The organism is Ruegeria sp. HU-ET01832 (genome assembly GCF_040371315.1).
GTDB lineage: Bacteria > Pseudomonadota > Alphaproteobacteria > Rhodobacterales > Rhodobacteraceae > Ruegeria > Ruegeria lacuscaerulensis_A.
On record NZ_BAABWL010000006.1, the window covers coordinates 113,949 to 168,672 of the forward strand.

58 protein-coding genes and 1 tRNA gene (2 of these 59 only partly in view) are annotated in these 54,724 nt (G+C 58.2%); 31 read left to right on the plus strand and 28 right to left on the minus strand.

What is annotated here, in order from left to right; genetic code table 11:
* Positions 1–430 carry the beginning of a carbamoyl-phosphate synthase large subunit gene (gene carB / locus ABWV79_RS17695; protein WP_353393603.1) on the minus strand. Its footprint begins 2,915 nt before the window's first position, so 430 of the gene's 3,345 nt are visible here — the first part of the coding sequence; its start codon is at positions 428–430; its stop codon lies beyond the left edge, outside the window.
* Positions 431–606: 176 nt separating this feature from the next.
* On the opposite strand from carB, the gene ABWV79_RS17700 reads away from it, so the two are divergent.
* From ABWV79_RS17700 to aspS, 4 genes are all read left to right on the plus strand, one after another.
* Positions 607–1,734: an aminodeoxychorismate synthase component I gene (locus tag ABWV79_RS17700; protein ID WP_353393605.1), complete on the plus strand. Its 1,128-nt coding sequence runs from the start codon at positions 607–609 to the stop codon at positions 1,732–1,734.
* Entirely contained in the window at positions 1,689–2,336 is a 648-nt protein-coding gene (locus ABWV79_RS17705; protein ID WP_353393607.1) for an aminotransferase class IV family protein, read from the plus strand. Before ABWV79_RS17700 ends, ABWV79_RS17705 begins: the two co-directional genes overlap by 46 nt.
* On the plus strand, positions 2,333–3,004 hold the full coding sequence (locus ABWV79_RS17710) for a CPBP family intramembrane glutamic endopeptidase (protein ID WP_353393609.1): 672 nt from the start codon (positions 2,333–2,335) through the stop codon (positions 3,002–3,004). Before ABWV79_RS17705 ends, ABWV79_RS17710 begins: the two co-directional genes overlap by 4 nt.
* A 79-nt stretch (positions 3,005–3,083) precedes the next feature.
* Entirely contained in the window at positions 3,084–4,859 is a 1,776-nt protein-coding gene (gene aspS / locus ABWV79_RS17715; protein WP_353393611.1) for an aspartate--tRNA ligase, read from the plus strand.
* Between the two features lie 183 nt (positions 4,860–5,042).
* Here the strand turns inward: aspS and ABWV79_RS17720 are convergent, their stop codons facing one another.
* A complete protein-coding gene (locus tag ABWV79_RS17720; RefSeq protein ID WP_353393613.1) occupies positions 5,043–5,759 on the minus strand; it encodes a response regulator in 717 nt (238 codons plus the stop codon).
* A 137-nt stretch (positions 5,760–5,896) separates the two neighbouring features.
* Between ABWV79_RS17720 and mce the strand changes: the two genes are divergently transcribed.
* Together mce and ABWV79_RS17730 are read left to right on the plus strand one after the other, a co-directional pair.
* Positions 5,897–6,301 carry a methylmalonyl-CoA epimerase gene (gene mce, locus ABWV79_RS17725; protein WP_170352375.1) on the plus strand — a complete coding sequence of 135 codons (405 nt, stop codon included), beginning with the start codon at positions 5,897–5,899 and terminating at the stop codon, positions 6,299–6,301.
* 16 nt (positions 6,302–6,317) lie between these two features.
* Positions 6,318–6,593 carry a DUF1467 family protein gene (locus tag ABWV79_RS17730; RefSeq protein WP_170352376.1) on the plus strand — a complete coding sequence of 92 codons (276 nt, stop codon included), beginning with the start codon at positions 6,318–6,320 and terminating at the stop codon, positions 6,591–6,593.
* A 3-nt stretch (positions 6,594–6,596) separates the two neighbouring features.
* Here the strand turns inward: ABWV79_RS17730 and ABWV79_RS17735 are convergent, their stop codons facing one another.
* Both ABWV79_RS17735 and ABWV79_RS17740 read right to left on the minus strand, forming a co-directional pair.
* Complete coding sequence (locus ABWV79_RS17735) at positions 6,597–7,292, minus strand: EI24 domain-containing protein (protein WP_353393904.1); 696 nt, start codon at positions 7,290–7,292, stop codon at positions 6,597–6,599.
* Positions 7,292–7,870, minus strand: a complete 579-nt coding sequence (locus tag ABWV79_RS17740; RefSeq protein ID WP_353393615.1) for a nitroreductase family protein — start codon at positions 7,868–7,870, stop codon at positions 7,292–7,294. Before ABWV79_RS17740 ends, ABWV79_RS17735 begins: the two co-directional genes overlap by 1 nt.
* Positions 7,871–8,006: 136 nt before the next feature.
* Between ABWV79_RS17740 and ABWV79_RS17745 the strand changes: the two genes are divergently transcribed.
* Positions 8,007–8,282, plus strand: coding sequence for a DUF167 domain-containing protein (locus ABWV79_RS17745; protein WP_170352378.1), 276 nt, complete (start codon positions 8,007–8,009; stop codon positions 8,280–8,282).
* On the opposite strand, the gene ABWV79_RS17750 is transcribed toward ABWV79_RS17745, so the two are convergent.
* Complete coding sequence (locus tag ABWV79_RS17750; RefSeq protein WP_353393906.1) at positions 8,270–8,518, minus strand: DUF8831 family protein; 249 nt, start codon at positions 8,516–8,518, stop codon at positions 8,270–8,272. The two genes, ABWV79_RS17745 and ABWV79_RS17750, sit on opposite strands and share 13 nt — an antisense overlap.
* A 123-nt stretch (positions 8,519–8,641) precedes the next feature.
* Between ABWV79_RS17750 and ABWV79_RS17755 the strand changes: the two genes are divergently transcribed.
* The 5 genes from ABWV79_RS17755 to ABWV79_RS17775 all read left to right on the plus strand — a co-directional run bounded on the left by ABWV79_RS17755 (position 8,642) and on the right by ABWV79_RS17775 (position 10,575).
* Entirely contained in the window at positions 8,642–9,349 is a 708-nt protein-coding gene (locus ABWV79_RS17755) for a M48 family metallopeptidase (RefSeq protein WP_353393617.1), read from the plus strand.
* The gene (locus ABWV79_RS17760; protein ID WP_170352381.1) at positions 9,346–9,714 is read left to right on the plus strand and encodes a YigZ family protein; all 369 of its coding nucleotides are present in this window, start codon (positions 9,346–9,348) and stop codon (positions 9,712–9,714) included. The genes ABWV79_RS17755 and ABWV79_RS17760 overlap by 4 nt, the downstream gene beginning before the upstream one ends.
* A 68-nt stretch (positions 9,715–9,782) precedes the next feature.
* The gene (locus ABWV79_RS17765; RefSeq protein ID WP_170352382.1) at positions 9,783–10,058 is read left to right on the plus strand and encodes a DUF6455 family protein; all 276 of its coding nucleotides are present in this window, start codon (positions 9,783–9,785) and stop codon (positions 10,056–10,058) included.
* A 35-nt stretch (positions 10,059–10,093) separates the two neighbouring features.
* On the plus strand, positions 10,094–10,318 hold the full coding sequence (locus ABWV79_RS17770) for a DUF6455 family protein (protein WP_353393907.1): 225 nt from the start codon (positions 10,094–10,096) through the stop codon (positions 10,316–10,318).
* Complete coding sequence (locus ABWV79_RS17775) at positions 10,318–10,575, plus strand: DUF6455 family protein (protein WP_170352383.1); 258 nt, start codon at positions 10,318–10,320, stop codon at positions 10,573–10,575. Before ABWV79_RS17770 ends, ABWV79_RS17775 begins: the two co-directional genes overlap by 1 nt.
* On the opposite strand, the gene ABWV79_RS17780 is transcribed toward ABWV79_RS17775, so the two are convergent.
* Complete coding sequence (locus tag ABWV79_RS17780; protein WP_170352384.1) at positions 10,572–10,814, minus strand: CDGSH iron-sulfur domain-containing protein; 243 nt, start codon at positions 10,812–10,814, stop codon at positions 10,572–10,574. The genes ABWV79_RS17775 and ABWV79_RS17780 overlap by 4 nt on opposite strands.
* Before the next feature lie 216 nt (positions 10,815–11,030).
* Here ABWV79_RS17780 and ABWV79_RS17785 point away from each other — a divergent pair, with 216 nt between their 5' ends.
* Positions 11,031–11,219, plus strand: a complete 189-nt coding sequence (locus ABWV79_RS17785) for a hypothetical protein (protein WP_170352385.1) — start codon at positions 11,031–11,033, stop codon at positions 11,217–11,219.
* 125 nt (positions 11,220–11,344) lie between these two features.
* On the plus strand, positions 11,345–11,701 hold the full coding sequence (locus tag ABWV79_RS17790; RefSeq protein WP_170352386.1) for a diacylglycerol kinase: 357 nt from the start codon (positions 11,345–11,347) through the stop codon (positions 11,699–11,701).
* A gap of 6 nt (positions 11,702–11,707) precedes the next feature.
* On the opposite strand, the gene ABWV79_RS17795 is transcribed toward ABWV79_RS17790, so the two are convergent.
* Both ABWV79_RS17795 and rimO read right to left on the minus strand, forming a co-directional pair.
* Positions 11,708–12,070, minus strand: coding sequence for a hypothetical protein (locus ABWV79_RS17795; protein ID WP_353393621.1), 363 nt, complete (start codon positions 12,068–12,070; stop codon positions 11,708–11,710).
* Between the two features lie 104 nt (positions 12,071–12,174).
* A complete protein-coding gene (rimO, locus tag ABWV79_RS17800) occupies positions 12,175–13,563 on the minus strand; it encodes a 30S ribosomal protein S12 methylthiotransferase RimO (protein WP_170352388.1) in 1,389 nt (462 codons plus the stop codon).
* A 95-nt stretch (positions 13,564–13,658) separates the two neighbouring features.
* On the opposite strand from rimO, the gene ABWV79_RS17805 reads away from it, so the two are divergent.
* The gene (locus tag ABWV79_RS17805) at positions 13,659–15,614 is read left to right on the plus strand and encodes an AsmA family protein (protein WP_353393623.1); all 1,956 of its coding nucleotides are present in this window, start codon (positions 13,659–13,661) and stop codon (positions 15,612–15,614) included.
* Between the two features lie 35 nt (positions 15,615–15,649).
* On the opposite strand, the gene ABWV79_RS17810 is transcribed toward ABWV79_RS17805, so the two are convergent.
* From ABWV79_RS17810 to ABWV79_RS17825, 4 genes are read right to left on the minus strand one after another with little or no spacing between them, the layout of a single operon-like run.
* Entirely contained in the window at positions 15,650–17,146 is a 1,497-nt protein-coding gene (locus tag ABWV79_RS17810; RefSeq protein ID WP_209194960.1) for a phosphomannomutase/phosphoglucomutase, read from the minus strand.
* Positions 17,147–17,161: 15 nt separating this feature from the next.
* Positions 17,162–17,995: a 3-deoxy-8-phosphooctulonate synthase gene (kdsA, locus tag ABWV79_RS17815; RefSeq protein ID WP_353393625.1), complete on the minus strand. Its 834-nt coding sequence runs from the start codon at positions 17,993–17,995 to the stop codon at positions 17,162–17,164.
* Positions 17,996–18,000: 5 nt separating this feature from the next.
* Positions 18,001–19,575, minus strand: a complete 1,575-nt coding sequence (locus ABWV79_RS17820; RefSeq protein ID WP_353393627.1) for a KpsE/RkpR family capsule polysaccharide export protein — start codon at positions 19,573–19,575, stop codon at positions 18,001–18,003.
* Positions 19,553–20,212 carry an ABC transporter ATP-binding protein gene (locus ABWV79_RS17825; RefSeq protein ID WP_170352393.1) on the minus strand — a complete coding sequence of 220 codons (660 nt, stop codon included), beginning with the start codon at positions 20,210–20,212 and terminating at the stop codon, positions 19,553–19,555. Before ABWV79_RS17825 ends, ABWV79_RS17820 begins: the two co-directional genes overlap by 23 nt.
* 217 nt (positions 20,213–20,429) lie before the next feature.
* Between ABWV79_RS17825 and ABWV79_RS17830 the strand changes: the two genes are divergently transcribed.
* On the plus strand, positions 20,430–21,017 hold the full coding sequence (locus ABWV79_RS17830) for a uracil-DNA glycosylase family protein (RefSeq protein ID WP_353393629.1): 588 nt from the start codon (positions 20,430–20,432) through the stop codon (positions 21,015–21,017).
* Positions 21,010–21,798, plus strand: coding sequence for an SseB family protein (locus ABWV79_RS17835; RefSeq protein WP_353393631.1), 789 nt, complete (start codon positions 21,010–21,012; stop codon positions 21,796–21,798). Before ABWV79_RS17830 ends, ABWV79_RS17835 begins: the two co-directional genes overlap by 8 nt.
* Positions 21,799–21,833: 35 nt before the next feature.
* Here ABWV79_RS17835 and yghU read toward each other — a convergent pair whose 3' ends face one another.
* Positions 21,834–22,712 (minus strand): glutathione-dependent disulfide-bond oxidoreductase, encoded by an 879-nt coding sequence (gene yghU, locus ABWV79_RS17840; protein ID WP_353393633.1) that lies wholly within the window; start codon positions 22,710–22,712, stop codon positions 21,834–21,836.
* Positions 22,713–22,960: 248 nt separating this feature from the next.
* Between yghU and ABWV79_RS17845 the strand changes: the two genes are divergently transcribed.
* Positions 22,961–23,479 (plus strand): YHS domain-containing (seleno)protein, encoded by a 519-nt coding sequence (locus ABWV79_RS17845; protein WP_170352397.1) that lies wholly within the window; start codon positions 22,961–22,963, stop codon positions 23,477–23,479.
* A gap of 58 nt (positions 23,480–23,537) precedes the next feature.
* Here ABWV79_RS17845 and ABWV79_RS17850 read toward each other — a convergent pair whose 3' ends face one another.
* Together ABWV79_RS17850 and metF are read right to left on the minus strand one after the other, a co-directional pair.
* Positions 23,538–24,191, minus strand: a complete 654-nt coding sequence (locus ABWV79_RS17850) for a J domain-containing protein (protein ID WP_353393635.1) — start codon at positions 24,189–24,191, stop codon at positions 23,538–23,540.
* A gap of 163 nt (positions 24,192–24,354) precedes the next feature.
* Positions 24,355–25,221, minus strand: coding sequence for a methylenetetrahydrofolate reductase [NAD(P)H] (metF, locus tag ABWV79_RS17855; protein ID WP_353393637.1), 867 nt, complete (start codon positions 25,219–25,221; stop codon positions 24,355–24,357).
* A 93-nt stretch (positions 25,222–25,314) separates the two neighbouring features.
* Between metF and ABWV79_RS17860 the strand changes: the two genes are divergently transcribed.
* On the plus strand, positions 25,315–26,220 hold the full coding sequence (locus ABWV79_RS17860; RefSeq protein WP_170352400.1) for a LysR family transcriptional regulator: 906 nt from the start codon (positions 25,315–25,317) through the stop codon (positions 26,218–26,220).
* A gap of 96 nt (positions 26,221–26,316) precedes the next feature.
* Positions 26,317–27,102, plus strand: coding sequence for an inositol monophosphatase family protein (locus ABWV79_RS17865; RefSeq protein ID WP_170753297.1), 786 nt, complete (start codon positions 26,317–26,319; stop codon positions 27,100–27,102).
* A gap of 54 nt (positions 27,103–27,156) precedes the next feature.
* Here ABWV79_RS17865 and bhcD read toward each other — a convergent pair whose 3' ends face one another.
* Genes bhcD through bhcA form a run of 4 tightly spaced genes read right to left on the minus strand, consistent with a single transcriptional unit; the run spans position 27,157 to position 31,504 of the window.
* Positions 27,157–28,140 (minus strand): iminosuccinate reductase BhcD, encoded by a 984-nt coding sequence (gene bhcD / locus ABWV79_RS17870; RefSeq protein WP_353393640.1) that lies wholly within the window; start codon positions 28,138–28,140, stop codon positions 27,157–27,159.
* Between the two features lie 15 nt (positions 28,141–28,155).
* On the minus strand, positions 28,156–29,319 hold the full coding sequence (gene bhcC, locus ABWV79_RS17875; RefSeq protein ID WP_353393642.1) for a 3-hydroxy-D-aspartate aldolase BhcC: 1,164 nt from the start codon (positions 29,317–29,319) through the stop codon (positions 28,156–28,158).
* Between the two features lie 11 nt (positions 29,320–29,330).
* Complete coding sequence (gene bhcB / locus ABWV79_RS17880; RefSeq protein WP_353393644.1) at positions 29,331–30,302, minus strand: beta-hydroxyaspartate dehydratase BhcB; 972 nt, start codon at positions 30,300–30,302, stop codon at positions 29,331–29,333.
* Positions 30,303–30,313: 11 nt separating this feature from the next.
* Positions 30,314–31,504 carry an L-aspartate--glyoxylate aminotransferase BhcA gene (gene bhcA, locus ABWV79_RS17885; RefSeq protein ID WP_353393646.1) on the minus strand — a complete coding sequence of 397 codons (1,191 nt, stop codon included), beginning with the start codon at positions 31,502–31,504 and terminating at the stop codon, positions 30,314–30,316.
* A gap of 187 nt (positions 31,505–31,691) precedes the next feature.
* Between bhcA and bhcR the strand changes: the two genes are divergently transcribed.
* Entirely contained in the window at positions 31,692–32,534 is an 843-nt protein-coding gene (bhcR, locus tag ABWV79_RS17890; RefSeq protein ID WP_353393648.1) for an HTH-type transcriptional regulator BhcR, read from the plus strand.
* Here the strand turns inward: bhcR and ABWV79_RS17895 are convergent.
* Together ABWV79_RS17895 and putA are read right to left on the minus strand one after the other, a co-directional pair.
* Positions 32,499–33,242: a rhomboid family intramembrane serine protease gene (locus ABWV79_RS17895; protein ID WP_353393650.1), complete on the minus strand. Its 744-nt coding sequence runs from the start codon at positions 33,240–33,242 to the stop codon at positions 32,499–32,501. The two genes, bhcR and ABWV79_RS17895, sit on opposite strands and share 36 nt — an antisense overlap.
* Before the next feature lie 42 nt (positions 33,243–33,284).
* Positions 33,285–36,686, minus strand: coding sequence for a bifunctional proline dehydrogenase/L-glutamate gamma-semialdehyde dehydrogenase PutA (putA, locus tag ABWV79_RS17900; RefSeq protein ID WP_353393652.1), 3,402 nt, complete (start codon positions 36,684–36,686; stop codon positions 33,285–33,287).
* Between the two features lie 103 nt (positions 36,687–36,789).
* On the opposite strand from putA, the gene ABWV79_RS17905 reads away from it, so the two are divergent.
* Positions 36,790–37,278 carry an Lrp/AsnC family transcriptional regulator gene (locus ABWV79_RS17905; protein WP_353393654.1) on the plus strand — a complete coding sequence of 163 codons (489 nt, stop codon included), beginning with the start codon at positions 36,790–36,792 and terminating at the stop codon, positions 37,276–37,278.
* Positions 37,279–37,308: 30 nt separating this feature from the next.
* Positions 37,309–37,875, plus strand: coding sequence for a tetratricopeptide repeat protein (locus tag ABWV79_RS17910; protein WP_353393656.1), 567 nt, complete (start codon positions 37,309–37,311; stop codon positions 37,873–37,875).
* 45 nt (positions 37,876–37,920) lie between these two features.
* Here ABWV79_RS17910 and ABWV79_RS17915 read toward each other — a convergent pair whose 3' ends face one another.
* The 7 genes from ABWV79_RS17915 to ABWV79_RS17945 form a co-directional block, all read right to left on the minus strand.
* Entirely contained in the window at positions 37,921–39,810 is a 1,890-nt protein-coding gene (locus ABWV79_RS17915) for a PhoX family protein (protein WP_353393658.1), read from the minus strand.
* A 207-nt stretch (positions 39,811–40,017) separates the two neighbouring features.
* Positions 40,018–41,010 (minus strand): ABC transporter ATP-binding protein, encoded by a 993-nt coding sequence (locus tag ABWV79_RS17920; protein WP_353393660.1) that lies wholly within the window; start codon positions 41,008–41,010, stop codon positions 40,018–40,020.
* Positions 41,007–42,041 carry a Gfo/Idh/MocA family protein gene (locus ABWV79_RS17925; protein ID WP_353393662.1) on the minus strand — a complete coding sequence of 345 codons (1,035 nt, stop codon included), beginning with the start codon at positions 42,039–42,041 and terminating at the stop codon, positions 41,007–41,009. The genes ABWV79_RS17920 and ABWV79_RS17925 overlap by 4 nt, the downstream gene beginning before the upstream one ends.
* Entirely contained in the window at positions 42,038–42,877 is an 840-nt protein-coding gene (locus tag ABWV79_RS17930) for a carbohydrate ABC transporter permease (RefSeq protein WP_170352414.1), read from the minus strand. Before ABWV79_RS17930 ends, ABWV79_RS17925 begins: the two co-directional genes overlap by 4 nt.
* Positions 42,878–42,887: 10 nt before the next feature.
* Positions 42,888–43,802 (minus strand): carbohydrate ABC transporter permease, encoded by a 915-nt coding sequence (locus ABWV79_RS17935; RefSeq protein ID WP_170352415.1) that lies wholly within the window; start codon positions 43,800–43,802, stop codon positions 42,888–42,890.
* Positions 43,803–43,867: 65 nt separating this feature from the next.
* A complete protein-coding gene (locus ABWV79_RS17940; protein WP_353393664.1) occupies positions 43,868–45,121 on the minus strand; it encodes an ABC transporter substrate-binding protein in 1,254 nt (417 codons plus the stop codon).
* A gap of 17 nt (positions 45,122–45,138) precedes the next feature.
* Complete coding sequence (locus ABWV79_RS17945; protein WP_353393666.1) at positions 45,139–46,032, minus strand: N-acetylmuramic acid 6-phosphate etherase; 894 nt, start codon at positions 46,030–46,032, stop codon at positions 45,139–45,141.
* Between the two features lie 168 nt (positions 46,033–46,200).
* Here ABWV79_RS17945 and ABWV79_RS17950 point away from each other — a divergent pair, with 168 nt between their 5' ends.
* The 8 genes from ABWV79_RS17950 to ABWV79_RS17985 form a co-directional block, all read left to right on the plus strand.
* Positions 46,201–47,076, plus strand: a complete 876-nt coding sequence (locus ABWV79_RS17950; protein WP_353393668.1) for a glucosamine kinase nucleotide-binding domain-containing protein — start codon at positions 46,201–46,203, stop codon at positions 47,074–47,076.
* The gene (locus ABWV79_RS17955; protein WP_170352419.1) at positions 47,063–47,812 is read left to right on the plus strand and encodes a GntR family transcriptional regulator; all 750 of its coding nucleotides are present in this window, start codon (positions 47,063–47,065) and stop codon (positions 47,810–47,812) included. The genes ABWV79_RS17950 and ABWV79_RS17955 overlap by 14 nt, the downstream gene beginning before the upstream one ends.
* Before the next feature lie 19 nt (positions 47,813–47,831).
* Entirely contained in the window at positions 47,832–48,860 is a 1,029-nt protein-coding gene (locus ABWV79_RS17960) for an SIS domain-containing protein (protein WP_353393670.1), read from the plus strand.
* Positions 48,857–49,993 (plus strand): N-acetylglucosamine-6-phosphate deacetylase, encoded by a 1,137-nt coding sequence (gene nagA / locus ABWV79_RS17965; RefSeq protein WP_353393672.1) that lies wholly within the window; start codon positions 48,857–48,859, stop codon positions 49,991–49,993. The genes ABWV79_RS17960 and nagA overlap by 4 nt, the downstream gene beginning before the upstream one ends.
* A 112-nt stretch (positions 49,994–50,105) precedes the next feature.
* Positions 50,106–50,180 (plus strand) — tRNA-Gly (locus ABWV79_RS17970).
* A gap of 127 nt (positions 50,181–50,307) precedes the next feature.
* Positions 50,308–52,128: an ABC transporter transmembrane domain-containing protein gene (locus ABWV79_RS17975; protein WP_353393674.1), complete on the plus strand. Its 1,821-nt coding sequence runs from the start codon at positions 50,308–50,310 to the stop codon at positions 52,126–52,128.
* A 152-nt stretch (positions 52,129–52,280) separates the two neighbouring features.
* Positions 52,281–54,170, plus strand: coding sequence for an acyl-CoA synthetase (locus tag ABWV79_RS17980; RefSeq protein WP_353393676.1), 1,890 nt, complete (start codon positions 52,281–52,283; stop codon positions 54,168–54,170).
* Positions 54,171–54,183: 13 nt separating this feature from the next.
* Positions 54,184–54,724: the 5' portion of an alpha/beta hydrolase gene (locus tag ABWV79_RS17985; protein ID WP_353393678.1), read on the plus strand. Its footprint extends 383 nt past the window's final position; the window shows 541 of its 924 coding nt (coding positions 1–541); the start codon lies at positions 54,184–54,186; the stop codon falls past the right edge of the window.

Genomic DNA, 54,724 nt, shown 5'->3' on the forward strand with positions numbered 1-54,724 from the left:
GGTTTTCGATGCCCAGCCGGTCCATCGCCTCGCGGAAGAGGGCGCGGTCTTCGGCCATTTCGATGGCGTCCCGCTTGGCGCCGATCATCTCGACGCCGAACTTGTCCAGCACGCCCATCTCTTCCAGCGCCAGCGAAGTGTTCAGCCCGGTCTGCCCGCCCATGGTGGGCAGCAGCGCGTCGGGGCGCTCTTTCTCGATGATCTTGGCAACAACTTCGGGGGTGATCGGCTCGATATAGGTAGCATCGGCCAGACCGGGGTCGGTCATGATCGTGGCAGGGTTCGAGTTCACCAGAATGACCCGGTAGCCTTCTTCGCGCAGGGCTTTACACGCTTGAGCGCCGGAATAGTCGAACTCGCATGCCTGACCGATGACAATGGGCCCCGCCCCGATGATCATGATCGACTTGATGTCGGTTCTTCTCGGCATGGCCACGTTCCTTCAATTGTTCGCGAGTCAGGGCACCCCCAAGCGCCCAAATTGTCCTGCGTTATAGGGACAGCGCGAAAAGGTTCAAGGGGTATCGGAAACAGGGGTGAAATTGCCGCTTTCCCCTCTTTCCCTCGGCACCGTATTCTCTATACCGCGCAGCACGGCAAATGAGGATGCAGGTGCGTATTCGTTTCGATCAGGGCCCGGCCGGGCAAGGGACCACTTTTGACCGGCCCACGCAGGTGATCCGCGCCGACCGCGCGGAGGACGTGCTCCACTCGTTGGAGGCGCTGGATTCCGCGCGCGCGGATGGTGCGTGGTTGGCCGGTTATGCCAGCTATGAGCTTGGTTATGCGCTGGAGCCGAGGTTGTCCGCGCGGATGCCCGAGGGCCGCCGCCTGCCATTGCTGTGCTTTGGCGTCTTTGACGCGCCAGCCCAAAGCAACCTGCCTGCGCCTGCGGGTGGAATGACCGGTTTCGCGCCTCTCTGGGACGAAGCGCGTTATACGCGCGCCTTCAACCGAGTGCACGAGGCCATCGGCGCGGGCGATATCTATCAGGCAAACCTGACCTTTCCGATTGACCTGATGCTCGAAGGCGCCAGCGCTGCGCTTTATGCCGCGCTGGCGGCGGGTCAGCCCGTGGGCCACGGCGCGCTTGTGCAGCAGGACGGGTTGCCTGACTTGCTCAGCCGCTCGCCCGAGCTGTTTTTCCGTACCGATGCCGACCGTTTGATCGAAACGCGCCCGATGAAAGGCACCCAACCGCGCAGCGAAGACTTGGCCGAAGACGCCCGCCGCCGCGATTTCCTGTCGACCGATGCAAAGAACCGGGCCGAGAACTTGATGATCGTCGACCTGCTGCGCAACGATATCAGCCGTGTGGCGCTGCCCGGTTCGGTCAACGTGCCCGAACTGTTCAAGGTCGAAACCTACGCGACCGTGCATCAGATGATCTCGCTGGTGCAGGCGCAGCTGCATCTGGGGGCCGAGCTTTCGGACATTCTGATGGCGCTTTTCCCCTGCGGCTCGATCACCGGTGCGCCCAAAATCCGCGCGATGGAGATTCTGTCCGATCTCGAACCCTGGCCGCGCGACATCTATTGCGGTGCCATCGGCTGGGCCGCGCCGGATGGGCGGTCGGAATTTAACGTTGCCATCCGCACGCTGATGGTCGAGGGCGGCAAAGCCACACTGAATGTGGGCGGCGGCGTGGTCTGGGACAGCACCGCCCCATCCGAATATGAGGAGGCGCTATGGAAAGCCCGCTTCGCCCGCCAGATGATCCTGACTTCCGCCTGATCGAAACGCTGGCCTTCCGGCCGAGGCAGGGGTTTGTGCGCCGTGATCGCCATTTGGCCCGCATGGGTCGCTCCGCTGCGGCGCTAGGAGTGCCGTTTGATCGGGACCGAGCGTTTGCCGCTTTGGAAGGTGTCGCGGGTCCATCCCTTCTGTGTTGTCGCCTGACGCTGGACGCAGCGGGCGCTGTAGAGGTGACGACCGGCGCACTGGCCGAGAACCCGCCGCTCTGGCGGGTGGCAATAGCGGATCAGCGTCTGCAGGCCTCGGATGTATGGTTGCAGCACAAGACAACGCAGCGCGCTTTGTACGATGACGCCCGCGCATCGCTGCCACCGGGGATAGATGAGTTGCTGTTCCTGAACGAGCGCGATGAACTGTGTGAGGGCACGATCACCAACCTGTTTGTACACATGGCGGATGGCCGGCGATTGACACCTGCGTTGTTCAGCGGCGTCCTGCCTGGCATTCTGCGCGAAGAATTGCTGGATAATAAACAGGTTACCGCGGCCCCGGTGACCTTGACCGATCTGCAAAACGCGGAAAAACTCTATGTCGGAAATTCTCTACGTGGTCTGATCCGGGCGGAGTTGGCAATACAGTGAGCAAACAAACCGATTGGGCCGAAAGTGCGGCACCGCTATTGCGGTTGCGGCTGGAGTTCTGTCTGTTTTTTGTTGTAGTACCGGTGTTGATCGCGGTGTTTTTCCCGCCGAACTGGATGTTTCCGTCGCTATTTACCTTTACGGCCATCGGCATCGTCCTGCTGCATTACACGCCGGGATTTGCGTGGGCAGAGCTTCGATACAACCCTTATAACTGGTCCTGGACCGAAGTTGCCATTTTCGCAATCTTGATGACCGGGTTCTGTGTGGCCTTGGTCATGATCGCCCGGCCCGAGGCGGCCTTTTTCCTGCTGCGCGAACGGCCGCAGATGCTGTTGGTGATCTGGATGTTCTATCCGATTGTCTCGGCCCTGCCGCAAGAGCTACTGTTTCGGTCGCTGTTCTTTCGCCGCTATCACGCGATCCTGCCCGGCGAACGCGCGGCCTATCTACTGAACGCCGGGCTGTTTTCGCTGGCTCACCTGATGTACTGGAGCTGGATCGTCGCTGTCATGACCTTTGCGGGCGGGCTACTGTTCACCTGGGCCTATCGCAGGCGCGGTTCGTTTTTCTATGCGGTGCTGCTGCATGCGATTGCGGGCAATATCACCTTTGCGGTCGGTCTGGGCATCTATTTCTACTCGGGCAACGTGCAAAGGCCGTTTTGAGCGGGATACCTGCCTTGACTTTCGCGGCCCGACGGGGTGTATCGGCGCGACGAATTCTGCGCCCGAAGGGATATGATCCATGCACGCCTATCGCAGCCACACCTGCGCCGCTCTGACCGCCGCCAATGTCGGTGAAACCGTCCGCCTGTCTGGCTGGGTGCATCGGGTCCGCGACCACGGTGGCGTGCTTTTCATCGACCTGCGCGATCACTTTGGTGTGACCCAAGTTCTGTGCGACGGCGACAGTGCCGCCTTTGCCGAGCTGGAAAAAGTACGCTCCGAATGGTGTATCCGCATCGACGGTACCGTCAAAGCGCGCGACCCGGAACTGGTGAACCCTAAACTGCCCACCGGTGAGGTTGAAGTCTATGTGCGCGAGCTAGAGGTGCTGGGCGCAGCCGACGAACTGCCGTTGATGGTGTTCGGTGATCAGGAATACCCCGAGGAAACCCGCCTGCGCTATCGCTATCTGGACCTGCGCCGCGAGGCGATGCAGCAGAACATGACCCTGCGCTCGGACGTTGTCGCCTCGATGCGCCGCCGCATGTGGGATCAGGGCTTCCGCGAATATCAGACGCCGATCATCACGGCGTCCTCGCCCGAAGGCGCGCGCGACTTTCTGGTGCCCTCGCGCCTGCATCCGGGCAAGTTCTATGCGCTGCCGCAGGCCCCGCAGCAGTTCAAACAGCTGATCATGGTGTCGGGCTTCGACAAGTATTTCCAGATCGCTCCGTGCTTCCGCGATGAAGACCCTCGCGCCGACCGCTCGCCCACCGATTTCTATCAGCTTGACCTTGAGATGTCCTTTGTTGAGCAGCAGGACGTGTTTGACACGATCCAGCCCGTTCTGACCGGCGTGTTCGAGGAATTTGGGGGTGGCCGCAAGGTCGATCAGGAGTGGCCGCAGATCTCCTACAAGGACGCGGCCCTATGGTACGGCAGCGACAAGCCCGACCTGCGGAACCCGATTAAAATGCAAGTGGTCTCCGACCACTTCCGCGGGTCTGGCTTCGCGATTTTCGCAAAGCTGTTGGAGCAGGACGGCACCGAAATCCGCGCTATCCCAGCGCCGACCGGGGGCAGCCGCAAGTTCTGTGACCGTATGAATGCGTTTGCGCAGAAAGAGGGTCTGCCGGGGATGGGTTACATCTTCTGGCGTGATCAAGGCGAGGGGATGGAGGCCGCAGGTCCGCTGGCCAAGAACATCGGTCCTGAGCGCACTGAGGCGATCCGTCAGCAGCTGGGTCTTGGCGTCGGCGATGCCGCGTTCTTCCTGGGCGGCAAGCCGAAAGCCTTTGAAAAGGTCGCCGGTAAGGCGCGTGATGTTATTGGCGAAGAGCTTGGCCTGACTGAGAAAGACCGCTTTGCATTTGCTTGGATCGTCGATTTCCCCATCTATGAGCAGGACGAAGAAACCGGCGCGATTGACTTTGAACATAACCCATTCTCGATGCCGCAAGGCGGGATGGAGGCGCTGAATGGCAACCCTCTGGACGTGCGCGGCTATCAGTACGATCTGGCCTGCAACGGGTATGAGCTGGTTTCGGGTGCGATCAGGAACCACAAGCCCGAGATCATGTTGAAGGCATTTGAACTGGCAGGCTATGGCGCGGATGAGGTGAAATCCCGATTTGGTGCGTTGTTCAACGCGTTCCACTATGGCGCACCGCCCCACGGTGGTTGTGCTGCAGGTATCGACCGGATCGTGATGTTGCTGGCGGATGAAGCTAACATCCGCGAAGTCATGATGTTCCCGATGAACCAGCGCGCCGAAGATTTGATGATGGACGCTCCGTCCGATCCAAGCTCGGATCAGTTGATGGAACTGGGACTGAGGATCATCCCGCAGGAATAACAAAAACCCGTCGCATCCTTTGCGGCGGGTTTTTTCTGTACGCCAAGCTATATCCGTCCGGTCTTTTCCAGCGGATCGCTGACCTCGTCGCGGGCTGCCCTAATATTGCGTGCTGCAAGTCTTGTCTGGCAATAAACCCACAGGCAGACCAAACCTGCGGTTACAAAATAGGCGGTTGCCATCTCAGATAGCCTCGCGCTGTTCAAGTCGCGCCTGAACAATGCCGGCCACCTGAGCCGCAAGTGCCGTTACCGGAGTGCCACTCGCGCGTGACTCAGCAAGTTTGCTGGCAGCATCAGCCAGAATCGTGTCTTCGGCATCGCGTGCAACGCCACGAAGGAATTGCGCCGCATAGTCCAAACTGCGGTGATCGTTCGGCCCGGCAAGAACATCAGCGATATGGGCCATATCGTCCTGATAGGCCATTGGGTCCGGGTGTATAACTTCGTCCCGGACAGCGTGCAGACTGTGAGGGCGGCGGTCCGCGGGCAGACGCTCTAAAATCGACTTCTGAAAATAGGAAAGGGATTTTAGGGGTTTGGCCAGAAACCCATCGGCCCCAGCGGTTTGCGCATCCTTCTGTGCGTAGTCATCCCCGGACATACCCAGAATGGCACCGATCCGCGGCACAGCCTCGGTTAGTTCGGCGATCAAATCAGCGCCGGACCCGTCAGGCAGGCCCATATCGACCAGAATTACCGAGGGGCGATAAATCTGCAGGTGTCTACGGGCCGATTTCAAGCAATCTGCGCGTCGAATACGTGCGCCAGAGTGCAAACACATCAGGCGTATCGCATCGCAGGCATAGCGGCTGTCTTCGACAACCAAAATCGTTTGACCCAGCAGCGGCCGCGTCGCCGTTGGCTGCGCGGGCGAGGTGAAGGGGTTCGAATCGTCCATGGCAGAACTCCTATTCAGCAGATGCCTTCAGGCTAGGAACTTCTGGCTAACACGACGTTAACGGCAATTTGGCGCACTTGTTCTTTGCCCGGACACGCCCCATAACCGCTGCAACGCAGAGAACAGAGGAGAGTTCCATGATTGGTCGTCTGAACCACGTCGCCATCGCCGTGCCGGACCTAGAGGCCGCATCGGCGCAGTACCGCAACGCGCTGGGCGCCAAAGTCGGTGCACCGCAGGACGAGCCCGATCACGGGGTGACCGTTGTGTTCATCGAACTGCCAAACACCAAGATCGAACTGCTGTATCCGCTGGGCGATGACAGCCCGATCAACGGATTTCTGGAAAAGAACCCCGCTGGTGGCATCCACCATGTCTGCTATGAGGTCGAGGATATCATCGCCGCCCGTGATCATCTGAAAGAAACCGGCGCGCGTGTGCTAGGATCTGGTGAGCCCAAGATCGGGGCGCATGGCAAGCCGGTGCTGTTTCTGCACCCCAAGGACTTTAACGGCTGTCTGGTCGAGCTAGAACAGGTTTAACCAAAGCGAGGATGTCATGACCATTACTGCTGCACTCGTCCTGTTTGCCGTCATCTGGTTCATGACGTTGCTGATCGTGCTGCCGATCCGTATCAAGACGCAGGGGGATCTGAACGAGATCGTGCCGGGTACCCATGCGGGTGCGCCAGAAGTCCACCACATGAAAAAGAAGATGTGGATCACCACCGGGATTTCCGTGGTGCTGTGGGCGATTATCGCCGGGATCATCGTTTCCGGCGTGATCTCGGTCCGCGATTTCGACTGGCTGAACCAGTTGGAGCCCAGGGGATAACTGTCAGGGCGTCGGCCCTGACAGTTTGTGATAGATGTGGGTGAATGTAGCCGCACCGATGATCGGAATCACAAGGTTCACTAGCGGTACTGACAGCGGGATGGCCATCAGTGTGCCGGCAAGCCAAATGGTTGACGTGTGTTTTGCGCGCAGCTTCCGCGCTTCTTCGCGCCCGATCCGGCGCATTGCGGCTAGGGTGAAATATTCCCGTCCCAGCAAAAAGCCATTCATGGCCCAAAAGATAAACGGAGCCAAAGGCGAAAAGATCACATACAGGATCAACGCCAGAAGGTTGGCCACAATCAGCACGCCCATAAAGCTGAGCGCATCTCGGACACCGTCGCTAAACGGGATGCCGGGTACGGCGGGCAGCGTGGGATAATGCTTGTCTTCGACCGCCTGCGCGACCTCTTCGAGAAACATCGAAATGATGGCCGAGGCGACGGGCATCATCAAGAATACCGGCAGCACCAGAACGACAAAGATGCCCGAATAGTTCAGCACGTCGTTCAGCCATGAGACTGTACCGATCCAAGGCAACGAGATTTCACTGCTTGCCAACCAGTTAATCAACCAAATCGCCGCTGCGCAGCCCGCAATCAGAAGAATGATCGTTAACCCGACACCGCGCAAAAGGACCGAGCGGAACTTCGGGTCGCTGATCTGACCAAGCGCCGCGAAGAACGCGTTGAGGATCATCATTCGGACACCCATTCGGTCAGCGCGGCCACGTCGGGTCGAGGGCGTTCAGGCGGTGTGACAGATTCTGTGGCGATGTGGATAAAGCCTGCGATCCGTTCATTGTCCTTTAGACCCAAAGTTTCGCGGCAGAACTCGGGGTCATGCGATTGCCAGCCAGACAGCCAGTTTGCCCCCCAACCGGCCGCCAAAGCCGCGTTTAGCAAGCCAAGGCAAACCGTGCCTGCCGAATACGTTTGCTCGATTGAAGGCACCTTGTCAGACGGTTTTTGGACCTCAACCACAGCGACAGCCAACTGACCCATGTCGAATTGGCTGCGGGTCTTATTGATATCTTCCGGAGTTTTGCCCAAACGCTCGCCGCAGGTCTGTGTCAGGGCAGAAAGCCTGGGCATCGCGCCTTTCTCGATCACAATAAACCGCCACGGTTCCAGCTTGCCGTGATCGGGGCTGCGAGCGGCGGCTGTCAGCAAAGGCAACAGCTCTTCGCGGGTCGGGGCAGGGGCGACCAGCGTCTTTGCGGGCCGGGACCGGCGCGTTTGCAGAAACTCAAGGGCGGCCGGGTTCTTCAAGGACATATGTTAACTTCCTTCACATAGGCAGATTGTATCTGGTTGAGCATCTGGCAGGTTTCAAGAGCAAACGGCTGGACTGCGAGGATCATTTCCATCTCACGCCATAGGGTGCAAGGGTGTTTGGGAACAGGAGGTCCGCATGGCAAAGCCAAAACTGCGAAACGTGCCGGATTTAACCGGCATTGCTCTTCCAGGGGCTGAGATCAACGTGAAGGTAACACCCAAAGCTGCCTTGGACCGGATCACGCTTGATGGCGGTTTAATTCGCGTCTACGTCACCGCCCCGCCCGCCGAAGGTAAGGCCAACGACGCAGTGCGCCGGGTTCTTGCGATTGCGTTAGGCGTTCCGGCGACTTCACTGAAACTAAGGCGGGGGCAGACATCACGGGACAAGCTGTTTGTCTATGACCCTTGATCCGGTGTCTCGTGGATTTGGTAAACCCCCTCGGGCAGGTCAAGGGCAGCAGCTAGATCGCGAACCTGCTCGGGCGATAGTGTGATTTTCTGCACTTTGTCGGTCCGTGGATCCAGTTGTTCCAGCGTGACGCATTCGGCAAAATTGTTGATGATTACGTCCTCCTGCAAAGGCTTTTGGCCCTCGTCCACCAGAGTAATCACTGTCGAGTCGAATTCATGCTCAATCGAAAACATGTGATCAGATTGCCGGGCGTTTAACGCCATTGCAACCCGTTCAAACGCATTCAACCAGTGGCGGTCTTATTCTGGGCGCGCTATGTTCGAAAAAAGCGGCAGGACCGTTTAAAGGGATGATGAATGCGCTGTCTGATTGCTTTGATTTTACCTGTGGTGTTGGCAGCTTGCACAGCCGATACGCTGCGTGTTCAACCCGTTGAAGACTGGCAACAGGATTCTACCGGTTTTGCGGTTCAGGCAACCGCTTTTCAGGAGATCAGCCGGAGGGTCGGCCGACAGGCTCGCAGTGAATGCCTGAAACGGGAAGGTGTCAGGAATTGCGACTTTACCATTGTTGTTGACCTGAACCCCAAAGCCCCCGCAAATGCCTTTCAAACGCTGGACGATAAGGATCAACCGGTAATCATCTTTACAAGGGCCATGATTCAGTCGGCTGAGAATGCGGATGAATTGGCCTTTGTTATGGGGCATGAGGCCGCCCATCACATCCTGCGGCACATTCCCCGGCAATCAGTGAATGCCCGCGAAAGTGCTGCCATTTTTGGTGAACTGGCCCGGCTTGGCGGGGCGCAAGGTGCAGATGTGGAAGAGGCGCAGAAGCTAGGTGCTCAGGTCGGGGCGCAAGTCTATATCAAGGACTTCGAGCTTGAGGCCGACGCGCTTGGTACCGTTATCACTTACAAGGCAGGTTATAACCCACTTGTTGGGGCCAAGTACTTCGATCGCATTCTAGACCCCGAAGACAGTTTTCTAAGCACTCATCCGCCCAATGCAAAACGGGTTCAGGTTGTGGTGGATACAGCGCGCCAGCTTGGGTTGACGCAATGACCGGGTTGAAATGCTTGGGGGTGGTTCTGACTGACCGGGGATCAAAATACGCCGTGTCGGGTGCTCCGGTCGCATCGCGGGCCGATGTGGAAGCCGTTTTGAAGACGCTGAAATCGGATAAGAGTTATGCCAAGGCAACGCACAACACTTGGGCTGCGACACTGCCGACGGGTGCGTTAAAGGCGGATGACGGTGAAGCCGGGGCTGCCATGGTTATTCTGCGGATGATGGAACGTGCGGCTTTGGACGGGCACGTTATCATCGTAACGCGTTGGTATGGTGGTAAAAAACTGGGCGGAGACCGGTTCCGCCGCGTTCAGGATGCAACACGAGCCTATCTGGACCAGATCGTTGCAGAGTGTTGACCTGAGTCAAGGGCGTCGCAGCAGCTTTCGGATACTCTGATCAAAACGTGTCAGGGAAAGGATGCCGAATGCCCAGCCGAGAAACGTTGAAGCAGCACGCAAGTCTGGTTGATCGAATGGCAACGCGGGTCGGTATCGACCTTGAAGATGCGGCGATCCGGGGGGATGTGTCGATCGATCAGATATCAGAGGCGGTGCTGCGCTGCGCGGAATGCGGAAATCCCGGACACTGCAAAACCCTAATGGAGCAAGACGCGACATTGCCGTCGGCACCAGAATATTGCCGCAATAAGGATCTGTTTTCTCAACTGGTCTCGTCGGTGGCTATGTCATGCAAAAATTAGGGAACGTTATGACTCATCTGCGGCTGGTGCTGCGTATGGGAAAGGCGACAGGCACAGATGTGACTTCGGCTCATCGACAAGGGCGTCTTAGTCAGCAGGATTGGGCAAGAATGGTGAGATCCTGTCAGGGATGCAATTGGGCCGAACGATGCCCAGACTGGCTGTCTGATGCCCAAAATGCGGTATGCGCGCCGCAGACCTGCCCAAACCGAGAGCGGTTTGCAGAACTAAAGGTGCAACAAATGCAGGAGACCCAATAATGCGGGACGTTCTAGGCGAAGTGGAGATGCATTTCTGGCTTACGCGGTCTATGGCCAGATGTATCGACTTATCGCTGTCGGAGGCAATGGCAGAGGGCAGGCTCAGTGCAGATGATTACGCGACTATGGTGACGCGATGCAGGGCCTCGAAATGCAGCGGTCAATGCGCCGGATGGCTTGCGGACCAGCAAGCAGGGGCCGACAAGGCCCCCGGCTTTTGCGCCAATGCCGAGACTTTGAACGCCTTGAAGGCTTAGAGCTTTGAATGGGATCCGTCGCAAAGCGGCGGATTAGCGCTGTGTTTGCATCCGCAAAAAAACACCTTCTTGGTGCTTTCAGCGGTGTATTTGACTGGCTCAATACCGCTGCCCTTGTGAGACCCATCGCAAAACGGCTGGCGCTTCGACTGTCCGCACGCACACCAGAAGTAGTTTTTGCCCTCGGTCACCTCGACCGGGTATGGGGCTTTCTGAGCGATAATTGGCTCATCTGACATTTGGCTGCTCCTTTTCTTGGCGTGTGTTGTCCGATGGTTCTAGTTCAAATCCTTTGAAACTCTAGCAACGGTCGGATATTCCGCCACAACGGCGTAGAATTGCTGGCCTCACATTTTTGTGATCGGATTTGTTGCAAATTTGCCAGCGAAGTCGTATTTTGAGACTGGCCCCGAATTTCTGGGGAATATCAGGAAATTAATAAAGGAATGACGGACATGAAATTGAAATTCGCTACAGTTGGCGCGTTTGCATTGATCTTGGGCGCGTGTTCGCAACAGGAAGAACCGGCACCGGTTTATATCACTCCTGAATACGACAAGGTTGGAAACCCAAGCTGCCCTGCGGGTACTCAGCTGGCAACGACCGAAGCAGGTCAGACAGTTTGTGACCCCGTCGCACAATAACCATATCGCGGGCGACCTTCGCAGGGTCGCCCGTTTCCAGAAACGTGCCGCCCTTTGGGCGGTTTTTTCTTGCCTGCAGCCCCCGGATTGAGGTTTTGTCCGCTCTACTGTTATGCAGAGGGCGCATGAAAAACTTTCTGATCCGATTAAAACACCGCACAGTCTGGAGTTGGCAAGGACTGGCCGCCACGTGGCGCGACGAGTATTCGTTTCGTGTTTGGGGCTGGGCTAATCTCATTTCTGCTGGGCTTGCGGTTGCTTTGCCTCTTACAGGCAGTCTGCGCGCGCTAATCATCGTGCTGGGCATATTGGTTATGGTCGCCGAGCTGTTCAACACGGCGATCGAACGGGCTGTGGATCACACATCCACCGACCACAGCATATTGGCTGGTCAAGCCAAGGACGCCGCCAGCGCGGCGGTTGCGCTGACAGCCGTTGCCGCCGGGGTTGTATGGGTTATTGGCCTGATCACACTGATCTGACGCGGGCTATTTGATTCGATATCTTGCAAACCCGCGATGGAATTTATGATGTCGAAACCCACGGCGTCGCGGCGTATAGTATTTATAGTATTTCTTTTTGTGCCGCTTGAACGACGAGCGATGGTGCTTTTTTACCGGTTTCGCGTGATGTAATTTTGCTTTTGCAGCAGGTTTATGCACTTTCGGCGCGATAAAATGCCGATGTACCCGCGCTTTTCCGCGATGCGAAATGCCGAAGGATTTCACCCCGGAAAGCGTAACTTTGGCCGAACTGCCATGTCGGTGGTCAGCGGCGGCAGGGGCCGCAATCAGTTGAGCGGCAAGCACCGCCACTGCTAATTTCGCCGCGAAGGGACGCAGTTTAGTCATGATAACCCTCCTTCTTGCGTGTTGAGGTCTCATGTCTATGTGGGGCGCCGAGTGGTTGATCTCCAATAAACTCGGCTCACGTTTCGACTATAATCAGTGACCGATCAGGCCAGTTTGCCCCAGAGATCGTATTCCCCCGCTTCATCCACTTCGACCGAGACAATATCGCCGGGTTTGAGATCCGCGAACTCTTCGTCAATGAACAAATTGCCATCGATCTCGGGCGCGTCGGCCTTGGTGCGGCAGGTGGCGGCCTCGTCATCGACCTCATCCACGATCACGTCCAGCGTTTGTCCAACCTTTGCGGCAAGCTTTGCCTCGGATATCGCTTGCGCCTTTTCCATGAAGCGTTCCCAGCGGTCCTGTTTGACCTCGGCCGGGACATGATCAGGCAGATCGTTCGAGCGCGCCCCGTCCACGTTTTCGTACTGAAAGCAGCCAACGCGATCCAGCTGCGCCTCGTCCATCCAATCCAGCAAAGTCTGGAACTCGGCCTCGGTCTCACCGGGATAGCCGACGATAAAGGTCGAACGCAGGGTGATGTCGGGACAGGTGGCGCGCCATGCGGCGATCTCGTCCAGCGTTTTGGCAGCCGCCGCCGGGCGTGCCATACGTTTCAGAACGTCTGGATGGGCGTGCTGGAACGGAATATCCAGATAGGGCAGCACGTTGCAGCCCGCATCTGCCATCAGCGGGATCAACTCGCGCACATGCGGATAGGGATAGACGTAGTGCAGGCGTACCCAGGCATCGAATTGCCCCAGCTCGCGCGCCAGATCGGTGATGTGGCTGCGGACCTCGCGATCTTTCCACGGGTTCACGTCATATTTGCGGTCCAACCCATAGGCCGACGTGTCCTGAGAGATCACCAGCAGCTCGCGCACGCCATTGTCGACCAGCTTTTCGGCCTCGCGCAGCACCGCGTGGGCCGGGCGGCTGGCCAGCTTACCGCGCATGTCGGGGATAATGCAGAACTTGCACTTGTGGTTACAGCCCTCGGATATTTTCAAATAGCTGTAATGGCGCGGGGTCAATTGCACGCTGGCGGCGGGCAGCAGGTCTACGAACGGATCGGGATCTGGTGGAACCGCCTGATGCACGGCGTCCAGCACCTGTTCATACTGATGTGGCCCGGTGACGGCCATGATGCGCGGATGATGCTCGCGGATGTAATCCGGCTCGGCCCCCAGACAACCCGTGACGATAACCTTGCCGTTTTCGACCAGAGCTTCTCCGATTGCGTCCAGTGATTCTGCTTTGGCGCTGTCAAGGAACCCGCAGGTGTTCACGATCACGGCATCCGCCCCTGAATAGTCCGGAGAAATACCGTACCCTTCCGCCCGCAGACGGGTCAGGATGCGTTCACTGTCCACCAAAGCCTTGGGGCAGCCCAGCGACACCATACCAATGGTCGGCTGGTTCGCGCGGGGCGCTTCGGTGATCCGGGCGGCAGGCGCCAGGTCGGGGCGTAGGTTCGGCGGGTTTGTACTCATGGCGCGGCATATAGTGGGGAATGCTTCCCCTTGCAAATGCACTGAAGGCCAAGAATGATCATTTCCAAACAAGCCAAAGGGCGGAGAGCAGAAAAATGAAATGGCTGTTGCGCATTGTTTTCCTTTTTATAGCGGTGCTTGGGCTGGTAATCGGCGCTTTGCTACTGATGCCAGGTGACAAGTTGGCATCCATACTGGCTGAGCAGGTCAAAGCGGAAACCGGTCGCGATCTGAACCTGTCGGGCGATGTCCGTTTATCGTTCTGGCCTGTCTTGGGAATGGAAACCGGCCCCGTTGCCTTTGGTAACGCGCCTTGGGCAGGCTCCGATCCGATGCTGAGCGCCCAAAGCCTGGCCGTGGGCGTTGACGCGGCGGCGCTGATGGGGGGCGATTTGCGGATCAAACGGATCATTGCCGAAAACCCGACACTGCGGCTGGAATTGTCGGATGGGCGCGGGAACTGGGAGTTCACTTCGGCAACCCCGAATGAGGGCACCACCAGCGCAGCGGCGACCCCAGCGCAAGGGCAGCAAGGCGCGGTGACATTGGACCGACTGCAGTTAACGAACGCGCGGCTTGTCTATGTCGAGAATGGTGCCACTCGGTATGATTTCGACAATGTCGATCTGGCCGCAAGTTGGCCGGACCCGAGTGCGCCTATGACCCTCGAAGCCCAAATGACGGTGCCGGGTGGCGCTGTGGACGTAGATCTGACGATTCCTGACCTTCCCGCCTATGCTTCGGGTGTTGCGACGCCTTTGACCGTGACGTTGACCGCACCCGGCGGAGACGTACGATTTGATGGCCGCGTTAACCTCGCTGGTGAGATGGACGGCAATTTCCACGTCAGAACGCAAAACACCGAGCGGATGCTGGCAGCCTTCGGTCAAGCTGGCGTTGGCGTACCACTGGGGTTGGGGACGGCGGCAGACATATCGGGGTATGTGACTTACACGCAGGATGGTCGCATTTCTGTTCGCGATATGGTTGCTCAACTGGACGAAAACCGAGTGACCGGCGAGGCGGATATTCTGATCTCGGATCCTCCACAAATCACGGCGCGGCTGGACGCTGGTGACTTGGACCTGTCGAAATACAACACGGCCCCGGCAGGCCGGTCAGGCGAAACAAGCACAGGTCCGGTTAAAGACACAGGGTGGTCCACCGATCCTATCGACGCATCGGCTTTGGCACTGGCGAACGGAAAAATTCGGCTGAAGGCCAGCTCGATCGCGGTTCCGGGACTGACCTTGGGCCCCAGTGATCTGACGCTGAACCTTGATCGGTCTCGCGCAGTTCTACAGATGAATCCGGCCAGCTTGTTTTCGGGTCAGTTGACCGGGCAGGTCGTAGCCAATAACCGAAGCGGATTGTCGGTCGGCGGTGACCTCAAGGCCGAGGGCATCGACATCGAACAGGCTTTGACTGCGCTTGCGGGTGTCGATCGTCTGTCAGGGACTGGGACAGGTTCGTTCAAGTTCCTCGGTGTCGGCCAAACCGAAGATCAGATCATGCGCTCGCTCAGCGGCGATGGGCGGATGGATGTTGGCGCCGGGGTCATCAGCGGATTTGATCTGGACCGTCTGATGGGGCGCAGCTCGGAAACGGGTGGGACAACCGTCTTCAACAGCCTTTCAGCAAGTTTCACCTTGGATCAAGGCGTGCTTAGGAACGACGACTTGTTGATGTCACTCAAGAATTTCCGTGCGGATGGTGAGGGGCGTGTGGGCATTGGCGCGCGTGACATCGATTATCTTTTCACCCCTACAGCATTGCGGGCTAACGCAGGTCAGGGGCTTTCGGTACCCGTTCGCATTGTCGGCCCCTGGAGCAATCCATCGATCCAACCTGACTTAAGTAAAGTGCTTGAAGCGGCAGCAGAGGGCAAAGTCAAAGAGTTGGAGGATGATGCCAAGCAAAAAGTTCTGGAAAAGGTTGGCGATGAGCTTGGAGTTACGGTGACCGACACGGAAAGCATCGAAGATGCGGTAAAAAACAAGCTGCAGGAAGAGGCTGCAAAAGGGTTATTGAAACTCTTGGGCGCTGATTGAGAGGGCAGGGGGCGTAAAGTGCACCCCATGCCGGTTCAGATGGTTTGGTCGTAGTCGCCGACGCCAGGTTCCGTTCGAATAACGGCGTCGATATCAGCGAAAATCGCACGCATCTCTTCTTCGCTTTCGCTGCTTTCGCATACGACAACCAGATTGGGCGTGTTGGACGATGCGCGAACCAATCCCCAGCTGCCATTGTCCAGAATGACACGGGCTCCGTTGACAGTGACCACCTCTTTTATGTTGCGCCCTGCGAAAGTCTCGCCAGCTTCGGATTTGGCGACCAGCTTGTCGACCAGACGCTTTAGGATGTCGTATTTTTCGGTATCCGCCGCGTAGGGTGACATGGTCGGGGTCGACCAAGTCTTGGGGAGGGCCTTGCGTAGATCAGACATGCTTTTGTCGGGGTTTCGATCCATAAGCTTGCAGATCTCAACCGCCACGCGCATCCCGCAATCATAACCACGCCCGATGGGTTCAGCCAAGAAGTAGTGGCCCGACTTTTCGAAACCAGCTAGCGCATTGATTTCCTTAACCCGCCGCTTCATATGGCTGTGGCCCGTCTTCCAGTAATCCGCTTTTACGCCGTGGGCCTGCAACTCGGGGTCACTGGCAAACAGGCCGGTGGATTTCACATCGGCCACAAAGGTGGAATTCGGGTACAGCTTGGCCAGATCGCGAGCCATGATCACTCCGACCTTGTCGGCAAATATCTCCTCGCCCTCGTCATCTACAACGCCGCAACGATCGCCATCACCGTCAAACCCAAGCGCCATGTCGGCACCGCTGGATTTCACGCTGTCGGCCATGTCGTGCAACATCTCCATGGCTTCGGGGTTGGGGTTGTAGTTGGGAAAGGTATAATCCAGCCGGTTATGACTGGGTACAACCTCGACCCCCATTCGTTCAAAGACCTCGGGTGCGAAGGCCGACGCAGTTCCATTGCCCGTCGCGCAGACGACTTTCAGCGGGCGGGACATTTTGAAATCGCCGACCAGATCGTCGATATACGCCTCTTTCACCCCGTCGACAAATTCATACGAACCGCCTTCGTGCGGCTGACCTTCGCCGTTCAGAACAATGTCGCGCAGCTCGGACATTTCATCGGGACCATGGGTCAACGGACGCTCAAACCCCATTTTGACCCCTGTCCAGCCGTTCGGGTTGTGGCTGGCCGTGACCATCGCAACCGCAGGCACATCCAGATGGAACTGCGCGAAGTAAGCCATCGGGCTAAGTGCCGGGCCGATATCCTTGACCTGTATCCCCGCCTGCATCAGCCCCAAGATCAGTGCGTTCTTAATCGCAAGAGAATAGTCTCGATAGTCGTTGCCAACCGCGATCACCGGCGCGATTCCGCGGCGACGCATCTGTGTTCCAAGACCCAGACCCAGCGCTGTCATGCCCGGCAAGTTGATCTCTTCGGGGTATTTCCAACGCGCGTCGTATTCACGAAAACCCGTTGGCTTGATCATTGCGTCGCGCAGAAATGTCCAGGTATTCGGGGTCACCTCGGGGAGTGGTTTGGTCATCAAGAATCTCGGTTGTTAAATCTGAATCGGATTGGCTTTGGCAAGCGTATCAAATCGCATCAATGTATCAATCAGTTGAGGCATCTGATCCAGGTAAATCATATTCGGGCCATCACATGGCGCATTGTCCGGATCCTGATGCGTTTCCATAAAGACGCCAGCAACGCCAACAGCAACGGCCGAACGCGCCATAACAGGCGCAAATTCGCGCTGGCCACCTGATGCGCCGCCCAAACCGCCGGGTTGAGCCACAGTGTGCGTGGCGTCCATGATCACCGGATACCCGGTTCGCGCCATTTCCGGTAGCGATTGCATATCGACCACCAGACGGTTGTAGCCAAAGCTGACGCCACGCTCGGTCAACATGATGTTGTAATTGTCGGTGCTTTCGATCTTGGCAGCAACATTTTGCATGTCCCAAGGGGCCAGGAACTGTCCTTTCTTGACGTTCACCACCGCGCCTGTTGCGCCTGCCGCCTTAAGCAAGGCAGTCTGGCGACACAGAAACGCAGGGATCTGAAGGATATCGCACACCTCGGCCACTGGGGCGCATTGTTCTTTCTCATGTACATCGGTGGTAACTGGCACCCCGATGCTGTCCTTGACCGATTGCAGAACGGCCAACCCCTTTTCCAACCCCAAAGCAGGGGCGGCATTTACCGAGGTGCGGTTGGCCTTGTCGAACGAGCCCTTGAACACGTATTGCGCGCCCGCGGCGTCGCACGCCTCTTTCATTTTACCGGCGATCATTTGGGCATGATCTGCGCTTTCAAGCTGGCAGGGGCCGGCAATGATTGTCAGAGGCAGATCATTGCCGACCTTGAGATCGGAGATTTTTACATGTTTCATGTGTCTTACGAGGATACCTGTTCACGAAGGACCGACGCGGTAAGCGAGATCAACAGGTAGATACCAGCAAACAACAGGAATGCCAAAATCGTATTTTCGAATTTGCGCGGGTAAGTGGGGTCCTGACTGGGCACAGGATTAACCGAGACTGTCAGATATCTAACCTTACGGTTAGCCTCGGTCCGGGTGGTTTCCATTTGCTGCATAGCGTTTTGCAGCATCATATCCCGGGCAATCAAATCGGCCTGAGCCATTTGAAGGCGCACGCTAAGCTGGGCAAGCGAATTTTCGCCTGCCGAGACATCCAGCATCTGTGCATTAAGCTCATCCAGGACTTGTTCAAGACGACGGATATCTGCACGCGCGCCATCGACCTTGGCTTGGTTGGGCCGCAGGTTGTCCAGCAAAGCAGCCAATTGCAGTTCTTTGTCTTGAATCTCGGTTTCCAGCGCGTTGATGCGCCCGCGCAGACCAGCGATCACGTTTTCAGGGTCCAGCAAAGCACCTTGCAACTGCAACTCGATCAAGTCTTCCTGCGCTTTTCGGCGCTCGGCCTGGGCCAACTCGAATCCGGCGCGGGCCTCGCGCATCTGGTCTTCGCGTTTCAACTCGGTCAGTCCGTTGATCGTTTCTTCAGCATAGGACAACAAGCGCTCGGACAGACCGACGGCAAGCTCGGCCGATGGGGCGGCAACCTCCATCCGTATGATCCCGTCGCTTGGGTCATATCCGATCGTTATCATCCGTTTGAACAGCTTGTAGGTTTCTTCCAGACTGGCATCAGGCGACAGGCGCTGAATTGGATCAATCCACTCCTGTTTGAAGATTTCGGCGAAGCCCATGTCCCGATCCAACCGAAGAAGGGCATCTTTGGATTCCAGGAACTCCTGCGTCGCCACCGAGTCCTGCGCTGTGGCATATTGCGTACCGGCCAAAAACCCACGGAACGATGCGCCCCCGCCATCGGCCTGAAGAATCGAGAAAGCCGAATCGCTGGCATACATTGGGGTCGCGTAGCGATAGAAATAGGTGCCCACGATTAGCGTCGGAAGCAGAACAAATGCAGCGAGGCGCGCGAACAATGCCATCAGCTTGCGCCTGCGTCTGCGAGCAATGTCCCTTTGGATCTCCTTGATCTCAATCTCGCGACGCTCTGCCGGGTTCATTTCGGGGCCAGGCAGGGTTTGAGCGGCTTCAGAAAACGTTTGGGGCAGTTGGATGGTGATTTTGTCCTTGGTCTCACCCTCAGTGCGTTTCTTCTCAACGGCTAGATCTAAAAGGTTAGCCCGCTCAAACGGGTCGATACCTTTTTTCCGCAAAAGACGTACGGCATCATAATCCGAGGTCGCGGCAAGCCCGTTTTTCTGAGCAAGACGTCGTGCTACCCTAAGCTGCCGTCCGGTCAGCCCTTCGCGTTTGATCTCGTCGATTTCAGTAGCAGTCTGCGACTCGTTTGCGGCGGCCGGAGCCTGCGTTGCCTTGCGAATACGCGAGATCGCCTCAGCGCGCGCTTCAGGGTCGCCAGAGCCTTTGCGTTTGCGGCGCAGGTTGTAGATGCTAGCCTTGGGTTTGGTAGTCATATAGCTGCTTAGCCTCTTCCAAGGTGTCAAACATGTAAAGCTGACCGTCCACGAGAACGGCAGCCTGACGGGCGAATTTTTCCAGCACTGCAGGGCTGTGGGATACGATGACCAACGTGGTCGTGCGCAACCTTTCCCTCAGAATGTCACCGGCTTTCCTGTTGAATTCGACATCCGTGGTGGCGGGCATGCCTTCGTCAATCAGATACATGTCGAAATCAAGTGCCAGCATCAAGGCAAAGGTGAAACGGGCCTTCATGCCCGATGAATACGTGGCCATTGGCTGGTCAAAATACTCGCCCAGATTGCACAGCCATTTACAATAGGCTTCGACGTAATCGGGATCCATGCCATAGATTTTCGCGATATATCGCGCGTTTTCCAGTGCCGAAAGCTTGTTCGCAACGCCACCAGTGAACCCCATCGGAAACGAAATCCGGCAGGACTTGCGGATCACGCCTTCATCCGGTTTCTCTAACCCGGCCATCATGTTGATCAGTGTTGTTTTGCCAGTGCCGTTCGGGGCAAGCACGCCCAGAGATTTTCCAAGCTCAACCCTGAACGACACCCGGTCCAGGATCACCTTGCGGCGCGTCCCGGTCCAGAAAGACTTACTGACGTTCTCAAACTCAAGCATACTGGGCCTGCTACATATGTCTTTTTATTGCACCGACCAAGCCGGTGATGCCGCGTTCACGCGTGCTGCATTATGTCGAAAAATGAGGGGGGGGATCAATGCGTTCGCTTGCATGCTGTTGCTATTGTGACTTTTCCATCTGTTGGCGTCCAAAGGCGCGTTGTCTATTCTTTGATCTAACCGTCACTCATTTTGATGCAGGAAACCTTGCGATCTGATGAATACACTCGAGAAAGACATCGCAGCCTGCAGGATCTGCGCCGATAGGTTTGCCGACACGCACACTGCGCACGAACCTCGACCGGTGGTCTGGTTCCGCAAAGGAACTTCGGTTCTGATTGCAGGGCAGGCACCCGGCGCACGCGTTCACGAATCCGGTCGCCCTTTTACCGACCCCTCCGGGGATCGCCTGCGGGATTGGTTGGGGCTTGATGAACCGACATTCTATGACCGCTCAAAGGTGTCGATTGTGCCAATGGCATTCTGCTTTCCCGGATATGATGTGCGCAAAGCCGATCTGCCTCCACCGCCGATCTGCGGGCAAACCTGGCACGACCGGGTGATGCAAGCGCTGGGCGAAATGCCGTTAACGGTTCTGGTCGGGGGCCATGCGCAAAAATATCACCTGGGCACAAAAAGCTCGGTGACGGAAACGGTGCGCAACTGGCGGGACCATGCGCCGCGCGTCTTTGCCTTGCCTCATCCGTCTTGGCGGAATACGGCATGGATGAAGAAAAACCCCTGGTTCGAGGCCGACCTTCTGCCGGTCTTGCGTGCGCGGGTGCAAGAGGTTCTGAATGACTGACACAACAGCTCTGGATGCCGCCCATTCCGCGATGGAGGCTGCCCCACTGGACGATGCTGCCCGGCTGCGCTTTTTTGAACGACTGGCGGATAGCGAGTTGTTTCTTTTGCTGACCGAAGAGGCGAAGGACGAAAACATCTCGCCTGAATTGTTTGATGTGGCTGACGGCCGGTTTGTTCTGGCCTTCGATCGGGAAGATCGGCTTGCCCGATTTGCGGAACGCCCGGTGCCTTATGTTGCTTTGTCTGGGCGGATTTTGTCCAACATGCTGGCCGGTCAGGGGATTGGTCTGGGTCTGAACCTTGAGGTCGCGCCATCGTCCATGCTGATCCCGTCCGAGGCCCTTGGATGGTTGGCCACGACTTTGCAGCACACGCCAGAGGAAGTGCAGCAACACCTGTCCGAGTTCCTGCCCCCCGTTGGGTTGCCCGACGATCTGTTAACGGCCCTGGACGCCAAATTGGCAACGGCCGTTGGTCTGGCGCAGGCGGCATATCTGGTCGGCACAAAGACGTCTGAGGGTGGCACAGGTCATCTGCTGGGTTTTGTCGGAGCGGTGAGCGGGGCTGAGGCTGCGCTGGCCAAAGCTGCGTCCGAAGCGTTGACCTTTTCGGGTATCGAAGCTGGGGCCATGGATGTCGGCTTTTTTGCAGCGCACGACCCGGCGGCCGCAGCGTTGGCCCGCGTTGGGCTAAGGTTCGATTTGCCCCAGCCCGAGACGTCCGAATATGCGCAGATCACACCGGGCAGCGACCCGGAGAAACCACCAATTCTGCGATAATAAGGCCCCGCAAATTAAGCTGCGAGGCCCATGCGTTACTCCGCTGCAGGTTCCAGTTTGTCCTGAGTGCGGGTCTCAAAGTCGCTGGCCTCGTGGCGTTCGTGAAGCTGCATGTGCTTTTCACCGAAGGGACGGTTGACCATGCGGCCGCGCAGTACTGCGGGGCGTTCTTCGACTGCTTTGGCCCAACGCATAACGTTCTTATAGGATTCGACGTCCAGGAACTCGGCGGCGTCATACAGACGTCCCAGAACCAACTGACCGTACCAGGGCCAGATGGCCATGTCGGCGATGCTGTAATCGTCGCCTGCAATATAGGCATTTTCCGCCAGTTGCTTGTCCAGAACGTCTAACTGGCGCTTGGTTTCCATGGCAAACCGGTTGATCGGGTATTCCCATTTCTCGGGCGCATACGCATAGAAATGGCCGAACCCGCCGCCCAGATAAGGTGCGCTGCCCATCTGCCAGAACACCCAGTTCATCACCTCAGTCCGTTCGGGGCCGGATTTCGGCAGAAAGGCGTCGAATTTCTCGGCCAAATGAAACAGGATCGAGGCGCTTTCGAACACGCGCACAGGTTCATCCCCGGACCGGTCCCAAAGCGCGGGTATCTTTGAGTTCGGGTTTGCCCCGACAAAGCCCGAGCCGAATTGATCGCCCTCGCCGATATTGATCAGCCAGGCGTTATACTCGGCCTCTTCATGGCCAAGGGCCAACAGTTCTTCCAGCATCACCGTGACTTTGACACCGTTTGGCGTTGCCAGCGAATACAACTGGAACGGATGGCGCCCTACGGGCAGGTCTTTGTCGTGCGTCGCGCCGGAAATGGGGCGGTTGATATTGGCGAATTGTCCGCCATTCTGACTGTCCCAAGTCCAAACCTTTGGCGGGGTATAGGTCGTTTGCTCGCTCATTTCTTGCCTTCCTCAGCAAATTTGGTGTGCATTGTCTGTCCGCAGCAACAGCTAATATTGCAAAGCGCCGAGTCCAACCCCGCATCTGTGGTTCATTTTGTAACATTCGACGCCAATACTCTCACGTTTCTTCATCGGACGTCACAGCGCCGCGAGCAGGACTGCTCTGAGCCCTGAAATCGCTTATTGTCTGGTCAGACCCGGAATGCGGGTGACCTTGAAACCTGAGGACAAGAGGATTGACCTATATGAAACGTTTTGCCCTGACCCTTGCAGCAACGCTGGCATTTGCTGTTCCGGCATTCGCTGGTGATCAGTATGTTGATGGAACCGGTTATGCTGTTTCAGGCTATGATGTTGTGGCCTATCGCAGCCTGGATCAGTCACCGGTTGGTAAGGCGCAGCCGGCGGGCGTTCGTGGGCGTTCCGACATCACCGCTGAATACAATGGCGCAACCTGGGCATTCTCAACCGAAGAAAACCGAGACAAGTTTTTGGAAAACCCCGCGTACTACGCGCCGCAGTATGATGGCCATTGCGCCTATGGCGTGTCACGCGGCGGCAAGGTTCCGGCCAACCCGAACCTGTGGCGCATTGTTGATGATAAGTTGTACCTGAACATTACGGACGTGGTTGTTGGATTCTTCGAAGAAGATATCCCGGGTAACATCAATCTGGCGGAAGGTAACTGGCCGGGTATCGAGCCTGCGAAAGCTTCGACCGCAGTTATCCCGAAATTTACCTCGGACGCTCCGATTTCCAACTAAATGGAATCTGACAAACGAAAACCCGGCTGACATCAGCCGGGTTTTTGTATTTCAGGTCTCAGCTTGCCAGTTCAAAGGCATCCTGCAGGGCCTGATCTGCATCGAACCGTATGCGAACACTTTTGGCGCCAGGAAACTTTCGGGCCATGATCGCGTCAGGGACAACGACTTCGCCGGCACCTGCGTTCTTGGATTGGAAATTCAAAACTTCGGTTTCCGTTTTGCGAAACCCGACCAGAACAGATGTCGGCAAAGCAACGCGGTTCGCACCTTTGCAAACCGGAGATTTCACGAAGTATATCAAGTTACGACCAAAACACTCGATAGCGCTGGGGATGTGGTCCGAGTCAGCAACGATTTGGTCGCCATCGTCAGTTGGCGCAATGTTGCCAGAATGGGCCAACGCCCGAGCAAGAAGATCACGACACGCGCTGACTTCGGTGTCTTTCAACCGGATCACGCGTTTGCGCAGCTTGGGCCTTTTGGGCTTGCCATGCATCGGGTTCTTGGTGGTCAGCCCCTCTTGCCGCAAAAGATCATAAGCGTCTTTGGCGCGGACAAAATCCGAGCAATCATTGTCAGCGCGGTCAGGATGTGCGCTGAAGGCAATCTTGCGCCAAGCGTTGCGGATGTCGTCGGAACTGGCAGTGTGGTCCAGCCCAAGCGCATACAAAGCATCTGTCCGCGCCCTGATCTTTTCAACTGCTTCCATACCCAAATCACTCACTAAACAACAACATGCCCTAGTGTTGTGACGGTCGCAATTTTGTCAAATTTGGTGAGTTTTTAGGGGGTATGTGGGAACAATTTCGAGATAACTATTTTGATTGTTCCCACTATTGCGTCTGATTGGCCTGGTATCGTCCGGCCTTTCGTTAGGCCACGTTCTGCAACGAGGGCTTTGGTGTGATCCCAAGGGCAAAGCAGACATCGCGCGTCAGTTCTGGCCGGTTCAGTGTATAGAAATGCAGTTTGTCCACACCGCCTTCTATCAGGTCCGAGCACAGCTCGGTGCACAATGCAGTAGCCAGCAAATCCTCGCGGTCATCCCGGAGGGCCTTGTCAAATGCCTGTTCGATCCAGCCGGGAATGCGTGTGCCACAACGTTTGGCAAAGTTGCGCGCGCCTTTCCAGTTCTCGATTGGCAGGAGGCCCGGCACGATGGGCTTGTCGATCCCGGCCTTTTCGCAGGCGTCGCGGAAGCGGAAAAAAGTCTCGGCCTCAAAGAAGAACTGCGTCAGCGCTTCGTCTGCGCCAGCGTCCAGCTTGGCTTTCAACCAGTCGACATCGGTGCGGGCGCATTGCGCTTCGGGGTGGATGTCTGGGTAGGCGCCCACGCGGATATTGAACGCGCCGGTGTCTGAAAGCGCTTCGATCAGTTCGACCGAATTGGCGAACCCGTCTGGATGAGGGACGAACCGGTCCTGTCCTTTGGGGGGGTCGCCACGCAGTGCAACGATGTCTTTCACACCTGCCTTGGCGAAGGAATCCGCTATTTGCAGGGTCTCAGCGCGGGTCGCATCGACGCACGTCAAATGTGCGGCCACCGGAAGGCCGGAAGATTTGTGCAAAGTCGCCACCGCATCGCGGGTCAATTCCCGCGTGGTGCCACCAGCACCATAGGTGACTGACACAAAGCGCGGGTCCAGCGGGGCCAGCGTCTGCACGGTGTCCCACAGGCGGAACGAGGCCTCGAGCGTTTGGGGCGGGAAGAATTCGAATGAAATCTCAGGTTGTGTCATCTCGGCCTCGTAAATACTTGTTGCAGGCCTTGTGCCATGACCTGCATTGTGAGACAAACTCATATTCCTCAAGAACAACATGAGTTCCATTGAATGCACATCGAATTCCGGCACCTGCGCACGATCAAGGCGATCCATGAATGCGGCGGCCTGGCCCGCGCGGCGGATCAGCTGAACATCACCCAATCGGCGTTGAGTCATCAGATCAAAGGGCTTGAGGATCAGGCCGGGGTTGAGCTGTTCCTGCGCCGCTCCAAGCCGATGAAGCTGTCGGCGGCGGGGTTGCGCCTGTTGCGGCTGGCCGAACAGATACTACCGCAGGTCGAAGCGACGCAGCACGAATTTTCTTCCCTGCGCGACGGGCGCACGGGCCGGATGCATATCGCGATCGAGTGCCATGCCTGTTTCGAATGGCTGTTTCCGGTGTTGGAGGCTTTCCGTAAATCCTGGGGCGATGTGGATGTCGATATCCGCCCCGGTTTGGCCTTTGACGCGTTGCCCGCGCTGCAGAAGGAAGAGGTCGATCTGGTCGTCTCCTCGGACCCCGAAGACCTGCCGGGGGTCGAGTTCATCAAGCTGTTTGACTACGATGCGGTGTTTGTTGCGGCCTCGGCCCACCCATTGGCACAAAAGGATTTCATCGAAGCCGAGGATTTCCGTGGTCAAACCCTGATCACCTATCCGGTCGAGCGCACCCGGTTGGATGTGTTCAGCCAGTTGCTGATCCCCGCGCGTGTGGAACCGGCGGCCATCCGGCAGGTGGAGCTGACAGCAGTTATCCTTTTGCTGGTCGCTTCGAACCGGGGGATTTCGGTCCTGCCCGACTGGGTGGTGCGCGAGGTCAAGTATAACTCGGACTATGTGACCCGGCCGCTGACTAAGGATGGGATCACCCGCAGCCTGTATGCGGCGGTGCGGTCCGAGGACCTTGAAAAACCCTATGTGCAGGAACTGATCGAACTGGCCGGAACCGAGGCGCGCAAGCTGCAATCGCAATAGGCGCGAAACGCGGGGCTGCTATGCGCATCAAGCCTCTTGGCAAGGGCGCATTGCATCAGTATACGCGCGGTTTGACCGAACAGGAGCCTTGGGACAATGGTAGGCAGTGCTAACCTCAACATCATGATCAAAGCCGCGCGCAAGGCGGGGCGGTCTCTGGTCAAGGATTTCCGCGAAGTCGAGAACCTGCAGGTCTCGATGAAAGGTGCGGGTGACTTTGTCTCCAAGGCCGACATCGCCGCCGAGGCGATCCTGAAAGAGGAATTGCTGGGTGCGCGCCCGACCTATGGCTGGCTGGGTGAAGAAGGCGGCGGGCAGGCAGGTGAAGACCCAACGCGCCGCTGGATTGTCGACCCGCTGGACGGCACCACGAACTTTCTGCACGGGCTGCCGCATTGGGCGATTTCGATCGCTCTGGAACACAAGGGCAAGATCGTTTCGGGCGTGATCTATGACCCTGCCAAGGACGAGATGTTCTTTGCCGAAAAGGGCGAAGGCGCGTGGATGAACGACACTCGCATCCGCGTTTCGGGCCGTCACCGTATGATCGAATCGATCTTTGCGACCGGTTTGCCATTTGGTGGCCGTTCCGACCTGCCTGCGACCTTGCAGGATCTGGCCCGTATCATGCCCACCTGCGCTGGCGTGCGCCGTTGGGGATCGGCAGCGCTGGATTTGGCTTATGTCGCTGCAGGGCGTTACGAAGGCTATTGGGAGCGTCGACTGAACGCGTGGGACGTGGCAGCCGGGATCATCATCGTGAAAGAGGCTGGCGGATTTGTGCAAGCCATCAATCCAGAAGGCAGTGTCTTGGAGGATGGTGAGGTTATCTGTTCGAATGAGCCGATCTTTGACCAGTTCTCGAAGGTGATCCGGGGCTGATTTTCTTTAGCCAGTGCTAAACAAGCGCGCCCCGTACGAGGCGCGCTTTTTTGTTTATAACGCAATGCGTTGGGCTAACCCGCTGTCTTCAGCCAACCGTGCGGCAACGGATGCAACCGCCAGGTCTTGCAGGCCGACGCCTGTTCCATCGAACAAGGTGATCTGATCCGCCGAAACCCGGCCAGGATGAACGCCATTGATCACAGCGCCGATGGGCGTAATAGCCTCCTCTGTAAGAGCCCCGTTGCCAACGGCGTGCTGCGCTTCACCAATCGAGACGGATTGCGCCACCTCATCCGTAAAGACCGAGGCTGCAGATACCAGTGCCGGGTCGACCTCTTGCTTTCCTTTGGTGTCGGTGCCCATGCAGGCCAGATGGGTGCCGGGTTTGATCCACTCCTTCATCAGCAAGGGCTCGAAAGCCGAGGTGATGGTGATGATCACATCCGCCTGTGCGCCCAACTCCTGTGGGCTGACGCTTTCGAATTCCAACCCGATCTCGTCAGCGACGGAGGCCAATCGAGGCAGCATGTCCGGATGTGGATTCCACGCCACGACCTTTTCGAACGCGCGTTGCTCGGCGGCTGCGCGCAGTTGAAAGGTGGATTGATGGCCCGCTCCGACCATGCCCAGAACTTTGGCGTCCTTGCGGGCCAGATGAGCGATGGACACAGCAGATGACGCCGCAGTGCGCACCGCCGTCAGATAGTTGCCGCCAACCAGTGCCGACAGCCGACCCGTGTCCGGGTCGAACAGGAACACTGTGGATTGATGGTTGGTCAGGCCGCGATCTGTATTCCCTGGCCAATACCCACCGGACTTCACACCCAGCACTTGCCTCTCGCGGTCGAACCCGGACTTGAACCCATAAATCGCATCTGCGTGGCCCAAAGCCTCGCGGATCACGGGAAAGTTTCGCGCCCCGCCGCTGGCCATGGCGCCAAAGACGGCCTCGACAGCATCAAATGCTTGTTGACGGCCCACGAGTTGGGCACATAAATCCTCGGTCACGATCAGCGGTCCGTCTTGAGTAATCATGGCATCCCTCATCGCTTAGTACGCCTTTCCGCGCGCCGACACTGGCCACAACGCTTCGACTTTGCCGCCGCGTACGCCGACATACCAGTCATGGACATTGCAAGTGGGGTCGCAGTGACCAGGCACCAGCCGTAGCTTGTCATTGACTTTCAAAACCCCGTCCGGGTCGCCAATCACGCCATGTTCGTCCGAACATTTGAGGTATTCCACGTCGTCACGCCCATATACGAAGGGCAGGCCGCTATCGACAGACTGGGCTTTGAGACCCGCATCGCAGACCGCAATATCAGGTTTGGAATGGCTCATGACACTGGTCAGAATGAACAGCGCGTTCTCCCATTCACCTTGGTCAATCCGGTTGCCGTCCTTGTCCAGAATGCGTCCGTAATCAGCATCCATGAACGCGTAAGACCCGCATTGCAATTCATTGTAAACGCCTGACTCGCTTTCAAAATAGTACGACCCAGTTCCTCCGCCCGAGACCAGTTCGCAGTCTATCCCTTCGGCTTTCAAACCCTCGACCGCGTCTTTGACCATCGCGATGGCGACGTCCAGTTTTTCCTTGCGGGCTTCATAACTGTCCATGTGCTGCATCGCACCCTGATAGGCCTGTATTCCTGTGTACTTAAGATTTGCGGCGGCGTGAACCGCTTGGGCGATTTCAACGACTGCTGCGGTCGAGGTCACGCCGCAACGTCCTGCGCCGCAGTCGATTTCGACAAAAACCTCCAACTCGGTGCCGTGCCGCGTGGCTGCCGACGACAGCTCGGCGATGTTGTCCACGTCATCTACGCAGACGATTGTGCGCGCACCCAGTTTGGGCAGACGCGCCAAGCGATCGATCTTGGCTGGGTCGCGCACCTGATTGGATACGAGGATGTCTTTGATACCACCACGGGCAAAGACTTCGGCCTCGGACACTTTCTGACAGCACACGCCGACCGCGCCACCCAGTTCTTCTTGTAGCTTGGCTACGTCCACGGATTTGTGCATTTTGCCATGCACCCTATGCCGCATCCCGTGCGCTTTGGCGTAGTCACCCATCTTCTTGATATTTCGTTCAAGCGCATCAAGGTCCAAGATCAGGCTTGGCGTCTGGATATCGCGTTCGTCCATCCCAATGGCGGCAGGGATGTCGAAGCCGATCTCGAGATCGTCAAATTTCGCGGATTTGTTCATATTCTCTCTCCTCATCCTTGCAACCATGGCAACTTGTCTAGATCGACGTTCCCGCCTGTTATGATCACGCCCACACGTTTGCCGCGGAACACGTCTTGGTTCTTCAAGATGACCGCCAATGGCACCGCCGAAGATGGTTCCATCACCACCCGAAGGTGCTTCCACGTCAATTTCATAGCGGCGATGATCTCGTCATCAGAGGCTGTGAAAATGTCCGTCACATGGTTCGAGACAAAGTGCCATGTGTTCTCTTTTAAGGGCACCAGCAAGCCGTCAGCGACGGTCTTGGGTGCGTCGTCGGCAATTATGTACCCAGCCTTGAAGGACCGAAACGCATCATCCGCCTGCTCGGGTTCGGCCGCGTAAATCTCTGTACCGGATGCAAGGTTCGAGACGGTCAGGCAGGTGCCTGAAACCATGCCGCCGCCGCCAATCGGGGCGATAACGGCGTCAACGCCGCCGGTTTGATCCAGCAATTCAGCCGAGCAAGTGGCTTGCCCTGCGATCACACGCGGATCGTTGTAGGGGTGGATGAACTCACCTCCTGTCCGGGCCTGAACCTCGGCAAAGGTAGCCTCGCGCGATGAAGTTGAAGGATCGCATTCCGTAATGGTACCGCCATACCTGCGTACCGCGTCTTTCTTGGCCTGAGGCGCGGTGCGGGGCATAACGACGTTGCACGGGATACCCCGGCGACCAGCAGCGTATGAGAGCGACAACGCATGGTTGCCGCTGGAATGGGTGCACACCCCCTTGACGGCCTCTTCTTCACTGAGGCTGAAGACCGCGTTACAGGCACCGCGCACTTTGAAAGCACCTGCCTCCTGAAAGTTCTCGCATTTAAAGAGCAACTGCGCGCCGGTCAGGTCATTCAGGTAGTCCGACGTCATCAGCGGTGTGCGTCTGATATGAGGTGCGATCCGCCGTTGCGCCGCGCGCATGTCCGCGATCGTCAAGTTGGCGGCTTGTGAATGGTCCAACATCTCAACCCTCCTTATGCGGCTGCCTTGGCGTGGTCCGGCGACCCTTTGCGATAGAAATCCTGTGCGGCGGCGACTCCGCTGCCCAAGTTGATCGGATAGTGCAGATCGGCCATCGCCATCTCAATCGTCGACAGGCCGGACAGGACCATCGCATCCGTCAGGCTACCCAAATGACCAATGCGAAACGCCTTACCGTCAAGCTGGCCCAGTCCGATGCCGAATGACACCCCGTATGCGTTGAACGCATGATCTGTTAGCGCATTGCTGTTGATACCATCCGGTACATAGATCGCGCTGACAGTGTCGGAATAAAGCTCAGGCGACTCGGCAACCAGTTGCAGGCCCCAGGCATCAACGGCGCGCCGAACGCCTTCAGCAAGACGGGTGTGGCGGGCATAGACATTCTCAAGCCCTTCCTCGAACAACATTTTCAGGCTTTCTCGCATCCCGTAGATCAGTTGCAGCGGTGGGGTATAAGGAAAGCCGCCAGACGCATTGGCTTGCATCATGTCGCGAAAATCGAAGAACGTGCGCGGTAGCGTCGCCGTTGCCGAAGCCGCCAGAGCCTTGGGGCTGACACAAAGGATCGCCATGCCGGTTGCCAGCATGAACCCTTTTTGCGACCCGGAAACTGCGATATCGACACCCCATTCATCAAACTCGAACGGCATAGAAGCTAGGGAACTAACACAATCCACGAATAGCATCGCGGGATGATCGGCTGCGTCTATTGCGCGCCGAACTGCACTGATGTCCGACCGAACGCCGGTTGCAGTTTCGTTATGGGTCACCAGAACTGCACGGATTTGGTGTGCATTGTCCTTGGACAGGGCGGTTTCAAACTGCTCGGCAGGGGCACCGCTGCCCCAAGGGCAGTCGATCACCTGAACGTCCAGTCCATGCCGTTGGCATAGGTCGATCCAACGGTGACTGAATACGCCGTACCGCGCCACCAGCACCTTGTCACCGGGGTTGAGCGTGTTGGTCACCGCAGCTTCCCACCCGCCAGTTCCGCTGGCGGGGTAGGTGACGACCTGACCAGAGGTGGTGCCAAAAACTTTCTTTGTGTCTTCAAGGACGGGGGCAAAGGTTTCGATGAAATCAGGCGCGCGGTGGTCCTGAGTCTGGACCTGCATTGCAAGACGCAGCCTGTCCGGGATGTTAGTTGGGCCGGGAATGAAAACAGGGTTTTGGTTGGACATGACGTGTTCCTCCGCATTTGAAGTCAGTGTCCGGGAATGCTCGGCGCCATGCAATTTTCTTGAAAAATATTTTCATTTTTGCGATTTTAACACTAAGGCGCTGATTTGATTTGAGTTTCTTTTTTTCATTTCTTGGGGAAGAAAAACGGGCCAAAAAAATTTGACGTCGCAAACCGGAGAAAATGGGATGGAATCCTCGAAAAGACAGCGCGGTAGACCGAAGTCCTTGTTCAAGGAAAGCACGGCCGGGACGATGCAGTCGCTGGATCGCGCGCTAGGTGTTTTGACCGAAACTGCCCGGCTGGAGCGCGCAGCATTAAGCGATCTGGCACGTGAGACTGGTGTACCTACGGCCACCACCCACCGCATTCTGATGACTTTGCAGAAACACGGGTTCGTGGCCTTCGACGAAGAACGACAGGAGTGGATGATCGGGATCGAGGCTTATCGGACTGGGGCCTCGTTTCTGCGCCGTAATAGTGTGATCGAGATTGGGCGGCCAGTCCTGCGCAGATTGATGCAGGACAGCGGAGAAACGGCCAATCTGGCGGTCCCGGACGGGGCGCAGGTGGTGTTTGTCGGTCAGGTTGAAACAGCAAACCCGATCCGGGCGTTTTTCCCACCGGGGGCTCGGACGCCGATGTACGCCTCAGGGACGGGAAAGGCGATTCTGGCCGCGATGGGAGAGGCCGCGCTGACCAGATTGATGACCGGGGCCAAACCGGAACGCTTCACGCCTCATACGTTAATAGACGACACCCGGTTGCAGGCAGACTTGGATCAAACCCGCGCGCGGGGATGGTCATTAGACCGGGAGGAGCGATATCAGGGAATGTCCTGCATCGGAGCAGCCATATTCAACGACCGGGGCGAGCCTTGTGCAGGTATCTCGGTGTCTGGTCCAACGGTCCGGTTCAACGCTGAACGCGCGCCGGAACTGGGGGCGCTGGTTCAAGCCGCCGCGCAAGAGGTAACGCGGCAAAGCGGTGGTCACTTACCGGCGCGGGATGCGGGGAATGCGGGATTGTGACAGCTTGTATTCGTGCTCGGGGTGGGGCGGGTGGCCGTGGGTGCGGTTCCAATAAGACATCGCGCCGCGCCTTAGCCACAAGGGAACGCACAGGATCAGACCGACTAGGAACCCGCCGGTATGTGCCCAATAGGCGACACCGCCCTTGTCAGGATCGCTTGCCAGGCTGCCGAGGAACTGCATTCCCAACCACACCCCCAACATGACAAAGGCCGGGATAGTAAATACGCGGAAATAGACGACTAGGATCAACAGGATGTCGACGCGGGCTTTGGGGAACATCAGAAGATACCCGCCCATGACGCCAGCAATGGCACCAGACGCGCCAATCGTGGGGATCACTGAGTCAGGAGCCGTCACGACGTGGATCAACCCCGCTCCGATACCGGCTAGCACATAAAACAGCAGAAAGGGTAGATGCCCCATTTCGTCTTCAAGATTGTCTCCGAAAATCCACAGAAACAGCATGTTGCCCGCCAGATGCATCCAACCGCCATGCAAAAACATCGAGGTCACAAGCGTTTCCAGCGCAAATCCGTCCGTGATACGGGCCGGGATTACCGCATAATCGAAGTAAAGTTGATTGAGTAACCGTGCGTTATCCATGATCCCGACATAGCTGAGGAAGATCACGATATTCGCTGCCATCAGCAGATAGACGACGTAAGGCGTGCGCCCCGAGGGGTTATGGTCACGGATTGGAAACATGGCGCGACGCTGGGCTTTTCGCGGCCCAGCGTCAAGGTCCGGTTACGCCGCACCCCCAAGCAGGGCGGCGTTGCCTCCTGCGGCGGTTGTGTCGACACAAACGTGACGTTCACTCAGCACACGCGCGCGGTCGGGCAGGCCGGGAATCAGAGGCAGGATCGGGCCATGGCGACGGGCCAGATGCTGTTCGATCTGCCGCGCGGTGGCCTCATCGCCCCACCACAATACGCCTGAGATGTTCGCGATGTTCTCCAGCCGGTGCAGGTCGATCATGCCGGACGCACGGATCGCGGTGCCGCCAAGGGCCTCAACCGCTTGGGCCTGCGCCTGAACGGTATCTGTACCCGGACCCATGCACAGCAGCGGCGCGCGGGGGAATTCGCTGAGCCGGTTGGATTCGCCGGTGGGGCCGGGCAGCGACCGAGTGCGCAGCGGGGCCGGCTGGCCTGTGGGGTCGGGCAGGTCGCTGGCGGTGTTGTCCCATGTGGCATCCACCTTTTGCCGGTCCGGCGCACAGAACCTCGCCATATAGTTTGGCCCGCCCGCCTTGGGCCCCGTGCCCGACAGCCCCTCGCCGCCGAAGGGTTGCGAGCCGACAATGGCACCGATCTGATTGCGATTGACGTAGATATTGCCCGCGTGGACAGCCTCGGTGATGTGCTGCACGCGGTCGTCGATGCGGGTGTGCAGGCCGAATGTCAGACCATAGCCCGTGGCGTTGATGTCGGCGATGACCTGATCCAGATCTGAGGCTTTGAACCGCGCCACATGCAGCACGGGGCCGAATATTTCGCGCCCAAGTGCCGCGATGCCGGGGATTTCAATCAGGGTGGGAGCGATGAAAGTGCCCTCGGGCGGGGTTCTCAGTTCCTTCAGCACCCGACCTTCACTGCGAGCCTGTGCGATGTGGTCGGCGATGCCTTGCCGCGCGTCGCGGTCAATCACCGGGCCGCAATCGGTTGCGATCAGCCACGGATCGCCCACCACCAGGGCCTCCATCGCGCCGGTCAGCATGGTCAGCAGATCGTCGGCGATATCTTCTTGCACATAGAGGCACCGCAGGGCCGAGCATCGCTGACCCGCGGATTGAAACGCGCTTTCGATGATGGATTGCACGGCCTGTTCGGGCAGGGCAGTGCTGTCGACGATCATCGCATTCAGTCCGCCGGTTTCCGCGATCAGAGGCGTGCCGGGTTGCAGATGATCCGCCATCGCCGCGCGGATTTTCAACGCCGTGCCGGTCGAGCCGGTGAAAGCCACCCCCGACACCCGCGCATCGGATGTCAGCGCGGCCCCTACGTGCGGGCCACCTGGCAGCAATTGCAGCGCATCGCGCGGCACACCCGCCTCGTGCAGCAATTGCACGGCCCGATGTGCGATCAGAGGTGTCTGTGGTGCCGGTTTGGCCAGAACGGCATTGCCGGTGGCCAGAGCGGCCGATATTTGCCCGGTGAAAATCGCCAGTGGGAAGTTCCACGGGCTGATACAGGTGAAAATGCCCGCGGGGTCGGCATTGGGGATATTGGCTGCGTAGTAGCGCAGGAAATCCACGGCCTCGCGCAGTTCTGCCACTGCGTCGGGCAGAGACTTCCCGGCCTCGCGCGCCAGCAGGGCGAACAGTTCGCCGAAATGGGCCTCGTAAAGATCAGCGGCCGCGTTCAGCACCTGCGCGCGCTGGGCGGCTGGGGCTTGCCACGGTGCGGCAGAGGCCAGCGCCAGTTCCACATCTGCGGTACTGGCCAGGGCGACCGCTCCGGGGCGGTCTTGTGGCTGGGCGGGGTTGGTGACGGGCTGATCGCCTTCGGGGCGCGCATCGTCCGACAGCAGGGGTTGCGCGTACCAGTGATGTGCACGAAAGGCATCGCGCGCGGCGTCGATCCGATCCAGCGTTGGCGTGTGGTGCAGGTCGAACCCGCGCGAATTGGGGCGTTCGGGCTGGAACAGGTCGGGGCCAGTGGGCAGGGGGCGGGCGGCGTCGATGATCGTGACAAAGGGATCGGCGGCGACCACTTCGGGCGGCACGTCCTCATCCACGATCTGGTTCACGAAGGAGGAATTCGCGCCATTTTCCAACAGCCGCCGCACCAGATAGGCCAGCAGGTCACGATGTGCGCCCACCGGCGCATAGATGCGGCAGCGGGTGGCGTTCTGGTCCTTGACCAGCCCGTGCAGCGTCTCGCCCATGCCGTGCAGGCGCTGGAATTCGAAGGGCTGCCCATCAGCCATATACTGGATCGCGCTGACCGTATGGGCGTTATGGGTGGCGAATTGCGGATAGATGCGGTCAGTCATCCCCAGCAATTTGCGGGCATTGGCGATGTAGGAAATATCGGTCGCGGCCTTGCGAGTGAAGACGGGGAAGCCATTGACGCCTTCGACCTGCGCGCGCTTGACCTCTGTATCCCAATAGGCGCCTTTCACCAGCCGCACCATCAGCTTGCGGTCGTGGCGCTGCGCCATGTCATAGAGCGTATCCAGAACCACCCCGGCGCGGGGGCCATAGGCCTGCACCACGATCCCGAACCCGTCCCACCCGGCAAGGGCGGGTTCGGACATCACCGCTTCGATCACTTGCAGAGACAAAGACAGACGGTCGGCCTCCTCGGCGTCCACGTTCAGGCCCATCCCGGCGGCTTTGGCCAGCAGGCACAAGGCGCGCAGTCGGGGCACAAGCTCATCCATCACGCGCTGTTCCTGCGCCAGCTCATATCGCGGATGCAGGGCGGACAGCTTGACCGAGATCCCCGGATTGGCGCGAATGTCATCATGCGTGCAGGCATCGGCAATGGCCGCAATCGCGCGCGAATAAGATAGGTGATAGCGGGCGGCGTCAGCCTCGGTCCGGGCGGCCTCGCCCAGCATGTCATAGGAATAGGTATAGCCCTTGGCCTCCATCCCCTGGGCGCGGTCCATGGCGGATTGGATCGTCTCGCCCAGAACGAACTGACGGCCCATTTCCTTCATCGCGCGGCCCACTGCGGTGCGGATCACCGGCTCACCCAGCCGTTTGATCGCTCCGCGCAGGGCGCTGACTGGTGAGGCTTTGCCATCGTCCAGAACCTTACCCGTCAGCATCAAAGCCCAGGTGGAAGCATTGACCAGCGAGGACGAGGATTGCCCCAGATGCTTGCCCCAGTCCGAAGGCGCGATTTTATCCTCGATCAGCGCGTCAATCGTATCGGCATCGGGCACCCGCAGCAGTGCCTCGGCCAGACACATCAGCGCGACGCCTTCATCGGTGGAGAGGCCGTATTCGGCCAGAAAGACCTCCATCATCCCCGGCGAGGTGCTGGCACGGATGTCGCGCACCAGTTGGGCTGCGGCCGTACAGATGGCGGCACGATCCGTGTCGCTCAGATCGGCCTGCGCGATCAGGCTGTCCAGAACGGCCGACGGGTCGGCATAGGTTTGGGCGTCAATATGGGTGCGCAGGCTGTGTGCCATGAATCCTCCAGTGCTTTAGTTAAATATAGGATCGCTTTGGCGGCCTGATTGCCCTAAATTTCGCAAAACACAGTCGGTTGAACTGATTTGAGGGGTAAATGCGATGCAAATGGACTTTCCTGACTTGGATCGATTCGACCGCGCCATTCTGGCGATTCTGTCCGAGGATGGGCGCATCTCGGTCGCGGACCTTGCGCGGCGGATCGGGCTGTCGAAATCGCCCACTCAAGCACGTGTGAAGAAACTTGAGGCTGATGGTATCATCACCGGATACCGCGCCCTGCTGGACCCGATCCGCCTTGGACTGGACCATGTGGCCTTTGTAGAAGTGCGCCTGACCGACACCCGAGAAAAGGCACTGGCCGAATTCAATGCCGCTGTACGGAAGGTGGGCGAGATAGAGCAAGCCCATATGATCGCGTCGAATTTTGACTATCTGTTGAAAATCCGCACCGGGTCGATGTCGGAATACCGCGCGGTTCTAGCCGAGAAAATCTCATCCCTGCCGCATGTGGCCAGCACCTCGACCTTTGTGGCGATGGAGGCCGTGAAGGAAACCGGCGTCTCGGGCGGGATTGAGGCAGTGGGTTGACGAACGTGTATGGCGCGTCACCATTGAATCATGAAACAGATCGTTACAGCTTTTGCATTTCTGGTCTCGGGCACGATCGCGGCCCAGTCCGAGGGGTGCCCCGCTGCGCCGGACCATTCGGACGGAGTTGCCGGGCTCATCACGCAAATCCAGCAAGCCGAGAATGAGCGCGCCGCGCAAATCCTTTCAAACCAGCTGTGGGAATTTTGGGCCGACGCACCGGATGACAGCGCACAGGCTGTGTTGGATCGCGGGATGACCCGCCGCAGCCAATGGGATCTGCTGGGCGCGATCGAGGATTTCGACAAACTGGTCGAATATTGTCCCTCTTACGCCGAAGGCTATAACCAGCGCGCCTTTGCGCATTTTCTGCGACAGGACTATCAGGCGGCTCTGCCTGATCTGGACCGTGCGATCGAACTGTCGCCCAACCATGTGGCTGCGATCAGCGGTAAGGCGCTGACCTTGTTGGGCTTAAAGCGGGTTGATGAAGCGCGTGAAACTTTGCATCAGGCGCTGAAGCTGAACCCGTGGTTGTCCGAGCGCCATTTGCTGGACGCCGGGGGGCCACTTGCCCCGAAGGGCGAAGACATCTGAAGATCAACGCCCCCGAAAAGAACTCCGGGGGCGTTGGTGCATTAGTTAGCCGACGAGACCGTTATCGGCGCGTTTGATCGCAATGACCGACGAGCGTGGCGTGCCGCCATCGGGCCAGTTGCTGCCGGGGTGCTGGATGCCAACAAACATAGTCCGCAGGTCTGTGGACCACGCCAGACCGGTCACCTCACAGCCGTTCGGACCGGTCATGAAACGTGCAATTTCACCGGTCACGGGATCACCAACCAGCATCTGGTTATTGCCGTTGCCTGCGAAATCTTCCTCGTTGTCGTCATTCCCGTCTGTCTGGATCCAGATCAGACCGGTCGAATCGATCACCATACCGTCGGGCGAGTTGAACAGGTTGCCCTCGTTCACGTTGGGCGACCCGGCGCGGTCATCGGAATGCACGGTGGGGTTGCCTGCCATGACGTACAGGTCCCAATCGAACGCTTGGGCGGCGTGGTCGTCATTGGCCGGACGCCAGCGCACGATCTGACCGTATTTGTTCGCCTCACGCGGGTTGGCCGCGTTGACCGAGGTGTCATCACCACCGGCGTTTGGCTTGACGCCGCGGTTCTTGTTGTTGGTCAGGCAGCAATAAGCTTCGACCGCAACCGGGCTGGAGGCGACCCATTCGGGGCGGTCCATGGTGGTGCCGCCCGCTTTGGAGGCCGCCATGCGGGTAAAGATGCGAATCTCGGCATCGTCCAGTCCGGTGGTTTCCGGGGTCAGGGCCAGCCATTCACCCTTCATGTCGTCGTTGAACTTGGCGACATAAAGCGTACCGTCGTTCAGCAGGCTCTCGGTTTCAGCGCCGGGCTGATAGGTGCCGTTCGAGACGAACTTGTACAGGTATTCGCCACGTTCATCGTCGCCCATGTAGACAACTACACGACCGTCGGCAGCCAGAGTGACCTCGGCGTTTTCGTGTTTGAAGCGACCCAGACCGGTGTGCTTGACAGGGGTGCTGTCAGGTTTGGTCGGGTCGATTTCAACGATCCAGCCTGCGCGATGCGGCTCGTTGGGGTTTTTCGATGTGTCGAAACGGGGATCAAAGAACTCGTACCCGTTCCAGCTTTCGGCCTTGATACCGTAGCGCGCCATACCGTCCGCGACCTTCTGGTCATAGGCGGCATTTTCATCCAATGAGCCGAAGTAGCCGTTGAAGTTCTCTTCGCAGGTCAGATAGGTGCCCCAGGGCGTCTTGCCCGCACCACAGTTGTTCATGGTGCCCAACGAAGTGGTGCCGGTCGGGTCAGCCTCGGTTTTCAGCAGGTCATGGCCGGCTGCGGGGCCAACGATTTTCATCGGAGTGTTGTGATGAATACGGCGGTTGAAGGGGCTGTCTTTGACAACAGACCAGCCCTCAGGGCCTTCGGTGATTTCCATGACGGTCACGCCTTGGATGTTCTGCAGTTTCAGAACGTCACCTGCGTTTTCTGGAACACCTTCCGCAGCGGCCGGCAGGTTGATCTTGCGGTTGGGGTATTCGTGGTTGATTGCGATCAGTTCGTGACCCTGGAACGAGAAGGTTTCCATCCCGTCAGTGTTCTCACCAAAGATACGGTCGGATTTTTCGACCGGACCGCCATCGGCGATGTCATAGCCGTCGGCATCCGAAAATAGCGGATCGCCCCAGCGCATCATAACTTTCCACTCATACCCTTCGGGAACGTGAACGGTGCCATCGGTCTGGGCTGCGATAGGGGTGAAGGCAAAGCGCGACGCGTCAGCAGCCTGCGCCGAGGTCGAGCTGAGCAGACCTGTGCCCATTGCAGCAGCGCCCGATCCGAAGGCCACCACACCGGCCAGAAAACCACGGCGGGAAATGGCGCTTTCGACCACGCGGTCAAAGTCGTTTTCCTCGGCGCGGGGGAAGTGCAGCTCGTCCCAGTCGTCTGCGGAAAGTGTGGTGTTGTCGACGTCTTTCATGGATGGCTCCTGGCTAAAATGAAAGTTGATGAACGGGATTTAAGAGGTCTTTGTGACAGGTTCTTAACAGCGCCATTAAAGCCGCTGTATTTCGACCTGAAAATAGATTCATTTTTGTTGCGCTAAATCGCGCCGAAGCCCTGCCTGCGCGATGCAGACAGGGTGTTACAATCATCAAAACAGATTGATCACATCGTCGTGATTGGGTTAACGCAGCCGCTGTCCATCTGCATCGAACCGATACGCTTTTTCGGGCGCGAACCCAAGGCGCAGGTCTTGGCCTTCGGATATCGCATGCTGCCCGAACAACCGCGCCGTCACCGAATGGTTCTGAACGGTCGCAATGACGTTGGTATCACCGCCCAGTTTCTCGACATGGCTGACCCGCGCTGACAGGGGGCCGTCATCGGACAGAAACAGGTCTTCGGGGCGAATGCCGAGGGTGTCTGATCCCTGATCCAGCAGGCTTTCGGGCAGGAAGTTCATCGAAGGGGATCCAAGGAATCCCGCAACAAACTGGTTGGCGGGGTTGTTATACAGCTCCATCGGAGAGCCGATCTGCTCCACTCGTCCATCGCGCAGTACAACGATCTTGTCGGCCAGTGTCATCGCCTCGGTCTGGTCGTGGGTGACATAGATCATCGAGGCGTCGAGCGCCCGGTGCAGGTTTGCGATCTCAATCCGCGTGTTCATCCGCAGCGCCGCGTCGAGGTTCGAAAGCGGCTCGTCAAACAAAAACAGTTTCGGCTCGCGCACGATGGCCCGCCCGATGGCGACGCGTTGGCGCTGACCGCCGGACAGCTCAGATGGATAGCGGTCCAGATATTCCTCAAGGTTCAGCATCCGGCTGGCAGTGGCGACGCGCTCCTCGATCACCGCTTTGGGTTGCTTCTCTTGTTTCAGCGCCAGTGTCATGTTCCCGCGCACGTTCAGATGGGGATAGAGCGCATAGCTTTGGAATACCATCGCGATGCCACGTTTCGACGGCGGCACCAGATTGACCTGCTGGCCGTCGATATTGATCTCACCCGAGGATGCATCCTCCAACCCCGCGATCACGCGCAGCAGGGTGGATTTGCCACAGCCCGAGGGGCCGACGAAAACGACAAACTCGCCTTCTTCCACCTCAAGCGAGATGTCTTTCAGGACATGTACCTCGCCAAAGGATTTGTTCACATTGGTCAAGGTCAGAGCAGTCATGTTGCGGACTCCTTAAGCGAAACGGGCTGGCCGGTGCGGATGCTTTCATCTGCGGCCAGACAAATGGCGAGGGATTGGACGGCGTCATTCATATGGCGCGTCAGGTCGATATCGTCAGCGATGGCGCGCAGCATATAGGCTTGTTCGGCGTCACAGAGTTCCTGATGGCCGGGCTCATCGGGCATCTCGACGGTGCGGTCGCCGCCCGGAGTGTGGATCAACAGCCCGCCAACCTTGGTGTGGCCGTCAATATCCGCCGATGCGCCCTTGTTGCCGTCGGTGATCGAGACTGAGCCGTTGGGCGAGACGATGTCTTTCACGAAAAACGCGGTTTCGGACATCATCGGGCCCCACCCGGCCTCATACCAGCCGACCGAGCCGTCCTCAAAAATCACCTGAAACTGGCCGTAATTGTACATGTCCTCGGCGATCTCATCCGACAGGCGCAGGCCCATGCCATGCACGCGGACGGGCTGCGCATCGGTGATCTGGCACATCACGTCCACATAATGCACGCCGCAATCCACGATGGGCGAGGTGGTCTGCATCAGCGCCTTATGCGTCTCCCACTCGGCCCCCGAGGACTGCTGGTTCAGGTTCAGGCGAAACACGTAAGGCCCACCCAGATCGCGCGCCTCGGAGATCAGGCGCATCCACGAGGGGTGATGGCGCAGGATATAGCCCACGACCAGTTTGCGGTTCAGTCTGGTGGCGGTCTCAACCACACGTCGCGCATCGGCCACATTGGTCGCCAGTGGTTTTTCAACGAAGACATGCGCACCAGCTTCCATCGCGGCGCAGGCATAGTCGGCGTGGCTGTCGGAATAGGTGGCGACGACCACCAGATCTGGTGTGGTCTCGGCCAGCGCTGTGTCGAAATCCGGATAGGCGGGGTATTGGCCCAGCTCGGGGTGATCCACGTGGCCCGAGCGGTTCACCAGCCCCACGATCTGCGCGTCCGCGTGGTTGTGATGAGCCAGCGCGTGGCTGAGGCCCATATTGCCAAGGCCAGCGATCAGAACTTTGGTCATTTGACAGCTCCGGATGTGATGCCGCGGATCAATTGGCGCGAGAAGATGACATACAGAACCAGCACCGGCAGGATCGCCATCGACAGGGCCGACAGAACCGCGTTCCAGTCGGTGACGAACTGCCCGATAAAGACCTGACTGCCCAACGTGAGCGTCTTGGTTTCCTCAGCCGGGGCAAGGATCAGCGGGAACCACAGGTCGTTCCAGATCGGGATCATGTTGAACACCGCCACAGTCGCCATCGCGGGCCGGACCAGAGGCAGAACCAGCCGGAAAAAGATCGTGTATTCCGACAGCCCGTCGATGCGGCCTGCGTTCTTCAGATCGTCACTGACCTGCCGCATGAACTCCGACAGGATGAACACCGCCAACGGCAGCCCCTGCGCCGTGTAAACCAGGATCAGCGCCCAGAGCGTGTTGACCAGCCCGGTCGCCACCATCATCTCAAGGATCGCCACGGTGCCGATGCGGATCGGGATCATGATCCCCAACGCCAGATACAGTCCCATCAGCAGGTTGCCCTTGAACTGATATTCAGACAGCGCATAGGCCGCCATTGCCCCGAACAGCAGGATGAAGAACAGCGACGCGACGGTGACGATCATCGAGTTCTGGAAGTAGAGGAAGAAATCCCCCTGCTTCATTACCGTCTCATACCCGATCATTGAGAAACTGTCGGCATTCGGCAGCGCCAGCGGCTCGCGGAAGATCGCGCGGCGGGACTTGAAGCTGTTGATGATGATCACAAAAACCGGGAACAGGGCTATCAGCGTGTAGAGGATCAGCGCCCCGTGCATCGCGGCGGTATTCAGCGGGTTATGGCGAGCTTTGTTCATCTAAGCGCCCTCACAATTGATACCGGCGCATCCGGGTCTGGATGCCGAAGAGGTAGATGCAAACTCCCACCAGAATGATCGCGAACATGGCCCCGGCGATGGCCGATCCCATATGCGGGTCGCCCAATTGCAACTGGAAGCCAAAGAAGGTGCGGTACATGAACGTGCCCAGAATATCAGTCGAGAAATCCGGCCCGGCCAGCGCGCCTTGGGCGGCATAGATCAGGTCGAACGCGTTGAAGTTGCCCACAAAGGTCAGGATCGAGATGATGCCGATCGAGGGCAGGATCAGCGGCAGTTTGATCTTCCAGAAGGCCGAGGCCCCGGTTATGCCGTCGATCTCTCCGGCCTCAAGGATTTCCTCGGGGATGGTCAGCAGGGCGGCATAGATCAGCATCATCGGGATGCCCACAAATTGCCAGACCGAGATCAGCGCCAGCGTGGTGAGCGCATATTCCTCTTTCCCCAGCCACGGCGCGAACAGGGATTTCAGGCCGACAGCATCCAGCATCGAGGGCGCGATGCCCCAGATGGGCGACAGGATCAGTTTCCATGCAAAGCCAACGATCACAAAGCTCAGGATTGTCGGGATGAATATCGCCGACCGATAGAGCGCCGAGAACCTCAGGCGCGGGTGGCTGAGTAGCGCCGCCAGCGCGATCCCGATGGGGTTTTGAACAAGCATATGGATCAGGAAGAACCAGAAGTTGTTGCCCAAAGCGTTCCAGAACTGCTCGGACCAGATGGGATCGAAAAACAGCGTTTGAAAGTTCTGCAAGCCAACGAACACGCGGCTCTGATCCACCTCGGAATAGAGCGCCAGCCGCAGCGTGTTGAACAGCGGGAAAATCATCACCGCCGTATAGACCAGCACGGCTGGGGCCAGAAACACGACGATATGCCAGCGGAAGCGGGGGCGATTCATGGGTCAGCTTTCAAAGGGGTGTCGGGTGTACCCGGGCGGGCGTTTCCGCCCGGGTAGGGATCAGCTTACTGATGCGGAGCGTACCAGGAGGCAAGACCTTCCTGCAGTTCGGCGCCCAGTTCTTCGGGCGATTTGGCACCCTTGATAGCCGCAACGGATGCGCCCCAGGTCTCATTCTCAAGGTTCGGCGTGCCGCGCGACAGGATTTGATAGGTCGAGCGGATGGTCGATTCACACTCATCACGCCAGCCGACGATTTCCTTGGCCAGCGGATCCTGCAGCTCAACCGGCGTGCTGGACAGCGGGAAGAAGCCGGGCAGCGCGTTGCCGAAGATTTCCGCGAACTCTGGGCTTGCGACCCAGGCCAGGAAAGTTTCGGCCGCCTCGGGATTCTCGGTGGCGGCGTTCATGCCGATGCCGATATCGGTGTGATCCGAGATATAGCAGGTGTCGCCCGCATTGCGGACCGGAGGCTTGAATGCGCCCATTTCGAAATCAGCCTGCGCGTTGAAGCCCGAGATTTCCCACGACCCGGCAGGGTAAACAGCCGCACGGCCCAGCGTGAAGATGTTCTGGCTGTCGGGATAGGTCTGCGCCTCATACCCGTCGCCCAGATACTCACCCCAGCGGGCCAGCGTGGCGTAAGGGGCGGTCCAGGCCTCATCGGTCAGCTTCTGCTCGCCTTTGATCAGCGCCTGACGGCCTTCCTCACCTTTCCAATAGTTCGGGCCGATGTTGTTATAGCCCATCGTGGCGGCTTCCCACTGGTCGTTGGTGCCCATCGCCATCGGGATATAGGTGCCGTCTTCTTTGATCTTGTCGAGGGCGGCAAAGAACTCATCCTCGGTGGTCGGCACGTCGATGCCCAGCTCGTTGAACGCGTCTTTGTTGTAGATGAACCCGTGGATCACGGAGGCCATCGGAACACAGAAGCTGACCGCGCCATCATCGGTCTGCCACGCCGATCTGGCGACATCCGAGAAATTGCCCATCGCCTCGACGCCCGACAGATCAGTCAGGTGCCCGGCTTCGTACAGCGCCAGAGAGGCGTCAAATGGACGGCAGGTGATCAGGTCGCCAGCCGAGCCCGCGTCCAGTTTTGAGTTCAAAACAGCGTTGTATTCGGCGGGGGCCGAGGGCGTGAATTGTACCTTGATGCCGGGGTTTGCGGCCTCAAATGCAGGAATGATCTGATCCTGCCATAGGGTCAGGTCATCGTTGCGCCAGCTTTCGATGGTCAGCGTGACATCTTCGGCCATGGCAGCCGTACCCATAAGGGTTGAGCCCAGCAGAGCCAGCTTCAGACTTGTGCGTTTCATTTCATTCTCCCAGTTGGTTAGCAATTGTTATTCATGTTTAGTGCGGTGCTCAGAATGCCGTCGGCTTCTTCAAGCCGCGCTACCGCGTCGCCCTTTGACACGCCAAGGGCAGCGATCAGGATGGCGGGTTTCACGTCGCCGTTCGTCTGCGCCAGCGCAGCCTGGGCTGCATCGGTGTCAACCTTGGCAATCCGTTCCACGATTCCGGCCGCGCGCGCACGTAGCTTGTGATTGTCAGCGCGCAAATTCACCATCATGCCGCCATGCACATGCCCCAGATCAAGCGCCATGAGCGAAGACAGCATATTGAGCGCGATCTTCTGCGCCGTCCCAGCCCCCATGCGGGTCGAGCCCGAGATCAACTCGGGTGGCGTGGCGAGCAGAATTGGTATGTCAGCGGTTTGAAGAAGAGGGCTTCCCGCGTTATTGGCGATGCCGATCAAGGTTGCCTTTTTGGCGCGCGCGATGTCACCCGCTGTCAGAGTATAGGGCGTGGATCCGCTAGCCGACACCGCGATGACGGTATCGGTAGGCTTTAAGTCGGACAGAGCTTCGGCAAGTCCTACGTCCGAGTCCTCTGTATCGCCGGGCATTTCAACACCAGTCGGTAAGCCGCCTGCCATGTGAATGCGTAAGTGACTTGGAAGGATCGAGAATGTACCGCCCAGTTCCTGCGCATCCGCTGCGGCCATCAAACCAGATGACCCGGCGGCGACGTAATGCAGCACGCCTCCGGTGCGGAGTGTTGCCGCCATTGCCGCAGCTCCTCGCGCGATCGCGGGTGCCGCACGCTCAACAGCCTGCGCAGCAGCGATTTGACCAGCGGCCAAGGCGCGGGCCGAGTTGGCCAGATCGCTCCGGTCAAGTTGGGCGGCATCAATGTGCAGTTGTTCAGTCGACGGCAGCGTCAAGAGAATCCCCCTTACAGTCCTTTTACAATACCTATGTAATACCACTTGTCTATAACTTTATTATTGCAAGCGATGTTTGGATATTTTTGCGCTAAACTCCAGGAATTTGCGATTTGTGCCCGAATTTTGGTCTTTCCAGTGAAGTAAAGGTATTATAATGGTATTGCCATGACTGAGTCTCAAAACACCGCGTTTCTGGCCGTTGACGGTGGTGGAACCCGATGCAGGGTCGCTGCTGAGGTCCGTGGCGTCGTTCATTCGGTCGAGACCGGAGCGGCCAATGTATCAACGGATTTCGAGGGCGGGGTTCGTCAGATCGCTGCCGGTTTGTCTGAATTAGCAGCGGGGCTGGATACCTCTGTAGCAGAATTGGTGCGCTGGCCCGCCTTTATCGGGTTGGCCGGCGTAACGGGTGACAGCGTCGCTGATCGACTGCGAGTGGCGTTGGATATGCCCAACGCGCGGATCGAGGATGACCGACCTGCAGCGGTAAGGGGCGCATTGGGTTCCTCAGATGGCCTAATCGCGCATTGCGGGACCGGGTCATTTCTGGCTGTTCAGATCAACGGTGACATCCGCCTTGCCGGAGGGTGGGGGCCTATCTTAGGCGACGAAGCATCCGCGCAATGGGTCGGTCGACGTGCGCTGTCCGAAGTGCTGCACACGGTGGATCAGATCCAAGCGAAGTCGAGCTTGACGCAAGAGTTTTCTAACCAGTTCGGCGGTGTTGCTGGAATTGTCGAATTTGCGGGACAGGCCGCGCCGGGGGCGTTCGGCGCATTGGCACCTCAGGTCACAGCCGCTGCCGCCGATGGTGATCAGGTTGCGCGTCAGGTCATGCGGGCAGGTGCCGATTACATCGGTGGAATGGCGAAACGCCTTGGGTGGAAGGCGGGGTTAACCCTGTGTTTAACAGGCGGAATTGGCCCGCATTATGCCGATTATCTGCCCGCAGACATGCAAGCTGCGCTAAGACCAGCACAGGGCGAACCGCTGATCGGGGCCTTGGCCTTGGCAAAGGAGGGCGCTCATGAGCATTGCTGATTTCTTGCGCGCAGAAGCGTGGCTGAGCCCCGAGAACGGCCCACGATATGTTCAGCTGCGCCGCCGCCTTCAGGAAGGGATAGATACGGGCGTGCTTGCACCGAATTCATCTCTTCCGTCCGAACGGGAATTGGTGGACATCACTGATCTGTCCCGCGTCACGGTGCGAAAGGCTATTCAAGAGCTGGTGCAGGAAGGTGTGATCGAACAACGTCAGGGTTCAGGCTCGTTCATCCGCGAGCGCGTGCCCCGGGTCGAACAATCGCTGACACATTTGACGTCTTTCACCGAAGACATGTCGAGCCGCGGAATGCAGACCACGTCAAAGTGGTTGGAGCGGGGCGTATTTGCGGCGACGTCTCAAGAGATAGCTGCGCTGAACTTGCCGGAAGGCGCGCAGATTGCGCGCATCTATCGTTTGCGCGAGGCAGACGGCCGCCCTCTGGCGCTTGAGAAGGCAGCACTGCCGTTGGACATTCTGCCGAACCCGATTGAGGTGACCACCTCGCTCTATGAGGTTCTGGACGGGTTAGGGCGTCGTCCCGTTCGGGCGGTCCAGAAAATCTCTGCACTTAATCTTGCTGCGCGCGAGGCTGAGTTGCTGGATGTGCCGGAAGGGGCGGCAGGGTTGAACATCGAGCGTCTCTCATTTCTCAAAAACGGGCGGGTCGCGGAATTGACCCGCTCTCTCTATCGCGGTGACGCTTATGACTTCGTCGCCGAGCTGCGTTTATAACCGGAAGGATCAAAGGCCGATGTCCGACAATACATCCAAGATGCGTCAGGAGATTTTGGAAATCCCTGCCGCGGTTGACCGGCTGCTAGGCAGTAGCGCGGCCAGTATTCAAAACGCGGCCGCGCTGGTCCGGGAAACCGACCCGCGGTTCCTGATCACGGTGGCGCGCGGGTCATCCGACCACGCGTGTAGTTATCTGAAATATGCCAGCGAGCTATTGCTTGGGCTGCCTGTGGCCTCGGTTGGGCCGTCGGTTAGTTCGATCTATGGGGCCGACTTGATGTCGCGCGGCGCTGTATGCCTGTCGGTGTCTCAATCTGGCCAAAGTCCCGATATTGTCGGATTGACGCGCTCGCTGCGGTCATCAGGGGCTGTTGCGCTGGCGATCACCAACAACTCGGAATCGCGATTGGCAGACGTTGCGGATGCGATGCTGCCGCTGCACGCCGGCCCCGAGTTGAGCGTCGCCGCCACCAAGACATTTGTGACTTCGCTGGTGGCAGGGTTGTGGTTGCTGGCCGAAGTCAAGGGCGATGCTGAACTGTTGGGGGCGATACGGGCGCTTCCCGCCCAGTTGGAACGCGCAGCACAGTGTGACTGGTCTGCAGCGGCGGCCACGATTACAGGGCGTTCGCTGTTTACTTTGGGCAGGGGGCCATCTTTTGCCATATCGGGCGAAGCGGCGTTGAAGATCAAGGAAACCTGTCAGATCCATGCAGAAAGCTATTCAGCTGCCGAGGTGCTGCATGGACCGGTCTCAATCGTCGAGGACGGGTTCCCAACCATTGTCTTTGCGGCTGGGGATGCGGCGGAGGACACCACGGCGCAGGCCGCTGACGCGCTGGCCGATAAGGGGGCCATAGTCTTCGCCACCACGGATCGCGTCACGCGGGCGCAGCAGTTGCCAGTAGAGCGTACGGATCATTGGATCACCGATCCGATCACGACGATCACCGCGTTTTACTCTATGGTCGAATCCGTCGCCAGTATGCGCGGCATTGACCCGGACGCGCCGCGTCACCTCAAGAAAGTGACCGAGACGGTATGACAACAGACAGAGTGATCTTTCGAAACGGTGCAATCTTTGACGGCAAGCGGTTGCTGAGTGATCATGCGCTTGTATTCAGCGGCGGTCAGAGTGTGGAAATCGTAGCAGACGCAGAGGTAGCGGCTGTTGGGGATCACATTGATCTGAACGGAGATATCGTCAGTCCGGGTTATGTGGACTTGCAGGTGAATGGCGGCGACGGTGTCATGTTGAACGATGACCCTTCGGTCGAAACGATCCGCCGGATCGCGCAGGCCCATCACAGGCTGGGAGTCGCGGCTTTGCTGCCGACTTTGATCACAGATACCAGCGAAAAGACTCGGGCGGCGATCGCAGCGGCCATTCAGGCAGTGAAAGAGGGCGTTCCGGGTGTCGCGGGATTGCATTTGGAAGGCCCCCATCTGTCGGTTGCCCGCAAGGGGGCGCATGACGGTGATCTGATTTGCCCCATGTCTGATACCGACCTTTCCGTGTTGCTTGAGGCGGCGCAGCATTTGCCTTGCCTCAAAGTGACTGTGGCACCTGAAACGGTCTCGGAACAGCAGGTTGGGGCGCTGAGTGATGGGGGCATTCTTGTCTCGCTCGGGCACACGGATGCAGATTTCGCGACCTGTCAACGTTACGCAGCAGCCGGGGCACGCTGTGTCACCCACTTGTTCAATGCCATGAGCCAATTGGGCAACCGCGAGCCCGGTTTGGTTGGCTCTGCTCTTGCTAACGGCGGTCTTTCTGCCGGGCTTATTGCGGACGGCATCCACGTCCATCCCGAAACGATGCGAGCCGCGTGGGCTGCAAAATCCGGCCCGGGCCAGATCTATCTTGTTAGCGATGCAATGGCCGTTGCAGGCACTGATTTGTCCGAGTTCAGATTGGAAGGTCGTCGGATCACGCGAACCGATGGGCGACTGACTCTGGAGGATGGCACTTTGGCTGGGGCCGACCTGGATTTGACGACAGCCATCCGCGTGCTGGTGACGCAGGTGGGTGTTCCTTTGCCAGATGCTTTGACAGCTGCCACGACCTATCCTGCCCAGTTGATCGGGCAAACGCATGGACCGTCGATGAAGCGCGATCAAATGATCCGCATCAGTGCAAACCTTGAAAAATGCACGTGGTTATTTCCTACTGAATGAACTGCTTGGGCAGGACTTGTCGGCTGCGCAATTTTTCGGCGCTGAATTTGAAAACAGTGACCGAAGGACGCTTGACGCCATCTGACGCATCGCTTAAACCGACCTCCGCTGAGCGGGCGTCGTATACTGGCTATTACCTCAGCCTTCCAAGCTGATGAAGCGGGTTCGATTCCCGCCGCCCGCTCCAAGTCAGCCCCAAAATTCTGCGTCAAAAGGCCCGTTTGGTGTTCGATTTTGCCACGGCAGCTTGACCCCACGCGCTGTCATCGCCAAGAAGCGCTGAAATAAACGCGAACACCACGTAAGGGCCAGTCATGGCAAGAAACGCCTCAGCCAGTTCATCGGCAAAATCCGCGCCCGGCGCCAGCGAAGAGCGCGCGCGTTCCAGAAAAATTGGCGTTCTGGGCTCGTTGTGGCCGTTTATGAAGCCCTATAAGCTGTTGATGATCGGCGCGACATTGGCATTGATCCTGACGGCCAGCATGACATTGACTCTGCCGTTGGCCGTGCGCCGCGTGGTGGACAACTTCCGCATCGAAGATGGCGAGTTACTGGATTGGTACTTTCTAGCTGCGCTGGGCATCGCCGGTGTCTTGGCCATCGGAACAGGTATTCGCTATGCACTGGTGACACGGTTGGGTGAGCGCGTCGTGGCCGACATTCGTAAGGCCGTGTTCGACCGCGTCATCGGGATGAGCCCCGAATTCTATGAACGCATCATGACCGGAGAAGTCCTCAGCCGGATCACCACTGACACGACGTTGATCCAGTCTGTGCTGGGCTCTTCGGTATCGATCGCGTTGCGCAACATGCTGATGTTCATTGGCGGTTTGGTACTGATGCTGCTGACTTCGGCCAAGCTGACCGCGATGGTCCTGCTGCTGATCCCGCTGGTCGTGGTGCCAATTCTGGTACTGGGTCGCCGTCTGCGGGCCATCAGCCGCGAGAATCAGGACTGGATCGCAGCCTCGTCCGGAAACGCAGGCGAAGCGCTGGGTGCGGTTCAGACCGTTCAGGCCTTTACCCACGAACAGGCAAGCCGCGCCCAGTTCGGAGAGATGACGGAAACTTCGTATGAGGTTTCTTTGCGCCGTATCCAAACCCGTGCCGTTTTGACTGTGATCGTGATTTTTCTGGTCTTCTCCGGCATCGTGGGCGTTTTGTGGATGGGCGCGAATGACGTCCGCAACGGTGTGATGACCGAAGGTGTTTTGATCCAATTCGTGATCTATTCGATCATCATGGCCGGCTCTGTCGCGGCCTTGTCAGAGATTTGGAGCGAACTTCAACGTGCAGCCGGCGCGACCGAGCGTCTGGTCGAATTGCTGAACGCGCAGGACACCGTGAACGACCCCACGCAAGCCAAGGCCCTTCCCGCGCCCGTGCGGGGCGAGATACGGTTCGACGGTGTGACGTTCCGCTATCCTGCGCGGCCGGATGTGGTCGCGCTAGATCAGATGTCTCTGACAGTCAGCCCGGGCGAAACGGTCGCCTTTGTCGGGCCTTCGGGGGCAGGTAAAACAACGGTCATTCAGATGATTCAACGTTTTTACGACCCGGATGCCGGTGGGGTAAGCCTGGATGGCGTCGACCTGCGTGACTTAGACCGAGCTGAATTTCGGCGTCACATGGCGCTGGTCCCCCAAGACCCCACGATCTTTGCCGCCTCGGCCCGTGAGAACATCCGCTTTGGCCGGTTGGATGCAACGGATGCTGAAGTCGAGGCCGCCGCCCGCGCTGCCGCCGCGCATGATTTCATTTCGGCATTGCCGGAAGGCTATGACAGTTTCGTAGGCGAACGGGGCGTCATGCTTTCGGGTGGTCAGAAACAGCGCATCGCCATCGCGCGCGCGATCTTGCGCGATGCACCAGTTCTGCTGCTGGACGAGGCGACCTCGGCGCTGGATGCGGAAAGCGAGCGGGCGGTGCAGGGTGCTGTGGATCAGATGCGTGCGGGACGAACCACGTTGATCGTCGCACACCGGCTGGCCACCGTGAAAAAGGCGGACCGGATCGTAGTGATGGATGCAGGTCAAATTGTGGCGCAAGGTACTCATGATGATCTTGTGGCGCAGGATGGTCTGTATGCACGTCTGGCGCGGTTGCAGTTCACCGATGGTGTAGCTGCCGAGTAGTATGACGTTAGGGAAACGGATTTTCGCCGTAGCGTAATTTAGTTTTTTACCCCCTCCCTCTCTAACCCGTTGCTTGAACCCGCGTGGTTTTACTTCCATCCTGTGATGGAAAAAGCCGCGCGCAGAGTGCGATATAAAACGGGAGGAGACGCATGTCGTTTGTTGGCATCGACGATAAGAAGAAACTTGAACAGGAAATGCCGTGGGAGGATCGGGACGTGCCGGTCACATTCCACCAATTACTGTCGCGAACCGCGACCAAGTTTCCGAACAACAATGCGATCAGCTTTCAGTTGTTTTCTGTTCCCACAGACAAGGCCGAGACGCTGACATGGTCGGACCTGCTGGGCAAGGTCAATCAGGCCGCCAATCTTTTCCGGTCGTTGGGTGTCGGGGAAAAGGACGTAGTCGCCTATATCCTACCCAACTGTAATGAGACGCTGATCACCATGATGGGTGGCGCGGTTGCAGGTATCGTCAACCCGATCAACCCTTTGCTTGAACCCGAACAGATTGCAGCCATCCTGCGTGAAACCGGTGCCAAGGTTGTTGTCACGCTGAAATCCTTCCCCAAGACGGATGTGGCCCAAAAGGTCGAAGAGGCCGTGCGGCATGCGCCCAAGGTCAACACAATCCTCGAAATTGATCTGAACCGCTATTTGACCCCGCCCAAGTCATGGATCGTGCCTCTTTTGCGTCCCAAGATGGGCGACAAGGAACATCTGGCGCATGCGGATTACAAAAGCTTCAGTAAAGAGCTTGCCAAACAGCCGACCACTCTGACTTTCGAAGACAGTAAGGAAGACCGCGTCGCCTGCTATTTCCACACCGGTGGTACAACGGGTATGCCCAAAGTGGCACAGCACAAGTACTCGGGCATGATCTATAACGGCTGGCTGGGCGACACGCTGCTGTTCTCGGACGAAGACGTTGTTATGTGCCCGCTTCCGATGTTCCACGTCTTTGCCGTACATGTGATCATGATGGCGGCTGTGTCGTCGGGTGCGCATGTGGTATTCCCGACGCCGCAAGGCTATCGCGGCGATGGTGTGTTCGACAATTTCTGGAAGCTGATCGAGCGTTGGAAGGTAACGTTTATCATCACTGTCCCAACGGCGATTGCCGCCAAGATGCAGCGCCCGGTAGATGCCGATATCTCAAGCGTGAAAACTGCGTTCTCGGGCTCGGCCCCGCTGCCGGTCGAGCTGTTCCGCCGCTTTGAAGAGGCCACGGGCGTCACGATCATCGAAGGTTATGGCCTGACCGAAGCAACCTGTCTGGTGTCGTGTAACCCGACGGATGGTGAGAAAAAGATCGGTTCGATCGGGATACCGTTCCCCTATACGGACGTAAAAATCCTGAACGACAGCCCGGACGGCCCGGTCGAGTCTGCTGCCAATGAGATCGGCGAGATCTGTATTTCGAACCCGGGTGTCTACGCTGGCAATACCTATACCGAAGCGGACAAGAACGTAGATCTTTATCATTTCGACGAATACCTGCGCACAGGCGATCTGGGCCGCTTTGACGAGGACGGATACCTGTGGATTACGGGCCGCGCCAAAGACCTGATCATTCGCGGGGGTCACAATATCGACCCGGCTGAGATCGAAGAGGCCCTGCTGGGCCATGAGGCAGTCGCATTCGCTGGTGCCATCGGTCAGCCCGACGCCTATGCGGGAGAGGTGCCTTGCGCCTTTGTCGAACTAGTCGATGGGGCCAAGGTCACCGAACAGGAACTGATGGAATACTGCGACGTCCACGTTCACGAACGCGCCGCACAACCCAAGCACATGACCATTTTGGACGAACTTCCGAAGACCGCCGTTGGAAAAGTGTTCAAACCCGAACTGCGCAAACAGGCGATCACCCGTATCTACAACGGTGCGCTGGAAAAAGCTGGTGTCGAGGCTCGTGTTGTCTCGGTGATTGATGATAAAAAACGCGGTTTGGTCGCACAGCTTGACGCGAACGGTTCCTCGGACGACGATGTCAGTAAAGTGCTGGGCTCATTCACCCGGCCATGGGAATGGGCTGCCTGATTGCGGAGGACACATGGATTATGAACGCCTGATCGACGAAGAAACTTGGGCGTTCATAAGACGTACCGCTGAAAGCTATCCAGATGATGCGGTTGATCTGTCCATCGCGGATCAGCGTAACGTGTATGACGCCATGTGTCGCGACTTTCGCCAACCGCGCCCGGCGGGCGTTGAAACAGAAGACAGGCACGCCGAGGGTGTGCCTGTTCGCATTTACACTGCCGGTGATCCGACACGGACGGTCGTCTATCTGCACGGCGGTGGGTTTGTTGTCGGAGGACTGGACAGCCACGATGACGTCTGCGCCGAAATTTGCGCGCAGACTGGGTACCGAATTGTTGCCGTAGATTATCGGCTCTGCCCCGAACATGTGCATCCAGCGCAGTTTCAGGATGCGTGGACCGCAGTGCAATGGGCCGCGAGTGAATTCGGTGACCCGCTTGTTCTGGCCGGAGACAGCGCCGGAGGCAATCTGGTCGCCGCTGTATCCCATCACGCGAGGGGTCGGCTGGATGGGATTCTGGGGCAGGTTCTGATCTATCCGGGATTGGGCG

What these genes read in the sequence shown, in the direction of transcription:
- ABWV79_RS17700 (WP_353393605.1), top strand. Translation starts at nt 607, where the DNA reads ATGCAGGTGCGTATTCGTTTCGATCAGGGCCCGGCCGGGCAAGGGACC.
- ABWV79_RS17705 (WP_353393607.1), top strand. Translation starts at nt 1,689, where the DNA reads ATGGAAAGCCCGCTTCGCCCGCCAGATGATCCTGACTTCCGCCTGATC.
- aspS (WP_353393611.1), top strand. Translation starts at nt 3,084, where the DNA reads ATGCACGCCTATCGCAGCCACACCTGCGCCGCTCTGACCGCCGCCAAT.
- ABWV79_RS17720 (WP_353393613.1), bottom strand. Translation starts at nt 5,759, where the DNA reads ATGGACGATTCGAACCCCTTCACCTCGCCCGCGCAGCCAACGGCGACG.
- mce (WP_170352375.1), top strand. Translation starts at nt 5,897, where the DNA reads ATGATTGGTCGTCTGAACCACGTCGCCATCGCCGTGCCGGACCTAGAG.
- ABWV79_RS17730 (WP_170352376.1), top strand. Translation starts at nt 6,318, where the DNA reads ATGACCATTACTGCTGCACTCGTCCTGTTTGCCGTCATCTGGTTCATG.
- ABWV79_RS17735 (WP_353393904.1), bottom strand. Translation starts at nt 7,292, where the DNA reads ATGATCCTCAACGCGTTCTTCGCGGCGCTTGGTCAGATCAGCGACCCG.
- ABWV79_RS17740 (WP_353393615.1), bottom strand. Translation starts at nt 7,870, where the DNA reads ATGTCCTTGAAGAACCCGGCCGCCCTTGAGTTTCTGCAAACGCGCCGG.
- ABWV79_RS17745 (WP_170352378.1), top strand. Translation starts at nt 8,007, where the DNA reads ATGGCAAAGCCAAAACTGCGAAACGTGCCGGATTTAACCGGCATTGCT.
- ABWV79_RS17750 (WP_353393906.1), bottom strand. Translation starts at nt 8,518, where the DNA reads ATGTTTTCGATTGAGCATGAATTCGACTCGACAGTGATTACTCTGGTG.
- ABWV79_RS17755 (WP_353393617.1), top strand. Translation starts at nt 8,642, where the DNA reads ATGCGCTGTCTGATTGCTTTGATTTTACCTGTGGTGTTGGCAGCTTGC.
- ABWV79_RS17760 (WP_170352381.1), top strand. Translation starts at nt 9,346, where the DNA reads ATGACCGGGTTGAAATGCTTGGGGGTGGTTCTGACTGACCGGGGATCA.
- ABWV79_RS17765 (WP_170352382.1), top strand. Translation starts at nt 9,783, where the DNA reads ATGCCCAGCCGAGAAACGTTGAAGCAGCACGCAAGTCTGGTTGATCGA.
- ABWV79_RS17770 (WP_353393907.1), top strand. Translation starts at nt 10,094, where the DNA reads ATGGGAAAGGCGACAGGCACAGATGTGACTTCGGCTCATCGACAAGGG.
- ABWV79_RS17775 (WP_170352383.1), top strand. Translation starts at nt 10,318, where the DNA reads ATGCGGGACGTTCTAGGCGAAGTGGAGATGCATTTCTGGCTTACGCGG.
- ABWV79_RS17780 (WP_170352384.1), bottom strand. Translation starts at nt 10,814, where the DNA reads ATGTCAGATGAGCCAATTATCGCTCAGAAAGCCCCATACCCGGTCGAG.
- ABWV79_RS17785 (WP_170352385.1), top strand. Translation starts at nt 11,031, where the DNA reads ATGAAATTGAAATTCGCTACAGTTGGCGCGTTTGCATTGATCTTGGGC.
- ABWV79_RS17790 (WP_170352386.1), top strand. Translation starts at nt 11,345, where the DNA reads ATGAAAAACTTTCTGATCCGATTAAAACACCGCACAGTCTGGAGTTGG.
- ABWV79_RS17795 (WP_353393621.1), bottom strand. Translation starts at nt 12,070, where the DNA reads ATGACTAAACTGCGTCCCTTCGCGGCGAAATTAGCAGTGGCGGTGCTT.
- rimO (WP_170352388.1), bottom strand. Translation starts at nt 13,563, where the DNA reads ATGAGTACAAACCCGCCGAACCTACGCCCCGACCTGGCGCCTGCCGCC.
- ABWV79_RS17805 (WP_353393623.1), top strand. Translation starts at nt 13,659, where the DNA reads ATGAAATGGCTGTTGCGCATTGTTTTCCTTTTTATAGCGGTGCTTGGG.
- ABWV79_RS17810 (WP_209194960.1), bottom strand. Translation starts at nt 17,146, where the DNA reads ATGACCAAACCACTCCCCGAGGTGACCCCGAATACCTGGACATTTCTG.
- kdsA (WP_353393625.1), bottom strand. Translation starts at nt 17,995, where the DNA reads ATGAAACATGTAAAAATCTCCGATCTCAAGGTCGGCAATGATCTGCCT.
- ABWV79_RS17820 (WP_353393627.1), bottom strand. Translation starts at nt 19,575, where the DNA reads ATGACTACCAAACCCAAGGCTAGCATCTACAACCTGCGCCGCAAACGC.
- ABWV79_RS17825 (WP_170352393.1), bottom strand. Translation starts at nt 20,212, where the DNA reads ATGCTTGAGTTTGAGAACGTCAGTAAGTCTTTCTGGACCGGGACGCGC.
- ABWV79_RS17830 (WP_353393629.1), top strand. Translation starts at nt 20,430, where the DNA reads ATGAATACACTCGAGAAAGACATCGCAGCCTGCAGGATCTGCGCCGAT.
- ABWV79_RS17835 (WP_353393631.1), top strand. Translation starts at nt 21,010, where the DNA reads ATGACTGACACAACAGCTCTGGATGCCGCCCATTCCGCGATGGAGGCT.
- yghU (WP_353393633.1), bottom strand. Translation starts at nt 22,712, where the DNA reads ATGAGCGAGCAAACGACCTATACCCCGCCAAAGGTTTGGACTTGGGAC.
- ABWV79_RS17845 (WP_170352397.1), top strand. Translation starts at nt 22,961, where the DNA reads ATGAAACGTTTTGCCCTGACCCTTGCAGCAACGCTGGCATTTGCTGTT.
- ABWV79_RS17850 (WP_353393635.1), bottom strand. Translation starts at nt 24,191, where the DNA reads ATGGAAGCAGTTGAAAAGATCAGGGCGCGGACAGATGCTTTGTATGCG.
- metF (WP_353393637.1), bottom strand. Translation starts at nt 25,221, where the DNA reads ATGACACAACCTGAGATTTCATTCGAATTCTTCCCGCCCCAAACGCTC.
- ABWV79_RS17860 (WP_170352400.1), top strand. Translation starts at nt 25,315, where the DNA reads ATGCACATCGAATTCCGGCACCTGCGCACGATCAAGGCGATCCATGAA.
- ABWV79_RS17865 (WP_170753297.1), top strand. Translation starts at nt 26,317, where the DNA reads ATGGTAGGCAGTGCTAACCTCAACATCATGATCAAAGCCGCGCGCAAG.
- bhcD (WP_353393640.1), bottom strand. Translation starts at nt 28,140, where the DNA reads ATGATTACTCAAGACGGACCGCTGATCGTGACCGAGGATTTATGTGCC.
- bhcC (WP_353393642.1), bottom strand. Translation starts at nt 29,319, where the DNA reads ATGAACAAATCCGCGAAATTTGACGATCTCGAGATCGGCTTCGACATC.
- bhcB (WP_353393644.1), bottom strand. Translation starts at nt 30,302, where the DNA reads ATGTTGGACCATTCACAAGCCGCCAACTTGACGATCGCGGACATGCGC.
- bhcA (WP_353393646.1), bottom strand. Translation starts at nt 31,504, where the DNA reads ATGTCCAACCAAAACCCTGTTTTCATTCCCGGCCCAACTAACATCCCG.
- bhcR (WP_353393648.1), top strand. Translation starts at nt 31,692, where the DNA reads ATGGAATCCTCGAAAAGACAGCGCGGTAGACCGAAGTCCTTGTTCAAG.
- ABWV79_RS17895 (WP_353393650.1), bottom strand. Translation starts at nt 33,242, where the DNA reads ATGTTTCCAATCCGTGACCATAACCCCTCGGGGCGCACGCCTTACGTC.
- putA (WP_353393652.1), bottom strand. Translation starts at nt 36,686, where the DNA reads ATGGCACACAGCCTGCGCACCCATATTGACGCCCAAACCTATGCCGAC.
- ABWV79_RS17905 (WP_353393654.1), top strand. Translation starts at nt 36,790, where the DNA reads ATGCAAATGGACTTTCCTGACTTGGATCGATTCGACCGCGCCATTCTG.
- ABWV79_RS17910 (WP_353393656.1), top strand. Translation starts at nt 37,309, where the DNA reads ATGAAACAGATCGTTACAGCTTTTGCATTTCTGGTCTCGGGCACGATC.
- ABWV79_RS17915 (WP_353393658.1), bottom strand. Translation starts at nt 39,810, where the DNA reads ATGAAAGACGTCGACAACACCACACTTTCCGCAGACGACTGGGACGAG.
- ABWV79_RS17920 (WP_353393660.1), bottom strand. Translation starts at nt 41,010, where the DNA reads ATGACTGCTCTGACCTTGACCAATGTGAACAAATCCTTTGGCGAGGTA.
- ABWV79_RS17925 (WP_353393662.1), bottom strand. Translation starts at nt 42,041, where the DNA reads ATGACCAAAGTTCTGATCGCTGGCCTTGGCAATATGGGCCTCAGCCAC.
- ABWV79_RS17930 (WP_170352414.1), bottom strand. Translation starts at nt 42,877, where the DNA reads ATGAACAAAGCTCGCCATAACCCGCTGAATACCGCCGCGATGCACGGG.
- ABWV79_RS17935 (WP_170352415.1), bottom strand. Translation starts at nt 43,802, where the DNA reads ATGAATCGCCCCCGCTTCCGCTGGCATATCGTCGTGTTTCTGGCCCCA.
- ABWV79_RS17940 (WP_353393664.1), bottom strand. Translation starts at nt 45,121, where the DNA reads ATGAAACGCACAAGTCTGAAGCTGGCTCTGCTGGGCTCAACCCTTATG.
- ABWV79_RS17950 (WP_353393668.1), top strand. Translation starts at nt 46,201, where the DNA reads ATGACTGAGTCTCAAAACACCGCGTTTCTGGCCGTTGACGGTGGTGGA.
- ABWV79_RS17955 (WP_170352419.1), top strand. Translation starts at nt 47,063, where the DNA reads ATGAGCATTGCTGATTTCTTGCGCGCAGAAGCGTGGCTGAGCCCCGAG.
- ABWV79_RS17960 (WP_353393670.1), top strand. Translation starts at nt 47,832, where the DNA reads ATGTCCGACAATACATCCAAGATGCGTCAGGAGATTTTGGAAATCCCT.
- nagA (WP_353393672.1), top strand. Translation starts at nt 48,857, where the DNA reads ATGACAACAGACAGAGTGATCTTTCGAAACGGTGCAATCTTTGACGGC.
- ABWV79_RS17975 (WP_353393674.1), top strand. Translation starts at nt 50,308, where the DNA reads ATGGCAAGAAACGCCTCAGCCAGTTCATCGGCAAAATCCGCGCCCGGC.
- ABWV79_RS17980 (WP_353393676.1), top strand. Translation starts at nt 52,281, where the DNA reads ATGTCGTTTGTTGGCATCGACGATAAGAAGAAACTTGAACAGGAAATG.